General features: G+C 64.0%; 54 protein-coding genes and 2 tRNA genes (2 of these 56 running past the window's edge). 19 read left to right on the top strand and 37 right to left on the bottom strand.

Annotated features, from left to right (window positions below; all coding sequences use genetic code 11):
• The 17 genes from OKA05_RS09055 to OKA05_RS08975 form a co-directional block, all read right to left on the bottom strand.
• Positions 1-163 carry the beginning of a DNA cytosine methyltransferase gene (locus tag OKA05_RS09055; protein WP_264486809.1) on the bottom strand. The gene continues 1,775 nt to the left of window position 1, outside the view, so the window shows 163 of its 1,938 coding nt (coding positions 1-163); its start codon is at positions 161-163; its stop codon lies off the left edge, out of view.
• On the bottom strand, positions 160-732 hold the full coding sequence (locus tag OKA05_RS09050) for a nucleotidyltransferase family protein (protein WP_264486808.1): 573 nt from the start codon (positions 730-732) through the stop codon (positions 160-162). The genes OKA05_RS09055 and OKA05_RS09050 overlap by 4 nt, the downstream gene beginning before the upstream one ends.
• Positions 729-1,019, bottom strand: coding sequence for a hypothetical protein (locus OKA05_RS09045; protein ID WP_264486807.1), 291 nt, complete (start codon positions 1,017-1,019; stop codon positions 729-731). Before OKA05_RS09045 ends, OKA05_RS09050 begins: the two co-directional genes overlap by 4 nt.
• Positions 1,020-1,045: 26 nt before the next feature.
• Positions 1,046-1,408, bottom strand: coding sequence for a hypothetical protein (locus OKA05_RS09040; RefSeq protein WP_264486806.1), 363 nt, complete (start codon positions 1,406-1,408; stop codon positions 1,046-1,048).
• Complete coding sequence (locus OKA05_RS09035) at positions 1,405-1,995, bottom strand: ASCH domain-containing protein (protein WP_264486805.1); 591 nt, start codon at positions 1,993-1,995, stop codon at positions 1,405-1,407. Before OKA05_RS09035 ends, OKA05_RS09040 begins: the two co-directional genes overlap by 4 nt.
• Positions 1,992-4,715: a DNA methyltransferase gene (locus OKA05_RS09030; protein ID WP_264486804.1), complete on the bottom strand. Its 2,724-nt coding sequence runs from the start codon at positions 4,713-4,715 to the stop codon at positions 1,992-1,994. The genes OKA05_RS09035 and OKA05_RS09030 overlap by 4 nt, the downstream gene beginning before the upstream one ends.
• Positions 4,715-4,942, bottom strand: coding sequence for a hypothetical protein (locus OKA05_RS09025; RefSeq protein WP_264486803.1), 228 nt, complete (start codon positions 4,940-4,942; stop codon positions 4,715-4,717). The genes OKA05_RS09030 and OKA05_RS09025 overlap by 1 nt, the downstream gene beginning before the upstream one ends.
• Entirely contained in the window at positions 4,939-5,301 is a 363-nt protein-coding gene (locus OKA05_RS09020; RefSeq protein WP_264486802.1) for a hypothetical protein, read from the bottom strand. Before OKA05_RS09020 ends, OKA05_RS09025 begins: the two co-directional genes overlap by 4 nt.
• Positions 5,298-5,972, bottom strand: coding sequence for a 3'-5' exonuclease (locus tag OKA05_RS09015; protein WP_264486801.1), 675 nt, complete (start codon positions 5,970-5,972; stop codon positions 5,298-5,300). The genes OKA05_RS09020 and OKA05_RS09015 overlap by 4 nt, the downstream gene beginning before the upstream one ends.
• Before the next feature lie 82 nt (positions 5,973-6,054).
• Complete coding sequence (locus OKA05_RS09010; RefSeq protein WP_264486800.1) at positions 6,055-6,279, bottom strand: hypothetical protein; 225 nt, start codon at positions 6,277-6,279, stop codon at positions 6,055-6,057.
• Positions 6,280-6,383: 104 nt separating this feature from the next.
• Positions 6,384-6,782 carry a hypothetical protein gene (locus OKA05_RS09005; RefSeq protein WP_264486799.1) on the bottom strand — a complete coding sequence of 133 codons (399 nt, stop codon included), beginning with the start codon at positions 6,780-6,782 and terminating at the stop codon, positions 6,384-6,386.
• 3 nt (positions 6,783-6,785) lie between these two features.
• On the bottom strand, positions 6,786-7,016 hold the full coding sequence (locus tag OKA05_RS09000) for a hypothetical protein (protein ID WP_264486798.1): 231 nt from the start codon (positions 7,014-7,016) through the stop codon (positions 6,786-6,788).
• The gene (locus OKA05_RS08995; RefSeq protein WP_264486797.1) at positions 7,009-7,269 is read right to left on the bottom strand and encodes a hypothetical protein; all 261 of its coding nucleotides are present in this window, start codon (positions 7,267-7,269) and stop codon (positions 7,009-7,011) included. The genes OKA05_RS09000 and OKA05_RS08995 overlap by 8 nt, the downstream gene beginning before the upstream one ends.
• Positions 7,266-7,604 carry a hypothetical protein gene (locus OKA05_RS08990; RefSeq protein ID WP_264486796.1) on the bottom strand — a complete coding sequence of 113 codons (339 nt, stop codon included), beginning with the start codon at positions 7,602-7,604 and terminating at the stop codon, positions 7,266-7,268. The genes OKA05_RS08995 and OKA05_RS08990 overlap by 4 nt, the downstream gene beginning before the upstream one ends.
• A gap of 103 nt (positions 7,605-7,707) precedes the next feature.
• On the bottom strand, positions 7,708-8,019 hold the full coding sequence (locus OKA05_RS08985) for a hypothetical protein (RefSeq protein WP_264486795.1): 312 nt from the start codon (positions 8,017-8,019) through the stop codon (positions 7,708-7,710).
• 2 nt (positions 8,020-8,021) lie between these two features.
• Positions 8,022-8,363, bottom strand: coding sequence for a hypothetical protein (locus tag OKA05_RS08980; protein WP_264486794.1), 342 nt, complete (start codon positions 8,361-8,363; stop codon positions 8,022-8,024).
• A 109-nt stretch (positions 8,364-8,472) separates the two neighbouring features.
• The gene (locus OKA05_RS08975) at positions 8,473-8,676 is read right to left on the bottom strand and encodes a hypothetical protein (protein ID WP_264486793.1); all 204 of its coding nucleotides are present in this window, start codon (positions 8,674-8,676) and stop codon (positions 8,473-8,475) included.
• Between the two features lie 119 nt (positions 8,677-8,795).
• Between OKA05_RS08975 and OKA05_RS08970 the strand changes: the two genes are divergently transcribed.
• Positions 8,796-9,446, top strand: coding sequence for a S24 family peptidase (locus tag OKA05_RS08970; protein WP_264486792.1), 651 nt, complete (start codon positions 8,796-8,798; stop codon positions 9,444-9,446).
• Positions 9,447-9,450: 4 nt separating this feature from the next.
• Here OKA05_RS08970 and OKA05_RS08965 read toward each other — a convergent pair whose 3' ends face one another.
• From OKA05_RS08965 to OKA05_RS08955, 3 genes are all read right to left on the bottom strand, one after another.
• Complete coding sequence (locus OKA05_RS08965; protein WP_264486791.1) at positions 9,451-10,236, bottom strand: hypothetical protein; 786 nt, start codon at positions 10,234-10,236, stop codon at positions 9,451-9,453.
• 63 nt (positions 10,237-10,299) lie between these two features.
• Entirely contained in the window at positions 10,300-11,529 is a 1,230-nt protein-coding gene (locus OKA05_RS08960; protein ID WP_264486790.1) for a tyrosine-type recombinase/integrase, read from the bottom strand.
• A 125-nt stretch (positions 11,530-11,654) separates the two neighbouring features.
• Positions 11,655-11,729 (bottom strand) — tRNA-Gly (locus OKA05_RS08955).
• A gap of 159 nt (positions 11,730-11,888) precedes the next feature.
• Here OKA05_RS08955 and OKA05_RS08950 point away from each other — a divergent pair.
• Both OKA05_RS08950 and OKA05_RS08945 read left to right on the top strand, forming a co-directional pair.
• Positions 11,889-12,797, top strand: coding sequence for a class I SAM-dependent methyltransferase (locus tag OKA05_RS08950; protein ID WP_264486789.1), 909 nt, complete (start codon positions 11,889-11,891; stop codon positions 12,795-12,797).
• A complete protein-coding gene (locus tag OKA05_RS08945; RefSeq protein WP_264486788.1) occupies positions 12,794-14,212 on the top strand; it encodes an FAD-binding oxidoreductase in 1,419 nt (472 codons plus the stop codon). The genes OKA05_RS08950 and OKA05_RS08945 overlap by 4 nt, the downstream gene beginning before the upstream one ends.
• A 278-nt stretch (positions 14,213-14,490) precedes the next feature.
• Here OKA05_RS08945 and OKA05_RS08940 read toward each other — a convergent pair whose 3' ends face one another.
• The gene (locus tag OKA05_RS08940; protein WP_264486787.1) at positions 14,491-17,727 is read right to left on the bottom strand and encodes a S41 family peptidase; all 3,237 of its coding nucleotides are present in this window, start codon (positions 17,725-17,727) and stop codon (positions 14,491-14,493) included.
• A 122-nt stretch (positions 17,728-17,849) separates the two neighbouring features.
• Here OKA05_RS08940 and OKA05_RS08935 point away from each other — a divergent pair, with 122 nt between their 5' ends.
• On the top strand, positions 17,850-19,205 hold the full coding sequence (locus OKA05_RS08935) for a right-handed parallel beta-helix repeat-containing protein (protein WP_264486786.1): 1,356 nt from the start codon (positions 17,850-17,852) through the stop codon (positions 19,203-19,205).
• Between the two features lie 113 nt (positions 19,206-19,318).
• On the opposite strand, the gene OKA05_RS08930 is transcribed toward OKA05_RS08935, so the two are convergent.
• The gene (locus tag OKA05_RS08930) at positions 19,319-19,801 is read right to left on the bottom strand and encodes a DUF3592 domain-containing protein (protein ID WP_264486785.1); all 483 of its coding nucleotides are present in this window, start codon (positions 19,799-19,801) and stop codon (positions 19,319-19,321) included.
• Between the two features lie 167 nt (positions 19,802-19,968).
• Between OKA05_RS08930 and OKA05_RS08925 the strand changes: the two genes are divergently transcribed.
• From OKA05_RS08925 to OKA05_RS08880, 10 genes are all read left to right on the top strand, one after another.
• A tRNA-Met gene (locus OKA05_RS08925) sits at positions 19,969-20,045 on the top strand.
• A gap of 147 nt (positions 20,046-20,192) precedes the next feature.
• A complete protein-coding gene (locus tag OKA05_RS08920) occupies positions 20,193-20,354 on the top strand; it encodes a hypothetical protein (RefSeq protein WP_264486784.1) in 162 nt (53 codons plus the stop codon).
• Positions 20,308-21,102, top strand: coding sequence for a hypothetical protein (locus OKA05_RS08915; protein WP_264486783.1), 795 nt, complete (start codon positions 20,308-20,310; stop codon positions 21,100-21,102). Before OKA05_RS08920 ends, OKA05_RS08915 begins: the two co-directional genes overlap by 47 nt.
• A gap of 408 nt (positions 21,103-21,510) precedes the next feature.
• Complete coding sequence (locus OKA05_RS08910) at positions 21,511-21,756, top strand: hypothetical protein (protein WP_264486782.1); 246 nt, start codon at positions 21,511-21,513, stop codon at positions 21,754-21,756.
• Between the two features lie 143 nt (positions 21,757-21,899).
• Positions 21,900-22,280: a hypothetical protein gene (locus OKA05_RS08905; protein WP_264486781.1), complete on the top strand. Its 381-nt coding sequence runs from the start codon at positions 21,900-21,902 to the stop codon at positions 22,278-22,280.
• 4 nt (positions 22,281-22,284) lie between these two features.
• Positions 22,285-23,640, top strand: coding sequence for a type II toxin-antitoxin system MqsA family antitoxin (locus OKA05_RS08900; RefSeq protein ID WP_264486780.1), 1,356 nt, complete (start codon positions 22,285-22,287; stop codon positions 23,638-23,640).
• 50 nt (positions 23,641-23,690) lie between these two features.
• Positions 23,691-23,966, top strand: a complete 276-nt coding sequence (locus tag OKA05_RS08895) for a hypothetical protein (protein ID WP_264486779.1) — start codon at positions 23,691-23,693, stop codon at positions 23,964-23,966.
• 57 nt (positions 23,967-24,023) lie between these two features.
• Positions 24,024-24,806 (top strand): TraB/GumN family protein, encoded by a 783-nt coding sequence (locus OKA05_RS08890; RefSeq protein WP_264486778.1) that lies wholly within the window; start codon positions 24,024-24,026, stop codon positions 24,804-24,806.
• Positions 24,807-24,858: 52 nt separating this feature from the next.
• Positions 24,859-28,026, top strand: a complete 3,168-nt coding sequence (locus OKA05_RS08885) for a type I restriction endonuclease subunit R (RefSeq protein ID WP_264486777.1) — start codon at positions 24,859-24,861, stop codon at positions 28,024-28,026.
• Positions 28,016-28,744 (top strand): M48 family metallopeptidase, encoded by a 729-nt coding sequence (locus OKA05_RS08880; RefSeq protein WP_264486776.1) that lies wholly within the window; start codon positions 28,016-28,018, stop codon positions 28,742-28,744. The genes OKA05_RS08885 and OKA05_RS08880 overlap by 11 nt, the downstream gene beginning before the upstream one ends.
• A 603-nt stretch (positions 28,745-29,347) precedes the next feature.
• Here the strand turns inward: OKA05_RS08880 and OKA05_RS08875 are convergent.
• Complete coding sequence (locus OKA05_RS08875) at positions 29,348-29,602, bottom strand: helix-turn-helix transcriptional regulator (RefSeq protein ID WP_264486775.1); 255 nt, start codon at positions 29,600-29,602, stop codon at positions 29,348-29,350.
• 268 nt (positions 29,603-29,870) lie between these two features.
• Between OKA05_RS08875 and OKA05_RS08870 the strand changes: the two genes are divergently transcribed.
• Positions 29,871-30,551 (top strand): GYF domain-containing protein, encoded by a 681-nt coding sequence (locus OKA05_RS08870; protein ID WP_264486774.1) that lies wholly within the window; start codon positions 29,871-29,873, stop codon positions 30,549-30,551.
• A gap of 76 nt (positions 30,552-30,627) precedes the next feature.
• Here OKA05_RS08870 and OKA05_RS08865 read toward each other — a convergent pair whose 3' ends face one another.
• The 6 genes from OKA05_RS08865 to OKA05_RS08840 all read right to left on the bottom strand — a co-directional run bounded on the left by OKA05_RS08865 (position 30,628) and on the right by OKA05_RS08840 (position 36,255).
• Complete coding sequence (locus OKA05_RS08865; protein ID WP_264486773.1) at positions 30,628-31,308, bottom strand: ATP-binding protein; 681 nt, start codon at positions 31,306-31,308, stop codon at positions 30,628-30,630.
• The gene (locus OKA05_RS08860) at positions 31,305-31,655 is read right to left on the bottom strand and encodes a hypothetical protein (protein WP_264486772.1); all 351 of its coding nucleotides are present in this window, start codon (positions 31,653-31,655) and stop codon (positions 31,305-31,307) included. Before OKA05_RS08860 ends, OKA05_RS08865 begins: the two co-directional genes overlap by 4 nt.
• A gap of 184 nt (positions 31,656-31,839) precedes the next feature.
• Positions 31,840-32,067, bottom strand: coding sequence for a hypothetical protein (locus OKA05_RS08855; RefSeq protein WP_264486771.1), 228 nt, complete (start codon positions 32,065-32,067; stop codon positions 31,840-31,842).
• A 110-nt stretch (positions 32,068-32,177) separates the two neighbouring features.
• Positions 32,178-33,302 (bottom strand): WGR domain-containing protein, encoded by a 1,125-nt coding sequence (locus tag OKA05_RS08850; RefSeq protein WP_264486770.1) that lies wholly within the window; start codon positions 33,300-33,302, stop codon positions 32,178-32,180.
• 92 nt (positions 33,303-33,394) lie between these two features.
• Entirely contained in the window at positions 33,395-34,789 is a 1,395-nt protein-coding gene (gene tnpB / locus OKA05_RS08845) for an IS66 family insertion sequence element accessory protein TnpB (RefSeq protein WP_264486769.1), read from the bottom strand.
• 281 nt (positions 34,790-35,070) lie between these two features.
• The gene (locus OKA05_RS08840; protein WP_264486768.1) at positions 35,071-36,255 is read right to left on the bottom strand and encodes a XylR family transcriptional regulator; all 1,185 of its coding nucleotides are present in this window, start codon (positions 36,253-36,255) and stop codon (positions 35,071-35,073) included.
• 116 nt (positions 36,256-36,371) lie between these two features.
• Here OKA05_RS08840 and OKA05_RS08835 point away from each other — a divergent pair, with 116 nt between their 5' ends.
• From OKA05_RS08835 to OKA05_RS08820, 4 genes are all read left to right on the top strand, one after another.
• Positions 36,372-37,178 carry a LamG-like jellyroll fold domain-containing protein gene (locus OKA05_RS08835; protein ID WP_264486767.1) on the top strand — a complete coding sequence of 269 codons (807 nt, stop codon included), beginning with the start codon at positions 36,372-36,374 and terminating at the stop codon, positions 37,176-37,178.
• Between the two features lie 64 nt (positions 37,179-37,242).
• Entirely contained in the window at positions 37,243-37,998 is a 756-nt protein-coding gene (locus OKA05_RS08830) for a hypothetical protein (protein ID WP_264486766.1), read from the top strand.
• A 406-nt stretch (positions 37,999-38,404) separates the two neighbouring features.
• Positions 38,405-42,745, top strand: a complete 4,341-nt coding sequence (locus OKA05_RS08825; protein WP_264486765.1) for a LamG-like jellyroll fold domain-containing protein — start codon at positions 38,405-38,407, stop codon at positions 42,743-42,745.
• An 11-nt stretch (positions 42,746-42,756) separates the two neighbouring features.
• Entirely contained in the window at positions 42,757-44,007 is a 1,251-nt protein-coding gene (locus OKA05_RS08820; RefSeq protein ID WP_264486764.1) for an outer membrane protein assembly factor BamB, read from the top strand.
• Positions 44,008-44,013: 6 nt separating this feature from the next.
• Here the strand turns inward: OKA05_RS08820 and OKA05_RS08815 are convergent, their stop codons facing one another.
• The 8 genes from OKA05_RS08815 to OKA05_RS08780 all read right to left on the bottom strand — a co-directional run.
• Positions 44,014-45,084 carry a hypothetical protein gene (locus tag OKA05_RS08815; RefSeq protein WP_264486763.1) on the bottom strand — a complete coding sequence of 357 codons (1,071 nt, stop codon included), beginning with the start codon at positions 45,082-45,084 and terminating at the stop codon, positions 44,014-44,016.
• On the bottom strand, positions 45,026-45,814 hold the full coding sequence (locus OKA05_RS08810; RefSeq protein WP_264486762.1) for a HesA/MoeB/ThiF family protein: 789 nt from the start codon (positions 45,812-45,814) through the stop codon (positions 45,026-45,028). Before OKA05_RS08810 ends, OKA05_RS08815 begins: the two co-directional genes overlap by 59 nt.
• On the bottom strand, positions 45,811-46,446 hold the full coding sequence (locus OKA05_RS08805; RefSeq protein ID WP_264486761.1) for an ABC transporter ATP-binding protein: 636 nt from the start codon (positions 46,444-46,446) through the stop codon (positions 45,811-45,813). Before OKA05_RS08805 ends, OKA05_RS08810 begins: the two co-directional genes overlap by 4 nt.
• A 5-nt stretch (positions 46,447-46,451) precedes the next feature.
• Positions 46,452-47,294, bottom strand: coding sequence for an ABC transporter permease (locus tag OKA05_RS08800; RefSeq protein ID WP_264486760.1), 843 nt, complete (start codon positions 47,292-47,294; stop codon positions 46,452-46,454).
• A 4-nt stretch (positions 47,295-47,298) separates the two neighbouring features.
• Positions 47,299-48,867 carry a substrate-binding domain-containing protein gene (locus tag OKA05_RS08795; RefSeq protein WP_264486759.1) on the bottom strand — a complete coding sequence of 523 codons (1,569 nt, stop codon included), beginning with the start codon at positions 48,865-48,867 and terminating at the stop codon, positions 47,299-47,301.
• Positions 48,868-48,957: 90 nt separating this feature from the next.
• The gene (locus tag OKA05_RS08790) at positions 48,958-52,959 is read right to left on the bottom strand and encodes an outer membrane protein assembly factor BamB family protein (RefSeq protein ID WP_264486758.1); all 4,002 of its coding nucleotides are present in this window, start codon (positions 52,957-52,959) and stop codon (positions 48,958-48,960) included.
• Positions 52,960-53,229: 270 nt separating this feature from the next.
• Positions 53,230-54,750 (bottom strand): DUF1501 domain-containing protein, encoded by a 1,521-nt coding sequence (locus OKA05_RS08785; RefSeq protein WP_264486757.1) that lies wholly within the window; start codon positions 54,748-54,750, stop codon positions 53,230-53,232.
• 4 nt (positions 54,751-54,754) lie between these two features.
• Positions 54,755-56,495 carry the 3' portion of a DUF1553 domain-containing protein gene (locus OKA05_RS08780; protein ID WP_264486756.1) on the bottom strand. The gene runs 1,637 nt beyond the window's last position, so the window shows 1,741 of its 3,378 coding nt (coding positions 1,638-3,378); its start codon lies beyond the right edge, outside the window — the gene reads right to left on this strand; its stop codon occupies positions 54,755-54,757.

Here is a 56,495-nt window from a genome sequence, read left to right as displayed (position 1 = left end):
GGTGCCGCGCGGTCGGATGATTCGCGGTGTGCGTGTCGATAGCCACTTGCCAGTGGTTCACTGCGGTCACCTCAGGATGACGGCCCAGCGCCGCGGCAGCTTCGACGGCTCCGGAACTGGTACCACCAGCGCCACAAAACAGGTCTGCGATTCGATACTTCATTGGCGTTTTTCAGGAGGGAGATACGGGAGACCGACGAACGCGAAGACGGCTTCTTCGCTGTGGCAGGCGTGCGTTTCGCCGGTGGCGATGCGGGTGAAGCCGGAGCCATAGGGGTTCCACTTCCAGCCGCGGGCCTGCGCGGCGGTGGCGATGCGGGTGTTGCTGTCGGCTGGGCCGGTGCGGCAGACGAGGTAGTTCCACCAGTTGGCATCGGTGGCGGAGAAGAGGTCGATGGGGACGCCGGAGCTATGAAGGGCGAGCTTGTTCTTGTCGCCCCATGCGGTGTTGCCGTTCTTGTCCGGGCGCTTGGTCAGGATGCCGCTGGCGAGCATGCCGGCGATGGCTTCGTCGGCGAGATTGACGAGGCCCATATCTAGCAGGTCGACCGGGCGCTCTTCGAAGCGGGGGATGTAGAGAATCTCGACATCGCCCACAAGCAGCTTGCCGCGGCGGATGGAACCGGCGATGGCCATGCGGGAGCACAGCGGCTCAAGGACCGCGGCCAGTTCGCCGGCGGCGACGAGGGCGAAGTCGCGATCGAAGCGGGGTTTGGTGGCAGGGTCTTTCATGGGAAGGTGAGGGTTACGCGGACGGGCTTGCCGTTGAGGGTCTGGGCGACTTGGACGTAACCGTTGCGGATCAGGCTTAAGATGGTGCGGTCGGTCTGGCGGATGTTGCTTCGGACCAGGGATCCGAGCGTGTCGCCATTGGCGGGCAACCAATGGCCGTTTGCGAAGCGGCTGTAGCTGCCCTTGCCCCATTCCTTGATGTCCATCACGGCGACGGCCTGATTCACCGAGAGTCGCGGAAGGTCCAACTCCGACTTGAATGGCGAGCCGGACTTATCTTGTTCCACGGGAAACGTAGTAGGTAGCGGCATGGTCAGTAGGTCCCTTTGATGCCGAGCCATTCGGCAAAAGTGAGTGAGGAATCCGCGCGGAGGTAATCGCGGTAGCGTTGCTTCGAGCGGGTGAGCTTCGGAGGGGCCGGGCTTTGGAGCGCCACGGCATCAATGCCGGCAGGAGTGACGCGGAAGTAGTGCATCCCGCCGGCGATAGGCTGCGGGCCGCTGTCGATCATGAGGCTCGCATCGCACAGCGCCCGGCACTTCTCGAAGTCCTTTGACCCGGGGCCCGTGCAAAAGCTGTTGCGATACTGCTCGCCTTGCCCATAGCGGTCGACACCCAGCGAGTGCTGGAGGATGTGGAGAAGATCGGACGTGAGTGGTTCCGATGCGATGATCATGCCACGGCGAGCTTGGGGGTGAACCATCCCAGTGCCCCGTCGCAGGGCTGGAAGGGGAGCGGCTTGGCATCTTTGACGACGTAGCCGTAGGGACCGAAAAACCATGGCGACGGATGCTCTGTGACGCGGTCGATGACCGTGAACTCGCCGATGATGCCGCCGAATTGGAGGTCCGGCTTTTTCGGGATGGTGATGCCAAGGCCTTCGGCGAAGCGCTGCACCTGGAAGTATTCGCGGAGGGTCATGCCCTTCGATGCGTGGACCAGGCAGCGGCCGCGGAAGTGCCAGCGCTTCTTGCGGTTCTCGATATCCTTGATGAGGCCGGCGGCGAGGGCGGCCGCGCGCTCTGCCGGGTCAGTTATGTCCGGACGGATCATGAGCCAGGCCCATGGCTGGCGAAGCGAGAGGGCGACAGCGGGAAGGGCATCGGGATGGACGCAGTAGCGGTGCTGGTGGGAGAATGCGTTGCAGGCCCGGGCAAAGGCCTTCATCTCGCAGGGCATGTCCGGCGGCTTGACGGTGACTCCGCAGCCTTGGCATTGAAAGAGGCCGGTCTTCGCGTTGTAGATGGCGAGGGAAAACTTCACGCTGCCACCCCCTCTCCATCATCTTCCGCCTCTTCCCCGCCCATCAGGTCAAAGAGGCTCGGGGTGTTCAGCTCGGCCGCGGCGGCGGCGCAGTAGCTGGCACCGTCGAGGAAGTAGGGCGCGGAAAGTTCGATGCCCACCCCCTTGCGCCCCTTCTTGATCGCGCGGAAAGGCACCGTCATCAGCCCGCCGAACCAATCGAGCACCGTGTCCCCCGGATTGCTCCATCGCTCGATCGCCCGATCGGCGATGTCGAACTGCATCGGGCAGAGGTGATTCTCGCGGCCGGCGGCGGACTGGGCATTGTTCAGCGTCAGCATCCGCGTGATGTCGGTCCAGACCTCGTCGCTCTGGCTCTGCGGTTGCAGCAGCATGAAATCGGTGGGCAGCTTGCCCGCGAGTTCGAGCGCCTCGCCCACCTTCACGTGGTGTTCCAACTCGTAGATGCTGGAGAGGTCGTGACCGCGGAAGAGGCGGAAGATTTCCTTGTGGGTCAGGCCCTTCAATTCCTCCGGGGTCAGGTGGCGATCGCCATTCGACCGGTGGAAGGCGTGGGCGTCGATCTGCCAGCGGGTGCGGGTGTAGCACTTCGGGCCGTGCTCGTTGTCGTGCTTGGTGCGGGTCATTTCCCCATTGCACTCCGGGCACCGCTCGTGCGGCTTCTGTTTCCGCTTCGGCGCCGGGAAGATCTTCCGGCAGCCTTTGCAAAGCTGCTCGCGGCCGGACAGGTGCCGGACGGGCAGGTCGGCGTAGCTCTTCTCCGTGCTGCTCGGCGGCTTGCGGAACAGCAGCAGGTATTCCGGCATGCCCACCCCCATCTTGGTCGAGTCCTTGCACACCTCCGTGTGGCCGAGCCGGTAGGTCTGGGCATTCTCCCGGACCACATCGGTCACGATGGTGATCATGCCCATATAGGCGAAGCCGTGCTTCACGAAGTGATGGATGGTCTCGACGTGGAAGGGATAGACCGTCTGGAAGCCGAGGCCGGTCATCCCGCCGGGCACGATCCGGTCCTTCACGTGCACCGCGGCGATGCGCCCTGGCATCAGCACGCGGAGCACCTCCGGCGTGGAGAAGTCCATTTGCCGGAAGAACTCCTCGTTGCCCTCGCTGTGCCCGTAGTCGGCGTAGTTGGGGGAATACTCGTATTGGGTCGAGAAGGGGATGCTGGTCAGCCCGAAGCCGATGCTGTTCGACCTCATCCCGCGTAGCTCGAGGACGTTGTCGTTGTTGTAGAGATCGTAGCCCGGCCCGGAGACCACGACCCGTTCCACGCCCATCTTCCGCGAAAGCGTCTGGGCCATGCTGGCGAGCGAAAGGCCGTGCTCTTTGATGATGTCAGCCATTTGTTGAACCATGGTGTTGTGTTGCTTCCACTTCCGTTCCGTCTCCTTGCGAATGCCGCGCTCGGCCTCGGTGTAGATCAGGTCGATGCGGACCCTGCGCGTCTGCAGGAACCGCCGCAGCCGGTGGATGGACTGGATGAGATCGTTGAACTTGAATCCGATCCCGAGGTAGATGGCCCATGCGCAGTGGCGCTGGAAATTGCAGCCGCTGCCGAGCATGCACGGCTTGCCGGCCAGTTCGGGGACCAAGCCATCGGAGAAGCCGATGATGGCACCCTCCTGGTCTGCCTCGGCCTGCGAGCCGTAAACGGACACGAGGCCCGGGATCGATCGCTCCAGCGCTTCCCGCTCGCGCTCCAGGTCGTGCCACAGGATCCGGTGCGCGGCGGGATCTTCCGCGCGGATTTCTAACAGCTTGGCCAAGCGCGCCGGCAGTGAATCGCGCTTCTCGGCCGCAGCCTCCTGCACACCAAGATTGGAATCCCGGAAGAGCCGGCCTTGGCCACTCATCTCCGGCGCGGCCGTGCTGTGATCGGTCGGCACCTCGTGCCAGCGGATGTCCAGCTCCGGCAGGTCGTAGCCCTCATCCGAGAAGCCGAGGTCGGAGGGCTTCTGGATGAACAGCGCCCACGAGGCGACCCACAGCCAGAACTCCTTTTCCTTGTGCTTGTGGAGGGTGAGCTTGTCCGCCTTGGTCGAGTCCCGCTTGAAGAACCGCGTCTTCGCCTGGCTCACGTCCATGATACCGAGGAAGGCCGCGTAGGCGAGCAGCTCGATGTAGTCGTTCGGCGAGGGTGTGGCAGTGGCAACGAACCGATACGGGACGCGGCTGGTACCATTCCTCTCCCTGCCCGGGCCGGCATCGCCGGTGAAGAGCGCCATGAACTCGCGGAAGGTCTTGGTGCCACCGAAGCCGCGCAGACAGCTCGCCTCGTCGAGGCTCGCCACGGTGAATAGCGCGGGGTCGAGCTTCCCGTCGCGAATCGTCTGGTAGTTGGTGAGGTAGATCGTTTCATCATCCTCGATCTCATCGGCCCGCCGGATGAACTTCACCTTGATCCCGAGCTTCGCCGCGTCCCGGGCGAACTCGAGCCGCACGCCCAGCGGCAGCACGATCAGCGCGAGGCCTCCCGCCTTGCTCCGCACGATCCGCACCGTTTCGAGCTGCACGAAGGTCTTCCCCAGACCGAAGGCGAGGAAGTCGGCACGCCGGCCGCCCTCGACATTCCACCGCACGGCCGCGCGCTGGTGCGGCTTGAGCATCGGGTGGATCTCGCTGTCGTCGCAGTCAAAGCCCCACGACTCGGAGAGCTTCACCTTCGCGCGGAGGAAGTCCATGTAGGCCTCGTAGGCAGGATCGGCGACGGCGTTCATTAGTTGGCGGCAGCGATGTTGGAGGCGTGGCCCTGCGCATCGACCAGGTAAGGTCCCGCTGGGGTGAAGATGGTGATCCGCGGCGTGCAGACGCACGGGGCGGCGACATTGCCACCCGTGGGGCAGTGGTCATCGTGGGCGCAAGTGGCGGCCATCTGTGAGGACATCCGGACTCCGTCCTTGAGCAACTGCGCGATGGCGGCTTTGCATCGTTCGGTGTAGTTCAAGCGCCCTCCTTTCCCGCCCGGCGTTGCAGGCGATCGATCTCGGCCGCGAGCAGGGCACCGGCCTTCACCAAGCAGCGGATGGGATCCGGGGAGATCTTGAATGATGCCCATACCCATGGCCACGACACCCCGACGCCGAATTGATACTCCTGAAAATTCGGGAGCAGGTTCTCCGGGGTGCAGTCGTAGTCGGTGCCCATCATCACCGGGCCATTCACAAGGCAGGTGCCCGCGGTGGCGTAGCAAATGGAGGCATCGACAAGCTGGCCGATGTCGTAGCGATCATCGCTCTCCGGGGTGTATCCTTCCTCCGCCACTTGCCGGGCACGCTCGGCCGCGATCAGTTCGACGCCGGTCACGGTGCCACCTCCTCGCCAGCCGGTGAGAACGCGATGTCCTTGGCCCGGGCGATGATCGGCCAGAGCTTGCGGCCGTTTTCGGGGGGGACGATATCGGTGGATTCGCCGCACTCGTGTTCCCAGCGCTCCAAGTCGCGGGCAAGGTCACGGCCGGCGGTCAGTTCGCGAAGGGCGCTGACGAGGTCCTTGATCCCATCGCGGCAGTCCTCGAGCGCGTGGTGGGGCCGGTCCTTGTGCTTGATGCCGGGAAAGGCGCGCTTCCAGAATGAGCGGGCGTCGGTGACCTGCCGATATCGCCACGGCGCGCCGCCGGTGTAGTGCTCGAAGTAGGGGGCAAGGAGGCCGAAGTCGTAGGTGATGCCCCAACTCCATGCGTCTTCGATGACGTGGCCGGCGTGGGCGAGGGTGCCGAACCATTCGACAAACTCGCAGAAGGCGGCGGCTTCATCGGTGATCTCGAGGCCGGGAGGATGCGGCCACGTGCCTTGCTCGGCATGCCAAGCGAGGGTGCCGAGGTCGGAGGTGAACAGGTCGGGATTCGGATTGATGTAGCGGTGGAATTCCTCCGCCGTGGCGCCGGTGTCGGGGTCGAAGACGATGGCACCGAGTTGGATGATGGCGGAGCCGGGCTTCCGGCCGAGGGCTTCGATGTCGAGGAAGAGGTCTTTCATAGGTGCTTGGAAATTTCAGCCGGCCCCAACCGGAATTGGTCTGCCGCACGCGTGTGCCGGGGCCGGCGTCCGTGGAGAGGTGTTAGAAACCGAGGAAGGGTTTGGCGCTGGATCGATCCCCTGCCTCGAAGTTCTCGCGCTGCTGGCGGTAGATGGGATCGCGCTTCATGAGCCAGCGGTGGCAGGCACGGTGGACGTCCTCGAAAGTGCAGAACTGGCCGCGCTCTTTGGCGAGGCGGGTGGCGGCCTGGGTGGTGAGGCCGGCAGCGCGTTGGGAGACGCGAGGTTTGAGAAGGGTCCGGGGCATGGCGGGATCGGGTTCTGTTAGATGGAAGCGACCCGGAGCGCGTGCGGTGATGTCCTGCAAAGGTGTGCCCGCGCTCCGGGCCGGTGTTTCCGGGGGTGAATCGTTCAGGGTGCAAGGTGAAGGGTGATCTCGACGCGCGGGTTGGCGGCGTCCTTGGCGAAGGTGGAGAGGGCGAGCTTGGGGAAGTGCAGGTCATCAATGCCGAGGGCGTCGGCGATGCCGTCGCGGTAGGCCTTGCAGGCGCCGTCCGCGTTGTCGTCGTCACGGAAGGCGGCGGTCTTGAAGTAGTGGGCGAGGGAGTAGCCGGCGAAGGCAGGGACGGAGACGCCGGGCTTGTGATACTGCTCGCCTAGTAGTTCGAGGGTGCGCAGCCGGGCGTTGGTCTTGTGCCGGCGGGTGATGCGGGACTTTCTCATGATGGCCCCCCTGCCGCGGCCCGTGGAGGCATTCGGCGAGATGCGGCGATCCGGGATGGGCAGGGTGATGACGAGAGGGTCGGGCATGGATCAGAACGGAATCTCATTCTCCAACTCGTAGATGCGGCACCCCTTGAGGGAGCGGAGTTCGGAAGGGATGTAGTTGAGGGGAGCGCCGGTCATGGGGCAGGTGCCACGGATGCTTTCGGCGGAAGGATGGGCGAGCAGCGCGGTGCCGCAGAGCGGGCCGGCGTAGAGCTCGACGGGAACCTGGCCGGAGGCGGTGGACTCGGGCGCGGTGCGAGGAAGCGGGTCACTCATGGCCGTGATTTTCGAAGTAAAGGGGCAGTCTCTGGCGGGCGATGCGATCGAGCCGCCGGGCTTGGCCGGTCTCGTGGAAGAATCCCACGACGCTCACCACGGCTACGGTTACGCAGGCGAGCAGTCCGAGGCCGGGGCCGAGCGAATACCACACGCACCCGCCGGCGATGAGGGAGACGATGGCGATGGCGAAGAGCAGGCCGGCCATCATGCGGCATTCCTCGGCATCGTTGCGGGCTTGGTTGGGTTTCACGGTGTGGGGGCTGACTTGGGTTTCGTCTTTAGCTTGCTGCGCTTGCGCGTGGCGGGACGGGTGGCGGTGGTCTCGGCGGCCTCGAGGGCGAGGACGAGCGAGCGGCGGCGGATGAAGTAGAAGGCACCGAGGCAGTAGGGCTGGCCGCCGAGGTCGCGGAGCCGCTTGACCATGAAGGCCTCGGTGGTGCGGTGACGTTGGGCGATTTCGGCAACGGCGATCTCCTCGGTCGGGTCGACTTCGGCGGCCTTGACGTGTGCGGCGATGATCTGGGGGAGCTCTTCATCGAGGACGCTCCAACGGTCCGGTGCTGGCAGTGATGAGAACTTTCGCATGCGTGGCGTTGCACAAGTGGGAGGCGTGGAGAATTACCCGGCCGGCCTAGGCGCTCCGCTCTCCCTCCCAAAAGGGCGGGCGCGGGCCGACCGGGTAGAGCTGTCAGGAAAGGACGAGTTCGAGGTTCGACTGGTCGTAGGATTCGCGGACGACGATGGCGGCGAGGTGCTCGCCGGTGTGATGGGTGAGGACGGCCGCGGCTGCGCGGTAGACCTGGGCCTTTTCCGGCGCGGAGGTGGTGAAGAAGCCGGCGTGCTGACGGAACTGCCGCAAGGCGCGGGCGGGATCCGAAAAGAGGCGGACGATCTGGGCGGCGTGACGCCAGCCGAGGGCGGCGGGGGTCATGCCGGCCGTGCTTTCTTCATCGGCCTTGGCTTCCATGTCGGCGATGGCAGCGGTGAGGTCCGGGCGCATGGTCATTGGCCGCGCCCTCCCGGTTCGTATTGGCAGAGGCCGGGCTCGATGTCCGGGAGATTGGCGATCAGCCAGAGGCGATCGCGGTCGCCCCAGTCGAGGACGTGGGCGATGGCGTGGTAAGCGAGCGGGAAGTGCTTTTCCTGCAAGGTGAGCACCACGTCGCCAAAGGCGCGGGTAAGGACCGGCTTCCGCGGGTATTCGTAGCCGGTGAGGGCGACGATGTGGATGGCAGCGCTGAGAGCGTCGAGCTCACCGGAGCAGATGCCGGCAAGGCAGCCCTTGCCGAGGTTGTCTTTCAACCACGGGATGAGGGTGACGGAAACGGGAGCGTTCTTGGCCATGGAAGGTTAGGCGTTGGGAGACTTGGAAAAAGAGGGGGAGGTGCCCGGCCGGTGTGTGTGAACCCGTGACCCTACCCCGCGGTAGATCACGGACCGGCCGGGCGTTTGGTCAGGCGGCGTGGGTCGCCTTGGGATCGCTGGTGAGCTGGGCGAGCAGGACGTCGAGGCCCCGCTCCACCGACATCCGGAGGACGTCGGATTTCTTGAGCCCGGTGGCCTCCACCGCCTCGGCGACCTTGGTCTCAAGGGCCGGCGTGAGCTTCAGCGGCACCGGGTTGGAGAGGTTCCTTGTGGCTGGTTTCGTGTCGGACATGGAGGAACGGTAGTAGAATCTACTACCCGCGCAACAAAAAAGGTAGCAAATCTTGCTACCGACTGTATTAGTTAAGCATGCCTAACGATAAATCCCCTCCACCGCCTACCCCTACGACGGTGAAATTCCCACAGTCGACCATGGACAAGCTGGATCTGGCGGCTGAGCTAACAGGTTTGCCAAAACAGGAGCTGATCCGCTTTTGCACGGCGATCGGTCTTGAGGATTTGAAGAAGGTGGGCTTCGACCTGGCGAAGCTGGTTTCCGATACGGCGCGGCCGGAACTGGTCAAGCCGGGGGCGGTGGTTCCTTTCGAATCCAAGGTGGCGGAAGAGCCCGCAAGACGGACTATCGATCTAACAGACGGCCCGCGGGCATGGGTGGATTTCAAGGGCGGTCTGGCCGCGGGTGCGCCGATCGACGGGGATCTGGTGGAAGAGCCGATCCCGTCTCTAAAGCAGTGGCCGGACGATCACTATGCGTTGCGGGTCTTCGGCCGCTCGATGGAGCCAAAAGTCCGGGATGGTGCGCTGATCATCGTGAAGGCGTGGCCAACGGACAAGGGGACACCCAGGAAGGGCACACTCGTGGTCTATCACGACGGGCACGGGGCCTCGCTCAAGGAATTCGGCTATCGCAAGGCGGAGGCCGGCGAGGAAGGAGACAGCTTCGGCAATGTGGCGGTGTTGCGGTCAATCAACAAGGCCTTCCCTGACGTGCAGATGCTGGAGGGCGGGAAGATCGAGGCAGTGCTGGTGGATGTGCTCTAACACCTCACCAAAGCTCCGACTTCTCCCATTTCTCGCGATAGGAGGGAAGGACCTTGGTGGTATCGAATGCCCGGTGAAAATCGATCTCGTCGTGATTCTTCCAGTTGATCCGAGCTGCTGCTTCCCGATTTACAGATACCACGACGAGGCTGCCCTCTGACTTGTTCCCAAGCCCGTCCGTTAGAGACGAGAAGACGCCGACGGTGAAGTCGGACACTTGCAGCCCTTCGGGGTGGCAATAGGCGGCGAGCTTCACGATGCCGCGCTGAATGCCCGCCGGCGAGCCGCTCTCGTCGGTGATATTGACTTGGATGGACCACGTCTTGGATTTCGGGTCCTGCCAGGCGGTGGATGACTTGAAGCGCTCGCCGTAGAGGGAGCGGGCGATTTCCTCGACCTGCGCTTCTACCGATTTTGGATGGTAGGGGACAGTGGCGGCTTTGGCATCGGCCTCGCGCTTCGCTTTGGCGGTGGACTCCTTCTCCCGCTGCTGAGTGGCAGCGGCAGCAATTCGGGCGTCACGATCTGGATCCGGCGCGGGCTTGCTCGCTTCCGCGGCCTGTCTGGCGGCCTCTGGATCGACGGGAGGGTCCGGCTGCTGTCCGGCCGCTTCTTCGACCTCACGGGCCTCCCTTTCGGCTCTGATGCGGGCCTTGTCCTCTGGAGAGGTGAGCATCCAGCCAATGACGGCCAAGCCGACAAAGCCCACGAACAGGCAGCCGACGATGATGAGGCCGATCTTGAGGCACCCGGATTTCTTCGGTGCGACCGGCAAGGGAGGCGTGGCCATGGTGCCCACGGTCTAACTCTTCGCCCTGCCGGTGCGAAGAAAAAATGAGGGGGGTGGGTATGCTCAAGCCATGGCGATGATGTTGCCGTCTGCCGTGGGCGGGCGGATGGCCCAGAACTCCGCGCCCTCGGAGCGCGGGCGGGAGTTGAGGTAGTAGCGGCGGAAGGTCTTGAAATCGACGTGGCCCATGTTCGCGACGAGCGTCTCGACGGAACCTTCCTCCCCGCGGTGGGCGGCTTCCCACATCGAGCCGTAGGTGTGGCGCGAGATGTCGTGTCCCCACGGCACGAGCTGCTTCCACTTCGCCTCGTCGCCGATCGTCGCGCCTGGTGTGGTGTGAAAGCCGTAGATGAGGCGGCGCCGGCGCTTGGCGAAGTTGTCGGGAATGATGCTGCCTTTCTTCCTCATCCATGCGCGCATCCATTGGCGGAGAGCGTCCTCGATGTGAACGTGGCGGGTGGGATTGTCGTCGGTCTTGGTGACACCGACCTTGAGGTGGCCTTCCTTCCAGTCGAAATGCTCAAAGCGGACGCGCTTGGCTTCGGAGTCGGGGCGCAGGCCGGCGAAGTAGCAGGTGGCGAAGTAGGGGACCATCTCGCGGTCGTGCTCCCACGCTGCTGCCAAGAGCCGGCGGACCTCGGCTGGCGACGACACGGGCACCGCCTTCTTCGCGTCCTTGGCGCCGGGGAGATCGGAGAATGGATTGATAGGATGGACCTTTCGCGCCGCAGTCAGCTCGAAGATCGAGCGGAGCATGCCCATCTGTTGGTTGTAGGTCGTGGGGCCGGGCTTGTCGGCCTTCTTCCACTCGGCGAGCCAGTCGCGCCAGAAGCTTTCGTCGAGAACGGAGATCTTCTTGGGCTCGACCTCGTGGAGGCGCTTGCGGAAAGGCTTCCAGCGCTTGCCCAGGTATTGGGGTGACCAGTTCTTCTGGTGGTCCTTTTCGAACGCATCCAGCAGGGAGGAAAGGGTGGGGGACTTGCTGGCGGCATCCAGCTCGGCCAGCTTCGTCGCGCAGAAGTGCTCGAGGCCGTGGAAGCCGTATTCCATCACGACGTCATTCCACTTCACGGCGGCACGCATGAGGTCGGGGCTGATGTCCTTCGCCCGGTCCTTGAAGTGGTCCAGGCCGGTCTTGAGCTTGTCGGCGTAGTCGATGGCCTCCTGTTCCTCTCCGCGTGCCCAGAAAAGGCGGCGTCTCGCGCCGGTCGGGGACAGCCTTGCGGGGATGGAAAGCACCCACTCCTGGCGGGACTTGTCGAAGCGTGGTTTAAGCGTGAGCTTGCGGCCCATGGGTGGAGAACAGGTTGAAAACGGGCGAATTGACGAGAAAAATAGTGGCACATAGTGGCACTATAAAGGCACTAGCCCGGGCACGAAAAAGGCCGCTTGATGCGGCCTAAGTCGTTGATTGAAAATGGAGCGGGCGATGAGATTCGAACTCACGACATCCACCTTGGCAAGGTGGCGCTCTACCACTGAGCTACGCCCGCGTCGCGAAACGCGTGCGCGCTTTCTACATGTGCTCCCCACGTGGGCAAGAGAAAATTTGCATCAAACTTTCGGCACGCCCGGGAGCATTGGTAAATGCGATGTTCTACGGCGGCCTTTCGATGCACACCCCGGCGGTTTCCCTGCGTTGAATCGGTCGCTTGAATCCGGATTCCCCCAGTGACACCGCCACCTTGATTGCCCGCTGCGTTCTGCTGTCGGCCAGCGTCGGCGGGCATGCTCCGCTGCTGGCCTCGGGCGAGGAGGAGGCGGTGGGCGGATTTCTAGGCTCGCGGGCGCGGCGGGGCTGGTTCGCCTTCATGGCCCGGTATCGCTGGACCCGCTGGTGCCTGATGGCGGCGGAGCGGGTGCTTTTAAACGGCATCTCCGCCCACTACCTGGTCCGGAAGCGCTGGATCGAGCGCGAGGCCCGGCAGGCGCTGGCGGGGCACGGCACCCGGCAGCTCGTGGTGCTCGGGGCCGGCTACGATTCGCTCGGCTGGCGCCTGTGCCAAGAGGACCGGGAACTGCGGTGCTTCGAGCTCGATCACCCGGCCACCCAGCGGTCGAAGCGAGGCGCGCCGGGAGCGGCGGTGGCCTTTCATCTGCTGCCGACGGACCTCGCCGCCGAGCTGCCGGAGGCGATGTTGGCGAAATGCCCGTCCTTTGATCCCGAGCGGCCCGCGGTGGTAATCGTCGAGGGGCTGACGATGTACCTGGAGCCCTCGCGGGTCGCCGAGTTGCTGGCCTCCTGCGGGCGGATCGCGGGACCGCGGGGCTGTGTGATCTTCACCTTCATGGAGCGGGCGGATGACGGCTCGCTCGGCTTCCGCGGTGAGAGTTCGTGGATCCGCCGCTGGCTGCGCTGGCGAAAGGAGCCCTTCCGCTGGGGCTGCACGCGGGCGGAGCTCGATGGCTTTCTGAAGCCCCTCGGACTCATCCCGCGTCTGCTCGCCGATCACGAAACGCTGCGCAGGGAGATCCTGAATCCGCGCGGTGCCGGTGAACTTTCGCTCGCCCGGGGCGAGTGCCTTTGCCTCTGCGAACCCATTCCCCTTCTGATACCATGACCGATGACCTCCTCTGCAACGACGTCCACTCGCGGCTCAATCCGGTGCGGGTCGCGCAAGTTCACCGCCCGCGATCCGGGGCCGAGGTCGCGGAGCTGATTCGCGATGCGGCGCTTCACGGTCGCGAGATTTCCATCTGCGGTGCCCGCCACGCGATGGGCGGCCAGCAATTCGGCGAGGGTACGCTGCTGTTAGATTGTAGCGGGCTGAAGGAGCTCGGGGAGGTGGATCGGGAGCGTGGCGTGGTCGAGGCAGGCGCGGGGCTGATGTGGCCGGAGTTGATCGCCAGGCTGCACGCCGCTCAAGAGGGCCACTCGCCGGTGTGGACGATCCGCCAGAAGCAGACCGGGGCCGATGATTTGACCCTCGGCGGTGCACTGTCGTCTAACATCCACGGCCGCGGGTTGCGGATGAAGCCGTTCATCGGGGATGTGGAAGCCTTCACGCTGGTGGATGCCGCGGGCGAGTTGCGGCGGTGCAGCCGGGAGGAGAACGGGGAACTCTTCCGGCTCGTGATCGGGGGATATGGGTGCTTCGGCGTGGTCACCTCCGTGGCGTTGCGCCTGACGCCGCGGATCAAGGTGGCGCGCCGGGTGGAGGTGACGACACTCGATCGCGCCCCCGCCGAGATGGCGGCGCGGATCGCGGCGGGCTCACTTTACGGCGACTTCCAATTCTCGATCGATGAATGCTCGCCGGACTTTCTTCATCGCGGGGTGCTCTCCACTTACCAACCGGTCGAGGAGGATCGGGAGATGGAGGAGGTCCGCACGCTCGGCGCGGATGAATGGAAGGAGCTGATCCGCCTCGCCCACACTGATCGCGCACGGGCCTTCCAGATCTACACGAAGCACTACCTCGGCACCGATGGCTCGCTGTATTGGTCGGACACGCATCAGCTCGCCGTCTATTTGTGCGACTACCATCAGGACCTCGATTGCTGCCTGGGCGCGGCCACGGGCACCGAGATGATCACCGAGCTGTATGTCCCGCCCCACGCTCTAACATCTTTCATGAAAGCCGCGGCGGCGGAGCTGAGGCCGCGCGGGGTGCCGGTGATCTACGGGACCATCCGCTGGATCCGGCGCGATGATGAATCCTTCCTCGCTTGGGCGCGCGAGGATTATGCGTGCGTGATCTTCAATCTCCACGTCGAGCACGACCGCCGGGAGCCGGCGGTGGCGGCATTCCGCGCCTTGATCGATTTGGCACTGTCGTTTGGCGGGACTTATTTCCTGACGTATCACCGCTGGGCGCGGCGGGATCAGGTGGAGCGGGCGTATCCGCAATTCCGGGAGTTCCTTGAAGCGAAGGAGCGGTGTGATCCGGAGGGAAGGTTTCAGAGCGAGTGGTGGAGGCACTACCGGGAGATGTTTGCGGGGGAGGTGGCAGGGAAGAAGCTGGCGATCTGTTAGGGAAAGAGATCGACAACGAAACGAGCGAAAATGACGAAAGGAAAGGCAGGGGGATCGAGAGCTACTGGGAGCGCGGAATTTATTCCGCCCGTAGGATAGGTTCGCCCGGATTGCCGGGCGGAATGAATTCCGCGCTCCCAGTAGCGGAACGACTTCGTCGTTCCGGCTGGGTGCGGTCCGCAGCGGCAACTCGCTGGCTTTCACCCCACGACACCCGCACCCCGCCGGAAGGACGAAGTCCTTCTGCTACAAGAAGCAACGCACCCGCTCGCGTCCCTTCACTCCTTTGTCTTGTCTGGCCGTGGTGGCGGCTGGGGAACGGGGCGGGGGTCCTTTTGGATGAGCTCCTGCAGGTGCTTTACCGCGGCTTCGAGCTGGGTGTCTGTTCCGCCGAAGGTGGCGTGGGGGAGGTTGTCCACGGTGACGTCGGGCTGGATGCCGGTGCCCTCGATGAGCCACTCGCCTTCCGGGCTATAGACCCCGATTTCCGCGGCGGTGCACATGCCATTGTCGATGAGCCAGCCTTGGGCATTCAGCCAAATCTGGCCGCCCCAGGTGCGGGTGCCGAAGACCTTGCCGAGGCCAAGGCGGCGGAAGCCCTCGGAGAACGCCTCGCCATCGCTGGAAGTCCACTCGTTGCACAGGACCGCCAGATGACCACGGAACGCGTACTGCATGTTAGAATACGGCATACCCGCCCGCGGCGACCAATGGAACCACGCCTTGCGCAAGAGGCGGCCGAGGATCCACGAGTCGGTATTGCCGCCGCGGTTGTGCCGCATGTCGATGATCAGGCCCTGCTTGTCGAAGACCGGATAGAAATCGCGTGCCCACTCCAGGATGCTCTCCGGCCCCATGTTGCGCAGGTGCACGTAGCCGATCTTCCCCTGTCCCAGCCGCTCGGTCTCGAGGCGGCGGGTGTATTCCCACTCCGCATAGCGCAGGTCGGCGGCGCTCTCGGGGGAAAGCGGTGTCACCAGCACATTGCGCCGCACGCCACCGACGGCGAGCACGTCTAACAGCACCTGCTGTCCTGCCTTCTGCGCGAGCCACTGCTGCGGATGCTCCACGCCTTTCAACTCATGGCCATTGATCGCCACGATCACATCGCCCTCCTTCACGCCCACGCCGGGCTTCGATAGCGGGCTGATCGCCCCCGGGTAATCGGGGTCGGTGGCATAGATGTGATCCACGCGCCAACCGCCGCTCGCGGCATCGCGGGAAAGCCGGCCACCCAGTGCCGACGGCTGGATCTTCTCCGGCCCCTCGCGCAGGTCGCCGAAACGCACGTAGATGTGCAGCGCGCTCAGCTCCCCTGACATCTCATGCAGGATCTCGCCGAGGTCGGAGCGATCCGCCACACGATTCACCAGCGGCGCATACTTGTCTCGCACCGCCACCCAATCGAGGCCGTGCATCTTCGGGTCGTAGAAGAAGTCCCTCAGCATGCGCCACGACTCCTGATAGATCTGCCGCCATTCTTCCTTCGGCTCGATCTCGAAGGTCCAGCGATCCAGTGGCACCGGCTTCTCCAGCTTCGCCGGGCAATCGCCGCCAGCGGGCACCACGTGGAAGGCATCGCCCTTGCGCAGCGCCAGCCACTTGCCATCGAAGGAAAGATCCCAGCCCTTGGTATCCTCGGCGAAGAGCTTCGGCTTCGCATCCTCATGGGAAATATCCAGCCGCATCAGCCGCGGCTTCGTGTCATTGCCCGGGGACTGCGTGTTGAAGAACAGATGCTTCGCGGTCGCGGCCAGGCCGGAGAGATTCCCGGAAACACCGGGCACTTCATAGAGGCGCGTGGAGAGGCCATCGGGATCGATCGCCACGACTGGCACCGGTGTGGGCTTGTCGCCATTCTTCTCGTCCTTCTTTTCCTCCTTCGGCTCCACCGCCACCAGCTCATCCGGCGGGGTGAAGGGGAATCGCCCGTTCTTTGTTAGAGCGAGCGCGTAGATGCGGGTGCTCTCGGTGAAGTAGGGTTCCGGCTGGCGCGGTCCCCACGGGCTTTTCACGAGAGACTTCAGCTCGCGATCGCTCAGAAAGTAGAGCCACTTGCCATCCAGCGACCATGCGGGCGAGAAGCTCATCACGCGGTCGCTGGTCGCCTCGATGATGCTGCCATCGGTGGCGCGATAGAGGCGGATGCGGCTGAAGGTATTCGCCGCCGGTTCCACGAAGGCAAGCCACTGGCCATCCGGCGACCAAGCCAGATCAGGGAAGCCACGCATCGGCGAGGTGCTGACCTTGACGGACTGCTTGGTTGTTAGATCGCGCACCCACAGCTCCAGGTTCTTGTCCTGCCACGCGAGCCGCTTGCCATCGGGGGAGGGGACCGGCGCGTAGCGGAAGATAGTGCCATCCTGCGTGAGTAATTCCGGCGCACCCACGCCATTGGCGGGCAGCTTCACCATCTCGATCTCGCCGGTCTCATCCGTCTGCGCGACCAGTGACTTGCCATCGGGCAGGAAGCTCGCTTCGCGGAAGCGAGTGCCGGGAGGGCGGGGGACTTCCACCAAGCGGCCGCCGGGCTTTACCGGAGCCACGAAGACACTGCCGCGCGCGGTCAGCACCAGCTTCTCGCCATCCGGCGAAACGCTGAAGCGCGTGAGGTAGTCGGACGGCTTCTTCACCCAGCGGTCGCGCGTCTGGTCGAAATCGGACGTCAGTGTCACCGGGATCTCCGCATCCTTCCCATCACCGGTCGTGAAGATCCGCAGCGTGCCCGCGTGCTGATAGACGATGCGCCCGTCGTGAAGGTCTGCGTGGCGGATGTCGAAGCCGGTGTGACTTGTCAGGGCCTTGGCATCCTTACCATCCGGCAGCATCGACCACAGGTTCATGGTGCCGCTGCGGTCGCTGAGGAAGTAGAGGCGGTCCTTCTCCCACATCGGACGCTTCGAGGTGCCCTTGAAGTCACCCGTTAGAGCGACGGCTTCGGCGGTGCCCTCGTCGTAGCGCCACAGGTTTTGCACGGTGCCGCCCTGGTAGCGCTTGGTGCTGCTGCCTTGGAAGGGGAGGCGGGTGAATATGAGGCGCTTGCCGGATTCATCGAAGTCCCCATCGCTCGCCTGCGCCAGTGGCAGCAGACTTTCCTCGCCGCTCACGGGATCGATCGCCACGAGCTGGTCATTCGGCAGCGTGGAGTGCGCACGGGTGGTCACGAGCACCTTCCCCGCGGGGGTCCAGCCGACCGGCCGGGCGGCCTCGCCGTGCCAGGTGAGGCGCTTTGGCAGGCCGCCCTCCAGTGGCATCACGTAGACTTCATTCGGCCCCTCATATTCGGCGGAGAAGGCCAGCCACTTGCCATCGGGCGAGATTGCCGCGAAGACCTCGAGGCCGGGATGGGTGGTCAGCCGCTGGGCCGCGCCGCCCTTCACCGGGACCTTCCACAGGTCGCCCTCGGCGGTGAAGACGACCGTCTCGCCGTGGATGGCCGGCAGGCGGAAAAAGCCCGTCGCCCCGTGGGCGGCGGCGATCAGGGTGGTAAGAACGAGTGCTCGGGGGATCAGCATGCCCGGGACATGCACGAAACCCGCCGCAGAGGCAATCCCGGCCGGTGCGCAACATCACCCGATCGGGAGAGTCGGAGAAAACAGGAAGATCGGGTATAAATCGTGCGCCCGTTCTGATTTACATGAGATTCCTGCTTCCACTGCTCCTCGCCACTGCGGCCCACGCGGCGACCTGGTATGTCGCGCCCGCGGGCGATGACCAGGCCCGCGGCGACCGGCCGCACCCCTTCGCCACCGTCCAGCGTGCCCAGACGGCGGCAGCTCCCGGCGACACGGTCATCCTGCGCGGCGGGACCTATGCGATGGAGGAGTCGATGATCGCCCGCCGCCAGCGGATCTGGGCCTACGTGACCCTGCTGAATAAAAGCGGCACGCCGGGCAAGCCGATCACCTACCGCGCCGAGAAAGGCGAAAAGCCCATCTTCGACTTCTCCGCGGTGAAGCCGGCCGGCCTGCGCGTCCATGCCTTCCAGGTGGATGGCTCGCACCTCGTGCTCGAGGGCTTCGCGGTCACCGGTGTGCAGGTCACCGCAACTCATCACACGCAATCGATCTGCTTCTCCAATACGGGCAGCCACAACCGCTACGAGCGCCTGCAGATGCACGATGGGATGGGCATCGGCTTCTACCTTTCCGGCGGTGCCAACAATCTCGTGGTGAATTGCGATGCCTGGAACAACTACGACTCCGTATCCGAAGGCGGGCGCGGCGGGAATGTCGATGGCTTCGGCTGCCATCCCGGCCGCCGCGACACCGGCAATGTCTTCCGCGGGTGCCGGGCGTGGCTGAATTCCGACGATGGCTTCGACTGCATCTCGGCGTGGGAAAGCATCCGCTTTGAGAACTGCTGGGCCTTCGACAATGGCAAGTCGCCCGAAGGCAAGAGCCTCGGTGATGGCAATGGCTTCAAGATCGGCGGCTTCGGGCTGGAGGCCGTGCGCGGGCTGCCACGGCAGATCCCACGGCACTCGGTGATCCGTTGCGTCGCCGCATCTAACAAATCGAGCGGCTTTTACGCGAACCACCATCCCGGCGGCGGCGACTGGATCCACAACAGCTCCTACAAGAACCGCGCGAACTTCAATTTCCTCGGGCGCGACTTCACCCAAGGTCGCGATGTTCCCGGCAGCGGCCACCACATTCGCAACAATCTCGGCTTCGGTAGTCGCAATGAGGTGCAGAACCTGAACCGCGAGGGCAGCCAGCTTGCGGGCAATCTCTTCGGCGAAGGCGAAGGAGTTACCGCGAAGGACTTCGTTTCGCTCGATGTGAAGCTTCTCATCACGCCGCGCCAAGGTGATGGATCACTGCCAGAGACCGCCTTCATGCGTCCCGTCGCGAAGGGCAAGATGGTGGATGCCGGCGAGAAAGGCAGCGAGCCCTTCACCGGCCGCGCCCCCGATGCCGGTGCGTTCGAATACAACGACGACCGCCGCGCCGCCGGGATCCTCCGGACAGAGAAGCGGGTGATCCGGTGAGGGATCCGCAGGGAGGAACCAGTCCTATAGGACCTATGAGTCCTATGAAGCAACGGTGAGGTCCGCTTCACCGGTGGCGCCCGCTGTCTCACCACCGCGCCTACAGAGATGCGTCACCTCCGCCACGCCCCGACAACGATCCCGATTCCCCCGACCACAAACAGCAAGGGGAACCACAGCGAATACCCCGGCGCCTTCGACTCCGGCTCCAGCACCGCGATTTCCGGCTTGGCGGGATTCACGCGGCATGGGTGCTGCGAACCCTCCGGATAGCGCTCGATGAAAATCTTCACCGCCTCCTCCTTCCCGACCCACGGGCTGCCACGCAGCTTCAGCAGATCGCTCTCCCGTGGGACGCCCTCCCAATGGTACCCATAGAGCAGCCCCAGGTGATACTCCAGCCGGCCATTCGGATCGATCTGCCGCTCCTCCACCTCCGAGCGCAGGATCACGCACGGCACCTGCGGCCAATGGTCCACCTCTCTCGCGCGCTGGAAGCTCCGCCACATCAGCCACGAAAAGATCCCGCCGATGACCGCGAGCATCAGCCCGATGATCGAGAGGTAAACGCGGGAACCCGTGGAGCGCTGCGGCATGCGTCCCCATACCCGCCGCCGCCCCGCACGCCAACGATTTCGAAAGGCCGGCTACCTCGCTTGTCCACCCCCGAGAAACAAAACCCGAAACCAACAAAAAATCCCTTGCACGGCCACGCGATCTGAATAGGGTGCCGCCCCGCACCGCAAGGTGCACCACACAAAATCGCGGGATGGAGCAGCCAGGTAGCTCGTCAGGCTCATAACCTGAAGGTCGTAGGTTCAAATCCTACTCCCGCCACCAATTTCAAAGCCCTGCAGGTCAATGACTTGCAGGGTTTTTTCTTGGGGTTTTCCGCGGATCTGAAAAGGACTGGAAATGCCAAAAAATGCCTCAAAACGCCTCGAATTGGGCATGCGGCTGGGCATGCACAGGAGGGCATCTAACATCGTGCTGCTAACGTTAGGCTATGAAGTGACAGGAGATGATCACGGCGGCCAAAACCGCAGCTTGGAACTGGCGGTTCGCTTCGGTATCGCCTTCTTTAGCACTACTACCTACCTCGATGAAACGACCAACCAAGAACGGCGGAATCTCAAGCCCGACAGCTAGGTCGTCAAAGGCGGCCGCCAAGAAAGGAGCACCTGATGAGGAGGGTGCCAAGACGAAGAAAGAGACAAAGACCGCTGCCAACAGGAAAGCAGCTGCTACCAAGGCGGCAGAGATGGCGGGCAAAAAGCGCGCGGGGAATAGTTTCGTCGCCAGCTACCCCGAAGTCTCGCCATTGGAGTTGGCGCAGCTCGTTGTTGCGATGGGGCTTAGTTCAGATCCCAAGGGAGGGCAGAAAGCGCTGACGCTCCTGGTGCGCTGCGATAACACCATCAAATACTTCCAAGGAGAGCGCGAACGCCTAGTGGACATTTACGCCAAATCCTATGCCGAAAGAATAGAGGGCATCCTGGCCATGGACTTGGATCTAGAAAGTCCTCAGCAGTTTTTTACGGTCAATCAGGTCTGGGCTCGATTGAAGCTCGACCCACTTGTAGTGGGAAAGGAGGAGATTCGTGGCGAGGCTCTTTGGACGGAGTTTTGTAGACAGGTGGGTCAGCGTCCTGGGTTTCAAATGGAGGCAATCGATGGCAGTGCGAGCGAGATTTATACCCTTGAGGAATTGCTCTCGATGCGTCGAAAATACTTAGAGTGGCGGGCCTCGACGGCGAAGGCTAATCAGAAACTGGGCAAGAATAACCTGCCGCGCCGCGGAAGGGGCCCGGAGGAAGAGATCGGCGGAGACGAGGATTACTCGGCTTCGGGCGACTCTCAATCGGGCAGCCCGTTTACGCGGCTACCAAAAGTCTAACTTCGGAGAGGTCACGGGGGCGACTCGGGGATCTCAGGCTCAGAAGGCGGAGTGCTGACCCAGTGTGGACCAGCTTCCGGAAATCTTTGCGAAGGACGGATCCACCGCTCGAGCCTGCAACAGCGGATGATGGCCCGCTTCTCGGAGTTCAGATCCTTCCGTTTTAGATCCAACGCACTGGGTCTATCGAAAGTGTCCAGGTGTCCGGCGAGGACCTATCACCAAAAAAAACTTACCATACGACCGAAAGTGCTTGGAGGTCGGTGGCGGCGGGAGATCAAAGAACTCGATCGTAATTGTTGGGTTGGTCGGTCCGGATGCGGGGGACCTAGAGGCTGGAAAAGGAGATCTCACGACGTCAGATCGGAGGACTGACGCCCAAGGGGCGGAGCACTGGCAGTCGGCATCGTGGAAGCCGATGGACGGGAACTGGTCAGTCCGCCGGGCTCCGTCGTGGACAAGGTCGTTCGCAAGCGCAAGAAGGGTGGCTCGGAGGTGACCTATGTTTACGTCGAGCTCCCCGACCGCCGCCGTCGGAGCCTGGAGACCATGGTGAGCAAGGTCGGCGTCGAAGCTGGTGCAAAGCTCGCGAGAAGCGGGCAGATTCGGAACGCCGAAGTCGCAAGAAAGCTCATGGGCGCATGGACAAGGTGAGGCCCAGCCGACGTCTTGCCTCGTCGACTGGACGTTCCGGCGGCCCACTTTCGCGAGGGTCAGGTTTTAGTGCTTTTTGACACCGAATTGAAAAAACCTGTTGCCCGAGGTGCTAAAAGGCACCAACTTCACCTCGCCGCCTGATGCCCAGCCTCCCCCCCCGGAAAGCGCCCGCCACCATCCGCAGGCAGATCGTCGATGCCCTGCGGGACCCCGGCAGGCGATTTCTGGACGCGAACTCCTCGTCGAGGAATCACCTGGATCGCTGGGGCCTCAAGGCAGACGGCTTCTTCGCCGACCTCGCGGACGGCCTGGCATCCGAGCTCCTCTTCCTGAAACCAAAGAACCAAGCCGCCCAGCCGCAACGCTACCAATGCGTTTTGGCTTACCCGCCCGGCAACTCCTACCCGGCGCTCGACGTCCACGTGACCCTGTCGCCAAGAGGGGAGCCGCCGCGGGTCATGGTTGCCGTCCATGAAAGCGATACGGTCCACACCTTGCCCCGAATCCCTGTCGATCCCTGATCCCATGAAAACGAAAAAGAAGCGCCCGCCGGTGCCCGAGGGCATCCCCTGCTTCGAGTGTGAAGGAGGAACGCTCCTGCCCGTGCTCCGCGACCACAGGACGGAGCACCCCAAGCTCGGCGTCGTCACGATCCCGGATGTGCCGATGCTGAGCTGCGAGTCCTGCGGCTCCACGGTGATCGGCGACGAAGGCAACCGCCGGATCGACGCCTTCCTCGACAAGGCGCTCAACGCCATTTCGCCCGAGGAGATCCAGGCCTTCCTCGAAAAGTACGGGCTCACCCAGAAGCGTGCGTCGGAGATCACCGGGCTGGGGGAGAAGAACATCTCGCGGTGGCTGGGCGGCCGGTCGCGGCCGTCGGAGTCGGTCAGCAATTTCCTGCGGATCCTGCTGGCGGAGGAGAGTGCTTTCGAGCGGCTCACCCGGATGAACTCTCCCGCGGTCACTCCACACACGCCGGCGGCCGTAGGAAAACAGGCTGCCGAGGAGGAGAAGACGATCCTGAAATGCGTCGATTACCCGGCGCTGGAGAGGATCGGTGTGGTGGCACCGACCCGGAGTCCGGCCGCGCGGCAGGCCGAAATGTGCCGGCTGCTGGGCGTCCCGAACCTGAGGAGCTTCCGGGACAAGGCTTCCGAAATGCAGTTGGCCATGGCCGCCTTCAAGGACACCAACCAGCACTCCAATCCGGTCAGTGGAGCGATTTGGATCGATCTCGGGTGCCAGGTGGCACGGACGATCGACGTGAAGCCCTACGACCGCGAGAAGCTCGTGGCGGCGGCCCGCCGCTTGCGCGGGCTGACGAACCGTCCCCTCGCCGGGGTGATCCCCGAGGTGCAGCAGATCCTTGCCGACGCCGGCGTCGCCCTCGTCTTCATGCCCTTGATGAAGCACTCAGCCTTCCGCGGATGCACGCGGCTGCTGGACCCGGGGAAAGCCGTCATAATCCACAGCCTCAAGTACCGGAACCTCTCGCAATTCTGGCTGATCCTGTTCCACGAGATCGCTCACCTGGTGCTACACATCCACGATGTCGGGGACGTTTTCGCGGAGTACGACGACCAGGCCGCCGATCCCCGGGAAACCGAAGCCGACGAGTGGGCCAGGGATACCCTCGTGCACCGGGACGTCCTGATGACCTTCCGCGCCCACCACGGGAAACCGGATGTGTCACAGCTCAAAAAGTTCGCGGATGAGCTGGGCGTGCATCCGGCAATCGCCGCCGAGGTTTTCAACCGGCGGGCGGAGAGTGAGGTCATCAACTACGCCCTTCTCCGGGCTAAAGGTCTGTTTCCAAATCTGTCGGAGAAGGACGCCGAGAAGCTCTGGCAGGAGTCCGGGAAGGCGATCACGGTCTGAGCGAAGGCGCTGGGAAGGACTTGAACCCCAGCATCTAGGAAGCATTTCAAATGAGAGATCCAGAGAAGCTTAAAATGATGATCGTGGATTACCTGAACGGTGTGATGAAGGGGTTCGAGATCGAGAATGCTTCCAACGAAGGTCGAAATGCGCTTCTCATGGAAGAGGTCCACGACGCACTGAGAAGCAACGACCACGAAAGGGTGACCGCTATCCTGCCTGAAATAGCACTCGTGTCTCAGGCCGGTGGCTACACGCGAGGCCGCTTCGAGTTGGTCGCCGGCTTGGTAAAAGTGATCCAGCGTTGGGATCACGACCCGACGTAGGGCACTGCCCTCGGTGTGAAAACGCCCCTAATTCACCGTTAGCCAAAGAAATAAACGATGCTCTGGACCATAGACGGCACACCTCACCGGATACTCGGCTCGATCCACGTCCTGCCTCGGGATGTGGAGATGCCGGAATGGGTTTCGCGGGCACACGATGGTGTCGGGAGGATTGTGTTGGAGGCCGACGCGACCGCGACCGACAAGTTTCTGGAGGTCGGGATTGATCGGTCCGGGGCGCACCTTAACTTTCCTGGTTCGCGGGCTCTTTATCAACAGGCGGCCGAGATCCTTGCTGCTGCGGGCACGGCCATTCCATTTGACGGAATGCGCCCGTGGCGAGCCGCGCTTTTTGTGGCCTTTCGGCTACAGTCGGCGGCGCTGGGGATTTCGCCAGAGAAGGGAGTGGAGCATGCTCTTCGGCAGATTGTGGCACAGCGCGAGTTGCGGATTGCATTTCTCGAGGAGCCGTCACGAGCGTTCGATATTTTTGACTCAACTGTAGAGGCGGACGGCGGCACAGCTTTGATGGAGCGCCTCGTCAGAGACCCGGGCCTGGCCGAAAGAGAGCTGGTTCGGACCATTACAGCGTGGCTCCGCTCCGACCTCACCGACCTTGCCGCCATCCAAGCCGAGCGGATCAGCCAATTCCCGAGGGTCTTTGAGCCCCTCTTCAATGGCCGGAATCTTGAGTGGCTGCCCAAGGTCATGGACATGGTCCGCGATGAGACCCCAACACTTTTCGCTGTCGGTGCGATCCACACCGTCGGCCCCGCAAGCTTGCTCGCTCACCTCCAACGGAACGGCATCCCATGCACCTTGCAAACTTCCAACGGCTAACAAGTCATGGAAAGGTAACCGCCGTTCGGCGGTTTCTTTCAATTCTAACGCTATGAGCGACATCGGCCAAAAGGAGATCGAGACCCAGAAGCGGGTGATCGCGAAGCTCAGCAAGCTGGGCTGGACCTACGCCGGGAACTGGCGGCAGCGGCCAGGCAACCGGAACATTGAGGCCGGGATGCTGCGGGAGTTCTTGGAAGGTAGAGGAGTGCCGGAGAAGCTCATCATCGGTGCCGGTCACCAACTCGACCAGGCGGCGTACCACACGGGGCGCAGCCTCTACGACCGCAACCGCGCCGTCTACGACCTGCTCCGCTACGGGGTGAAAGTGAAGCCGGACGCCGGCGAGGCGAACCAGACGGTATGGTTGATCGACTGGGTCAACCCGCGGAACAACCACTTCGCCATCTTCGAGGAGGTGACGGTGGCCGCACCGAATCCGAAGGCCTTCGACAAGCGGCCGGACGTGGTGATGTACGTCAACGGTATCGCCCTCGGCGTGCTGGAGCTGAAGCGTTCGTCCGTCTCGGTCAGCAACGGCATTCGCCAGAGCAGGGACAGCCAGAAGAAGGAGTTCATTGAGCCCTTTTTCTCCACGGTGCAACTCGTGATGGCCGGCAATGACAGCGAGGGGCTGCGCTACGGTACCATCCAGACCACGGAGAAGTATTTCCTGACCTGGAAGGAGGACGGTGAGGAGGACAACCCGCTCGACCGGGCTCTCGGCCAACTCTGCACGCCGGAGCGCTTCCTGGAGCTGATCCACAACTTCGTGGTCTTCGACGCGGGGATCAAAAAGCTCTGCCGTCACAACCAGTATTTCGGCGTGCGCGCCGCACAGGCCCGGATCGCCCTGCGCACGGGAGGGATCATCTGGCACACCCAGGGCTCCGGCAAAAGTCTGACCATGGTCTGGCTGGCCAAGTGGATCCTGGAGAACCGGACGGACTCCCGGGTGCTCATCGTCACCGATCGGACCGAACTGGACGATCAGATCGAGAAGGTCTTCAAGGGGGTCAACGAGAAGATCCGCCGCACCCGCAGCGGCACGGACCTGATCGCCGTGCTGAACGACACCGGCCCGTCGCTGATTTGTTCCCTCATCCACAAGTTCGGAGGAAAGAGCAGCGACGATGAGGCGGAGGGGGACATCCAGGGCTACATCGAGGAACTCAAGAAGTCGCTGCCGCCGGGCTTCCATGCAAAAGGGGACCTCCACGTGTTCGTGGACGAGTGCCACCGCACCCAGTCCGGCAAGCTGCACGAGGCGATGAAGATTCTCCTGCCCGGTGCGATCTTCATCGGCTTCACCGGCACGCCACTGCTGAAGGCGGACAAGGGGACGAGCGTTGAGACTTTCGGCTCCTACATCCACACGTACAAGTACGACGAGGCGGTGGCGGACGGGGTGGTGCTGGACTTGCGCTACGAGGCCCGGGACATCGACCAGCGGCTGGGCTCCCAGGAGAAAATCGACCAGTGGTTCGAGGCCAAGACCAGCGGCCTTACCGACTTGGCCAAGGCGCAGCTCAAGCAGCGCTGGGGAACCCTGCGCGAGGTGCTCAGCTGCAAGGACCGGCTGGAGAAGATCGTGGCCGACATCGTCATGGACATGGCGGAACGGCCGCGCCTGATGGACGGTCACGGCAACGCCATGCTGGTGTCGGACAGCATCCGCAGTGCCTGCGGCTTCTACGAGCTGCTGGAGAAGACCGAGCTGAAGGGCAAGTGCGCGATTGTCACCTCCTACAAACCCTCGCCGAACGACATCAAGGGCGAGGACAGCGGCGAAGGCCTGACCGAGAAGCTGCGGCAGTATGAGATCTACCGCCGGATGCTGGCGGAGTGGTTCGACGAGCCGGAGGAGCGCGCGATGTACCGCGTCGAGGAATTCGAGAAGGAGGTGAAGGAGAAGTTCATCGAGGAGCCCGGGCAGCTGAAGCTGCTGATCGTCGTGGACAAGCTGCTGACCGGCTTCGACGCGCCGTCGGCCACCTACCTCTACATCGACAAAAAGATGCAGGACCATGGCCTGTTCCAGGCGATCTGCCGGGTGAACCGGCTGGACGGCGAGGACAAGGAATACGGCTACATCATCGACTACCGCGACCTTTTCAACAGCATCAAGGATGCGGTGAAGGACTACACGTCCGGCGCATTGGAGGGCTACGACAAGGAGGACGTCAGCGGCCTCCTCAAGGACCGTCTGGGTAAGGCCAAAGAACGTATGGAGGAGTCCCGGGAGGTCGTGAAGGCCCTCTGCGAGCCGGTGCCGCCGCCCTGCGACGAGGAAGCACATCTCCGCTACTTCTGTGGCGACGGTTCGGGCCCGGTGGCGCTCAAGAACACGGAGCCCGCCCGCCTGGCACTCTACAAGTCGGTGGCTGCCCTGCTCCGCGCCTACGCCAACATCGCCAACGAGCTGGCCGAGGCCGGGTACCCGGCTTCCGAAATTGCCGTGATCCGGGCGGAGGTGATCCGATTTGAAGGCCTGCGGGACGCGGTCAAGATCAAGAGCGGCGACTACATCGACCTGAAGCGCTTCGAGCCGGCGATGCGGCACCTTATCGACACGTACGTCCGCGCGGAGGACAGCTCCAAGATCTCAGCGCTCGACGAGTTTTCGCTGGTCGACCTGATCCTCAAGCGCGGGATCGACGAGGCTGTGGAGGAGCTGCCGGCGGGACTTCGCAAGAAGCAGGGGGCGGTCGCGGAAACCATCGAGAACAACGTGCGCAAGCTGATCATCGACGAGACTCCGGTGAACCCGAAGTACTACGAGCGGATGTCGGAGTTGCTCGACGCCCTTATCGTCCTGCGCAAGCAGCAGGCGATCGAGTACCGGGAATACCTGCGCCAGATCGAGAAGCTGGTGACAGACGCCAGCAATCCATCCGGGGCGGGTGGCTATCCCAAGGCCGTGGCGACCTCTGCCCAGCGCGCGCTCTTCGACAATCTCGGCCGCGACGAGGACCTCGCGCTGGCGGTCGATGCCGCGGTGCGGGTCAACCGTCAGGACGGCTTCCGCGAGAACCCGGTCAAACGCCGCAAGGTCCGGCTGGCGATCGAGGGGGTGTTGAAGGACTTCGGGCGGCTGGCTGATCCCGCCGCGAAGCCGGTCGTGGGCGGCATCCACGAGGATGGGGCCGAAGCGAGCCCTGCCGGCCGGGCGGAGATCGAGCAACTGGTCGAACTGGTCTGCCGTCAGCATGAGTATTGAGCCCCACCAGATCGTCGTCAGCGGCATCCCGGTGAAGATCGAGCGCAAGCGGATCAAGAACCTGCATCTGGGGGTCTATCCACCGGACGGCCGGGTCCGTGTGGCCGCGCCGCTGGCCGTGGGCGACGAGGCGGTCCGTCTGGCGATCATCGGCCGCCTGGGGTGGATCAAGCGGCAGCGCGCGGCCTTCGGAGGGCAGGAACGGCAATCGCCGCGCCAGATGGTCGGCGGGGAGTCGCATTATTTCCTCGGTCGCCGGCTGCGGCTGCGGGTCATCCCCGAGGACGCCTCACCCCGGATTGCCCTCAAGGGGCGGACGATCCTGGAACTCCGGATCCGCCCCGACGCAGGGCAGGAAGAGCGACAGAAGGTGCTCAACGCGTGGTATCGTGCCCGGCTCCGGGAGCGACTGCCGGCGATCCTCGCTCAATGGCAGTCGGTGCTTGGCGTCCAGGCGAGTGACTGGGGCATCAAGCGGATGAAGACCAAGTGGGGTTCCTGCAACCCGGTCGCCCGCCGCATCTGGCTCAATCTTGAGCTGGCGAAGAAGCCGGAGATTTGCCTGCACTACCTCGTCTGCCACGAGCTGGCCCACCTGATCGAGCCGAGCCACAACGACCGCTTCGTCGCCGTGATGGACCGGGCCATGCCGCAGTGGCGGACCCACCGGAAGACGCTCAACACGTCGCCCCTGGCGCACGAGACGTGGGAGTATTGAGGTGGAAGTTTCAGCAGGCGCAGATGAGCAACCAACCGGAAGGGGAAGACCGGCGCACTCCATTTGAGAAAATGGACGACCTAACGTTTTTCCTTCAATTCTTCGAGGGTAATTCGGAGGAAATCGGGCTCTCCGGTTCCTCGAGACATCCGATGCACTTTTGCCTTAAACGGCAGAGCGAAACGCCCTTCTTCGCTTTCGATGACCGTGCCGATTTCAAGTTCCTGACCCTCGTGGTATCTAATGGAAGTACCAGTGATAACGAAGTCCTGTCGTCTGGGTTGGTCGCTGCTGTCCACGCTCTAAACTATCGGGGACCACTCGCGCCGTCGATCTCGAATCGTCGCCCCCGCAAGGTGGACGAGTGAAAACTCGAATCCTATCCGCCCTGGCGGCCTCGGCCGCTTTCCTCATCTGCTCGGGGGGCTCGACCTCTCGGGAATCATTGACCTGCTGCCGGCCCGGGTCGCCACCGGCTTTGCAACGGCGCTGCCGCTGCTGGGCGGCGTGGTTCATCTGATCAAGGCGTTCGGCGACTTCCTCGAGACGGGAAGATCTACGACTCGTTCAAGTCGTTCCTCGTCGTGCTGCTGCTTGTGGCCCTCAGCCGGCTTCCCGGTCGCTATCCAACTTCGGTGACCGCTGGTCCTTCCTCCAGCGGGGCAGCTTCGCTGGAACCAACGCGTCGAGGTCGCAGCGCAGTGCTTTAGACAGGATCACCATTTCCAAATCCGAGACCCCACGTACGCCGGTCTCGATGTGCGAGATGGTCGAGCGGCTGACGTCGAAGCCGAGTCGGGCGCAACGTCCCGCCAGGTCATCCTGGCCGATCCCTGCCTGTTTGCGGAGCTTCCGCACCTGGGGGCCGATGATGTTGCGTGTCCTTCCTTCCTGCATTGAGCAGCAAGGACGAAAGCAGCTGATAGGCGGGTTTGTGGTATGCTAGCATACGATTTCACTTGTGCCTCCCCAACCTGCTCTTGGATCTTCTCCGTACTCGACACACCAGCATCAAACCCATCGCCAACAACAAGCGCGCCTCGCGGGACTACGCCGAGCACGAGGGCCATTAAGGAGGTTGGCTGGAGGTCGGCGAACTACTCCAACGCCAAACTTTCCCCTCTCAATGAACTGGTACTACTGCAACGACGGATCAAACGTGGTCGGTCCGCTCCCCGGAGAGGCGATTGATGCCCTGCGCCGCTGCGGCACGATCAACGACGATACCCCCTTGGTGGCCGAGGGCTCGACGGACTGGAAGACCTTCGGGGAAACTTTCAAAAGGGAGTCATCCAGCGTTAGGAAGGACGTTCCGGATCTCAGCCGGGCGCGCCCGGACCGAGGGATGGAAACCATCCCGGCTACCTTGGCGAGGGTGGCGGGCAACATTGATCTCGGTGCTTTTCTGAATTGGGCCGGTTCACGCAAGAAGGCATTGGGCATCGCGCTCGTGGGCCTCCTCCTCGCGTCCGCACTCGGGAGCAAGATCCACTCGAAGATCGAGCGGGAGCGCGCCGGGCGAGAGTTCCGCGAGCGGGCAGCCGAGCGCCGCAATGACTCCAACTCGCTCACGTTTACCGCGGACACGTGCAGCCGTTGTTCCGGCACCGGTGTCGTGAAGAATACCTTCGTTCCACCTCGCTCATCCGAGTGGGTGGATCCGGATAGCTGCCGAGGCTGCAACGGCGAAGGCACATTCGTCACGCGGTCTGGTCATTCCGCGGTGTGTCAGGACTGTGGCGGCCGTGGCGTAAACCCAACCAGGAAATGCCACGACTGCGGGGGCACAGGACGGATCGCCCGTTGAGAGTTCATCGAGGTAAAAAAAGCTATTGAGCGACCGCGTCCCGGAGGATCCCTGTTGAAGGGGATCCTCCGGATTTTCACGCGCCCCGCGCCGGGGTGGCGCAGCGTCGCGTCCAGTAGGTCAGCCGGAGCAGGTCCTCCTTGCGGGCGGCGATCAGGGGTTGAAGCCCGACCATGGCTTCAAACAGGTGGCGCTCCGTCGGTGCCTGGGGTCGGCTTCTGGCGGCGCGTGCATAAGCCGCATGGATCTCGGCAGGCGTTAGCTCGTGCGAGGCGCGGGCGAGGATCACGTTGTCGAACCCCGGGTTCCTATGGCCGAGTCGTTTCGCGGCGATGTCCCAAATCTCGGCACGCTCCTTCACGTCGGGAAGGTCGAGGTGCCAGACCGTTTCGATCGCGTCTGCCCGGAGCAGGCCTGCCGGGAGTTCCCACGGTCGTTCGGTCTGGGCGATCACGAAGGGCGGGGTCTCCTCCGGGGTGGCGAGCCGCCGGATCAATGGCAGGTGCTCCCGGCCCAGATCCTCGACGAGGACAATGCTCGTGGGGTCGATGGCTGCAACTGAGGTGAAGGTCGTCAGCGGTCGGCCGATGGCAGAGGCGATGCCCCTGGAAACGCTGTGCTTCCCGGTGCCAGGGAGCCCGGCGAGGACAATGGCGCGCGGTGTGAGGGTGCCGCCTTCCCGAAGAAGAGGTAGGTGTGCCGCGAGCCAGGTCTTGAGCGCGCCGAGACCGGCGAGGTGTTCCAAGGCGTCGTTCATGTTCGTGAAGGGAACGGGGTTGGGGTTTCGGCCATGATCTTCACCGTGGCGTGGCCTCGTGGATCGAGGACGAGGGCACGGTCGGGGTCTTGGCGGATGTCGATGGTCAGGTGGCCGTCGGCGCCTTCGTTCTCGGGCCACTGGGGGAGGTGGACGTCGAGGTAGGCTTCGGCAGCTTTTTCGAGGAGTTCGCCGAGGCGGTGTTCGCCGGCGGGCTTCCACTTTTGGAGCAGGTCGAGGGCGAGGATGAACTCCTCCTTGGAGTCGGTGACGGCGACTAAGGTGACGACGGCGTGCGTGCGATAACCCTCGAACTCGAAGGTGATGCGAGTACATCCGCGGGACACGACCAGGCCATTGGTGGCGAGGTGGAGGAAGTGGCAGGCGATGGGGAGCAGGTCGCCGGGTGTCGGCTGGATTTGCGTTCGGCCTTCTTGAAGAGCCGGAGCAGGCGGGCCGGGTCTTCGGTGGCAAGTTGGACGGGGTTCATGGGGTGGTGGTTTTGGTGGATGATTCGGGGAGCGGGCTGCTTCATGACCGGAGGTAGGCCTTGTCCTTTCGTTGGTGGAGGTCGTGGGCTTCCTCTTCGCTGAGCCCGGTGAACTCGGACGCCTGGAACGAGACCTCGTCGGGGTAGAACGAGAACAGCGTCCGGGTGGAGCCGTTGTCGAAGGTGGCGACGACCTCGGGCATGGGGTCGAACATGCCCACCGGCATGGGCCGGGGCATCGGGGTGATGGTGGCGCTGAGGATTTTCATGGTGGGATGGAGGATGGTAACGGGTGGATGCGGAAAGGCCCCGCCGCAGGGTGAGTGCGGGCGGGGCCTGTTCCGGCTTTGGCGCTATGGCTGTGCGTTGTGGCTGGAGATCAGGAGGCGGGCTCGGGTTTGTATTTGAGCTGCTCCACACCGCACTCGGTGGCAGGGATGTCGTCGCGCTTGCCAAGGTTGACGGGTTGGTAGACCGCGCCGCTTTCCCGGAAGGCGTAGAGGTATTTCGCGTCGATCACGTCGCCCGGTGCCGGGACCTCGTGGTTTGGAGGGATGGTGACGTTGCCGGCGGGAACCGGGGTGTCGCCGCCGGCCGGGTAGAGGCCGAGGGTGACGCTGCGCTGCGGGTTGTGGGCCAGCACGACGAACGAAGCGCTCTCGACGAATTTGAACTTGAGCTGGGGTCCACCGGAGTTCGGGCGGCCCGGGGTGAAGGGCGCGTCGACGTCCTTGAAGACGACGCCTTCGACTCCTTCCAGCTTGAGTTCCCCGTAGGTGCCGACCTTGTCGTCGGGGCTGATCGCAGTGCTGACCCAGCGGAGGGCGGGCTGCCCGGGCGGGATGAGGGAGATCAGGCCGGCGAAGCGGTCGATGTAGCGGTGGGCGCGCAGGTCGTTGCCCTTCACTTCGAGCAGGTCGAAGGCGTGGAGGATGTCGCCCACGGCCTCGCCGTCGATAAGGACGTCGTAGGGCAGTTCGGCTACGGCGTGATGGATCGGGTCGGGCAAGGCGACGAGAAGGCCGCGGCGGTTGATGCCGGTGATGTCGTCGCCCTGCTTGCGGACCAGCATCCGGCGGCCGTCGTGCTTCTGCTGGAGGCAGTGGCGGGTGTCGGTCAGCAGGCGAGCCAGCTCGCTTTCCTCGACCGGGTTGAGGAGCTGGCAACGGATGCCGCTGTCGCGTCCCTCGTCGCCGGTCTGCCGGTAGGGCGTGCCGTCCTCCGCCGGTGTGTAGCCCTTGGCGAGCTTGCCGGTGATCAGCTTGTTGAAGATTCCCGTGGCGGTGGCGAGCGGCACCGGAGCTTCGGTCTTGGCGCCGGTAGTCAGGGTGGTGCCGCGTCGACCGTAGGCGTAGGTGACGATGAAGCCGTCGTCCTTCGGTTCGATGGCGGCTTGGTAGACTTTATCGGAGTTGCCTTCGCGGTAATGGAGCGAGGCGGTGGTGGTGGCCGGCGTGGCGTTGTCCATGCGAGTGCTGGATTGGTTGTTTGTGGTTTGTGGCATTGTCGCCGGAACGGCGAGAAAAAGGGAAAGTATCGGGAACCGCCCCGCCGGTGTGCGGGACGGCCCTTGTTCGATTCGCGGCGTGCCCTGTTTCAGTTGCACGCCTGGACGCGGCGCGAATCGCGTGGTGTGGCGGGAGACGACTTCACCGGGGCTCCGGCTTCACGGGCACGGCCCTTTGACCACTTCCGCAACGCCTCGATTCGCTCCTCCATCAGCTTTGATATCGGAGTGGTGGTAGCGATGGCGGACTGGAGGTCGGCGAAGTCGGGCTCTCGGCTGTCGGCGAAGGCCTCGTGCAGCGCCTCCCGATAAGCTCCTTCGATCTCCGCGCCGGTGAACCCGTCCGTCGCCGCGGCTAGTGCTCCGAGGTCGCACGACTTTGGGTCGCGACGGTGCCGGGCGATGACGATTTCCCAAATGGCGGCGCGCTCTTTATCGTCGGGCAGATCAACGAAGAACATCTCGTCGAATCTTCCTTTCCGCAGGAACTCCGGCGGTAACTGGCTCACGTCGTTGGCCGTAGCGACAACGAACACCGGCTTCTCCTTCTCCTGCATCCAGGACAGGAAGCTGCCGAAGACGCGCGATGAAGTTCCGGCGTCGGAACTTCCACTGCCGGTGCTGCCGCCGAAGCCCTTCTCGACCTCATCGATCCAAAGGACGCATGGGGCGATGGCCTCGGCGGTGCGGATCACCGAGCGGAGGTTAGCCTCACTTTGGCCGACGATGCCGCCGAACACCCGGCCCATGTCGAGGCGCAGCAGCGGAAGCTGCAAGACGCCGGCGGTGGCCTTGGCAGTGAGGCTCTTGCCGGTGCCGGGGATGCCGACGATGAGCAGGCCCTTGGGCACCGGCAGCCCATAGTCGCGGGCGGCAGCACCGAAGGCGGGACGACGCTGGGATAGCCAACGCTTGAGCGCATCGAGTTCGCCGATGTCGTCGAGGTTCGGCTTGGCCTCGATCACCTCCAGGAGCCCGCCTCGCTTCAAGGTGCGGGCCTTCTCCCGGGCTACAAGGATCGGATCGACGCGGCCCCACTCGACCATGGACAGGGCGAACGCATTCTCCGCCTCCACCGTGGTGAGACCGAGGGCGGAGTGGAGGATACTTTCGCGAATGCCGTCGTGGAGAGTCGGCTGGTCGGCGGAGCGGAGGATGCCGTCGAGCACCTCGCCGAGTTTCCCAAGGTCGGGCAGGTCGAGATCGATGATAGCGACTTCGTGTTCGAGTTCTGGCGGCAGCTTCAGGCGACAGCCGGTGGGTACCAGCGCGTGCCCGGCGCCCTTGGCGAGACGAAGGATACCATCAAAATAGAGGATCTTGAGCAGGGTGGGGCGTTTGTTGGTGAAGACGAAGATCGCGCCGCTCTTGGGATCTTCCTTGAGCTTGGTGCCGACGGCATCGTGCAGGCCGGAGAAGCTGCGGCGCATGTCGCAGGGCTCCACCGCTACGAACACCTTGAGGCTGCCGGAAAAGCTCAGCATGGCCGGGACAGTTCGCGGATCGGGGCGGCGGCGAGCGGCACTGCCGCATGGCTGGCGATGTGGAGTTCGGTTCCACCGGCCAAGAGCACCGTCAGGCCGCTGGCGTCTTCGCGCGGGGCCCGTGCATCCACTTCCACCTGCGCCCAGTCCGGCGGTGCGGGCAGGCCCTGCTGAAATGGTTTTCGGCTGAGATGAAAGTCTCGGCGACGCTTGGTTCGGCGGTGCCCTACAACCGGCAGAGCCCCGCCCAAACGAAGCGGTTGTCCTGCTTCGAAGCTCCTTCATCCACTCCGCCACGAACCCGCAGTGCAGCCTTTCACGCGCTTGAAAAAGCGGCACAGCTCGTCGCTGCCGGTGAATCCGCAGTGCTGGGCGATCCGCTCCAAGGTCCAGTTCTGGCGTCGCAGGATCTCCCCGACGAGGTCCGCGCGCTGCCGGTCGACTTCCTGCTTCGGCGAGCGGCCGAGCGTTTCATGAAAGCGCAGACGCAGCGATTCCCGCGACACGCCGACGCGACGGCACAACTCCTGGGCGGTGATCGCCTGTCGGCCGGCCTCCTCGCGGATCACCGCCAGCGCGCGGGTCACGATCGGGTCGAGCAGTTCGACATGGCCGGTGGATTCTCGAACCACCACGCCGCGCGGCGGGATTCTCAGGTGCTCGCGAGGGTCGATCTTCTCACCGCTCATCTGGCGGTAGAGCAACTGCGCGGCGGCGAAGCCGATGGCCTTGCCCGGGAATCGCAGACTGGAGATCGGTGGCGTCGTGGCCAGGCAATGGACGATGTCGTCCGCCACGCCCAGCACCGGAACGTCCTGCGGCACACGCAAACCGATTTCCCTCAAAGCCCGGATCGCCATCACCGCGGCGATGTCGTCCTTGGCAAACAATCCGCAAGGTTGCGGCAACCGCGCGAGCTGGCGCCAGGCCATTTCGAGGTTTTGCTTAGCGCGGATTTTCGGTGGGAAAGTACTGGATGGGATGTCTATGACGTGGAGGGGAAAGCCCGCCTCATCGAGCCGACGGCGGAACCCTTCCATCCGCTCTCGCGAATAGAGCCGGTTGGAATCATGCAGGAACGCGAACTGTCGCAGGCCGAGGTTGAGGAGATGCTCCGCCGCCATCTCGCCGGCGCGGGCGTTGTCGAGGGTCACCCGGGGAAAGCCTGCGAGCCGTGGCGGTTGCTCGGTACTGAGGTTCACCACGGGGATCTTGTGGCGCCGCCATTCCTTCGCCTCTTCGGCCGTATATCGGAAGACCAGCAGGCCGTCGCCCTTCCAGTTCTTGTCGATCTTCACTGGCTTGATGTCGCTACCGCTCGGTTGCTCGAATTCGAGCTCAAGTGGATGTCCGGCCCGCATAAAATCGAGGATGCCGCCGTAAAGCCGGTAGCCGAAGCCCTGCGCCCAGTCGATGAGCCGGATGCCAACGCGTTGAGGAACGGGAAGTATGAATCCTTTCTCCATGGTGGTGAGGCTGGGGCACGACCCGCCCCGGGGTCGAGCCGTGATTGCGAATTTGTCAGGAGAAATTGCCTTCATGCCATGGAGCGCTGGAGTCCGAACTGACAACCTCCCCATAAATGAAACGTGGTTTCTTTCTTCTTCCCCTCGTGGTCGCCCATTCACATGCGGCGACCCTCTCAATCTATCTCCCGCTCGACGGTGACACGGCCGCCGGGGGCGCAACCTTGGTCAGTGGCACAGTGGTGGGCACGAATGCGACGCCCGGCGATAATTTCACGACCGGCAAGTTCGGACAGGCGGCGGACTTCAACAATAACGGGAATTCAGGGGCGACGCCGAGCGACTGGGCGGTTCAGGTGGGGAATCAAGACTCGATTTATACAGGCGATTTCTCGGTTTCGCTGTGGGTGCGCACCATCGCGACCAATGACGCGGCCATCGTGGGCAATAGCAATTGGTCCAGCGGAAACAACACCGGTTGGGTGATCACCACCCTCACCGGGGGCCGCGAGGGCAAGGTCAAGACTTCCACCGGTACGCGCCAGAATGAGGCCCTGAATTTCCACGACGGCGGCTGGCACCTCGTCACGCTGGTCCTCGACAACACCACGGACCTTGCACAGTGGTATCTTGATGGCACCCTGCTGAACGGCACAGGAGATGCGATTGGCAGCGGCACGCTCAGTGCCAGCTTGAACACGATGATCGGCGGCAGTGGCACGGGCAACTACTCGGGCACCGCGGACATTGATGATTTTGCGATCTGGAGCGGAAAGCTGACCGGAGATGAAGTTTCGAAATTGTGGAATGGCAGTGCCGGGAATCTCGCGACGGCGGTGCCCGAAACTTCGTCCGCACTTTTTGGATGCCTTGGTGCGATGTTTCTCTTCCGCCGGTCGCGCCGTAGCACGATCCGCCCATGAAGATTTCACGTAGTTTAACGCCCTGCTCGACGTGCGTGCGGACGGGGATCCATGATTTCGCAAAGTGAAGCCTCGCCCCGCCGCTCTCTCTGTCCTCCTGCTCGGGCTGCTGCTTTTGCCGTCTGGCTCGTCTTCGCAAGAACCTGCCGCGGAGGAGGTCGCCGAGGCCGATACGGTTCGCTTTCTTCCGGTGGGGGAGCAGCCGCCTTTCCGCCAGGAAGTCCGCGACGGGGTGCGGCACGAACTGGAAGCCCCGGTTGGCAGCATCCCCCCACGCGAAATAACGGTGGCGTCCGGGACCATGAAACCCAATCCGCTCCGGCTCTCGCTCGGCCGTCCCAGCGCGGCGGCCAGCGTGCCGCGAGGCGAGGGTGCGATCCGGTTGCTAGATGAGTCAGGCGCTCCGTGGACCACGGTGAAGCGAACTGGCGAGGGGGACCTGTTCGTGCTGCTGTCCCGTGCCCCGGGGGCACCGACCTGGAAGGAACCGCGTGCGCTCCTCATCCCGTCGGACACGGTGCACTTTCCCACGGGAAAACTCTGTCTGGTGAATTTTTCCATGGTCACCGTGGCGGTGATTTTTGGCACTGAAAAGATTGCATTGCCCGCGGGCAAGACGGTCCTCCGCGACCTGCCTGCCGGGAGCGAAACCGTGTTCCAGCTCGCTAACGGAAACGGCAAGGAAGGTCTGAAGCGCTTCCACGCCGGCACGCTTCAGCAGGCGGCCGGCGAGCGCACGCTGGCCGTCATTCACGCCGCGGACGGGAAGGCGCCGCGACAAGCGCTGCGGGTGCTGGTACATCGCGAACCGGCACTCTGAATCCCGCGATCATTCGAGGCTTTCGGCGGCGCGGTGGGCCATGGCTAGGATGGTGACATCTTCAAGGCTGCGCATCAGACCCGGGCCAGCACCTTCGTCGGGATCGACGGCATCGCCGCGCGATTGGTGAAGGTGTCCCCTCGGGGGGGGGGAAAGGAGTCAATCCACTTGTCCATCGCCAGGGAGAAAAAAGTTTCGTGCCCGGTTTCGGCCAGATCGTTGAAGGAACCCTTGCCACTGAGCGTGCCTCCATCAAAGAGATCCCGATTCCCGCGTTGGGGAAGCAGCGGCTGGCACGCTGGGTGGGGTGGGTTTTCGTTGGTGGGGGCTTAAGCCAAGCAATAATGCCAACGACTTTAACAGTTTTGCAAGGGACTTTGACATTGTCGTCAAGTAGACTTGGTGAATGTCACATGGTCGCCTCCTCTCTTTCTCGGTCATTCCGAAGGCAATCCTAGCATTGGGGGTGGTCGGCGGTGCGGAGGCACAAACCTTCATTAACCGCCCGACGGCGACGACCAGCGAGTGGCGTTTCGACAGCCGGAATGCTTCGGGCGTCATTTCCAAGGTGTTCGGTCCGGGGACGATGACAGAGATAGGGCTGACCGGACACAAAGGGGTCTTCTCAGTCGCCAACGGCACGGGCACCCCCGAGCTGCCGGGCGCGATTGACGGCAGGCCGGTGCCGGTGATGTACTTCGACGGAGCCACGAAAAGCGGCGAGGGCTGGCGCATGAATGCCGGTACGGGCGTCACCGACCATTACGAATACACGCTGGTCTACGACCTGTTCGTGCCGGCCTCGAACACAGCGGGCAAGCTGGCGCTTTACCAGGGGAATCCCGGCAACAGCAACGACGCGGATTATTTCCTGATGCCCTCGTCCACCGGCATCTTCCGCTCGCCGAACACGCCGAACTCCGGGCAATGGACGAAGGGCCAGTGGCAGCGCGTGGTTGTCGCCGCAGACTACACGCGGAACAGCGACAAGGTTTTCATCAATGGCGATCTCAAGTCGACCCAGCCGCGCGGCGACTGGGCGTATGGAACGCAGGACAACTGGATCCTCTCCGACAATGGCAGCGCAAGCTACGTGGGGGATCATAGCAAGGGCTACGTCGCGGCCTTCGCCTTCGTGCCGCGATTGCTGACGGATACAGAAATCGCCATTCTCGGTGACGTCACGCCGGGCGGGATCTTCGAAGTGAGCGACGGCTTTCCCGCAGGTCTCGCTTCTGCACCGGATACCGGTGCGGGCACCATCACCCTCAACTGGCGGGCCGCGGACAACCGCAGCAATGCCGCGGGCGTGGAGTTGCTTCGGAACGCCACGGTGATCGCGCAACTGCCGCTCGATGCAGCCACCTTCACCGATACGCCTCCCGTGCCGACCACCTCGCCGGTGACCTACTCGTATCGCGTGCGGGCTTACGGCGGCAGCTATACTGGCGGCCACGCGGATACGGAGACGACGGTGAACTGGGCGCTGCCCTCGCTGACGACCGGACTCACGGCCTACTATCCCTTCGAGAACGATTTCAAGAACCTCTCCGGCAATCCCCAAGTGGTGGATGCGGTGCCCTATGGTCCTCCGACCTTCATCGCTGACGGCCGGCGCGGGCGGGCGCTGCGTTTCCACGATACCGCCTCGCCCATCCAAAAACTCACGTCCGATCTCGGAGCGACTGAGCCCTTTGCCGCCAACGCCGACTTCACCGTATCGATCTGGTACCGCCACATGGGCGCCTTCACCAACCGCAGTGCCTACGGCGGCAGCACCGCCGATCCGATGTTAATCGGCAACAAGAACTGGGCCTCCGGGGCCAACCTGGGCTGGGGGCTGGTGTGTGGTTCCGACGGGTCCGTGAAATGGAACTATAAAGGTAGTAGTGGCTCGCGGCTCGACGCCGCCCTCTCCTCGAAGGAGAACGCCGACGGCACCTGGCACCATGTGCTGGTGGTGCATGACCGCGATGGTCGGGCATCGTTCTATGTCGATGGCGCGAAGCTCGCCAGCGAACCGGTGATGGCTGGACAGGGTTCCGTGGAAACTGGTTCCCCCGTCGTGATCGGCGCGGACAGCCAGGGAGCCTACCGTTACAGCGGGGATCTCGACGAGGTCGCGCTGTGGACCCGCTCGCTGACCGCTGAGGAAGCGGCGATGGTGTATCAACGCGGCCGGGAGAACATCAGCGTCACCGGCTCGAACTTCGCCGACGCGGATCTCGACGGACTTCCGGACGGTTGGGAGATTTCGTATTTCGGCAATCTTGACCAGACCGCCGAGAGTGATTTCGACAAGGATGGGATCGCGCACCTGCTGGAGTTCGCGCAAGGGATGAATCCGACGGTGGCGGCCCAGCCGCAGGACTCGCGGGTGGAGATCATACCCGATCCCGTTCACCCCGGCCAGAAGGTGGCGGCATTCCGCTTCAAGCGTCCGCGCGGCACCACCGACCTGCAGTATCTCCCGGAATGCAGCCCGACGCTGAAAGGCGACACCTGGCGAAGCGGCGATGCCGTTCTGCCGCGCGCCGGAATGGCGGTCGCGCTGCCGGATGGCCGCGACGAGCTGACGGTCTATTCGCCGCAGAATGTGGCAACCGCTCCCACCACCTTCTTCCGCCTCCGCGTGAACCGCGTTTATCAGGGCGCGTGGACGCCCACTAGTCTCCCGCAGCTCGACTATACTGCGAACGGACCGGTGATCCGCTGGGTGACCGACACGCCCACCGCCACCATCGTCGATTACGGCACGGGCACCAACATCACCAGGCGCTACGAGGACTTCACACTCACCACCCAGCACGAGGTTGTGCTTTCCGACATCCCCGCAGGCACGGATCTTTCATTCAGCGTGGTGCACCTGCAGAATGGCCTGGAGTCAAGCAGCGAGACCTATACGGGTTCCGGCAAATACGATCTGCGTCCGCCACGGGTACCGGATCAGGGCGGCTTCGCCACGGGTGGCAGTCATGCAGCGGATGCCCAGGCGCTGCTTGCATCCTTCGGCGCATCGGGAAAGGGTTGGTGCCTAGACATCGGCAGCGGGGACGGGAAGTTCGCCTATGAGATCGTTCGTCAATCGGAGCTGATGGTCGTCGGCGTGGAGAGCGATCCGGCGAAGGTCGCCGCGGCGGAACAATTCCTCAGCGAGCGCGGCGTGCTCGGCAGCCGCGTGACGATTGTGCAGGTGCCGGACTACACGCTGGGCTCGATCCCTTTCCGCCCGAATACCTTCAATCTGATCACGGATAGCGGTAGCTTTTCCGGTGGGGGTGTTTCCGATCTCGCGCCGTATTCGGCGCTGATGAAACCCGGCCGCGGCAAGTCCATCGCGGGCCCCGCGGCCGCCCTCGCGGTCACGAGCAAACCGCGCCCCGCCAGCTACGGAAGCTGGACGCACCTCTACGGAAATTCCTCCAACACAACCTACTCGGGCGAGGAACTGGCAAATGTGACCAACCCCGGCGGTGCCTCCTCCACAGGACAAACGGAGGTGCAGTGGATCGGCCGGCCCGGAGGAGAATTCACGATCGACCGTCAACTCCGGCAGTCTAGTCCCTTGGCTGCCAATGGCCGGTTCTACACGCTCGGTGACCAGCGGGTGATCGCCCTCGATTCGCAAAATGGCGCGGTGCTGTGGTCGAAACTGATTCCGAATCTAGCGCGCTTCAATGTCATCCGCGATTGTAGCAATCTGGTGGCCGATGACGAAGGGCTTTTCGCCGCGACCGGCGGGGAATGCTGGCGGATCGATGGGGACAGTGGCACGCACAGCGTGTTGAAAGTCTCGCCAGGTGCGCGCAGCGATCTGACATGGCACTGGGGCCTGCTGTACCGCGAAGGAAGCCACCTCATCGGTTCCGCCGTGAGCAGTACCGCCACCTATAGAAAGTGGTGGGGCCCGCAGTATTGGTATGACAGCCGGTCCGGCAGCGACACTCGCATTGTCTGCGCGGACAATCTTTTCTCTCGCGATCCCGTCACTGGTTCGGAAAACTGGGTTTATGAAGGAGGACTGATTCTCCACCCGACCGTTACGATGGGCAATGGCCGCATCTACTTTCTCGAATCCCGGAATCCCACGGTGCTCGACGGCGCGGATCGAAATCTTCCTATGGCCTCGCTCGCCGCTTCGAATGATCTGTGGATGGTCGCTCTCGATCTTACAACCGGGCAGAAGGTGTGGGAGAAGCAGCCGGTAATCACCGGTGGCACGCCCTGTATCTACGGTTCCTATAGTAGCGGCGTATATCTCGTGACCGCCGCGAACGCCGCCAACAGCCGTTACTACCTCCACGCCTTCGACTCCTCCGACGGCACCGTTAAGTGGGCGGCGAACCACGCCTGGCTGCGCGGCGACCACGCCGGCCACCAGCAGCACCCGGTGGTGCTCGGCGGATCGGTCTACCTGGAGCCGAAGATCTACAATCTCCAGAGTGGGGTGGCCTCCGCGGTGACGATGCCCAGCCGCAACGCCTGCTCCACCTTCATCGCCGTGAAGAACGCGCTGATCTTCCGTGGCGACCAGACGCAGCACTACGGCCTGAGCGGCACCTTCTACGGCGGAAACATTTCCATGTGGAACATCTCGTCGAACACCAAGTCGCTGTGGAACCGCATGCGACCAAGCTGCTGGATCAGCACCATCGCCGCCGATGGCTGCGTGCTGGTGCAGGACGGAGCCGCGGGCTGCAGTTGCGGTCCTTGGCTAGAAGTCACCTGCGCGCTGTCGCCACTCTAATGTTACGAGTCATGAAACTCTCCATCACCCTGCTCCTTAGTTTCTCTACCCTCGCCACCGCGGCCGACTGGCCGTGCCACATGGGCAACAACCAGCGCAACGGCATCACCACCGAGCAGCTCAACGCCGTCGCTTTGACCGAAGCGTGGGTGTGGACTTCGCCCACCCCTCCGCAACCGGCGTGGGCGGGCGAGGCGCGCTATGACGCTTATCAGATGGTGCACAGCAACAAGTCGATGCGCTCGTACGATCTGGCGTTCAACCTTTCCACCGCTGGCGACAAGGTGTTCATCGCCTCGACCGCGGAGAACTGCGCGATCGCGCTGAACATGAACAACGGCTCGATCGCCTGGAAGATCCCGACCCGTTCCGCCGTGCGCATCGCGCCCGCCTTCGATGGCGGCCGCGTGTATTTCGGCTCCGACGACGGCTGGGCCTACTGCGTGAATGCGGCCGATGGCACGCAGGTGTGGAGGGTCAATCCTTCCGGCTCGAACACGCTGGTTCCTTCCGCGTGGAAGATGGTGAACCTGTTCCCGCTGCGCACCGGCGTGCTGGTGGAGAATGGCACCGCCTACTTCGGCGCGGGGCTGGTGCCCTGGAAGGCGCATTATCTGATGGCGGTGAACGCCATCACCGGCGCACATGCCTGGAAGCAGACATTCAACACGGGCGCGGGCGCTAATGACGGCCACACCTTCGAGGGGCCGATGCTCAGCGATGGCTCGACCTTCCTTTATCAGCCGCAAGGACGCCTTTCGCCGGTCCAGTTCAACATCGCCACCGGCACCCGCGCCGGGCGACTCCCCGGCGGCGGCGGCTCGTGGGCCTTGGTGACGCCGGACGGCTCGACGATCCACGGCCCGGGCTTCGGTAGCCAGAGCGGCATCACTAGCAACCGTTTGACGCACTTCAAGGAGAACAACGCTACCAACCGCGCGGCGATCCGCGAGTTCCCCGCCGCCACCGCGGTGATCGCGACCGCGACGAACACCTATCTGATCCTCGACCGGAAGATCCAGATGCTGCCGCGGGCCGGCGGCACGGCGCTGTGGACGGCGGACCTTCCCGGTGCCTCATGCTTGATTTTCGGCGGCACCACGCTCTACGCGGGTGGCGAGGGCTTCGTCCGCGCCTTTGACGCGGTGAACGGCAACCTGCTCTGGTCGGCCGAGGTCAACGGCACGGTGCACAACCTCGCCCTCGCCAACGGCTCGCTCTACGCGAGCACGTCGAGCGGCAAGGTGTATGCGTATCGTTGATGTTGGTCAGGACCGCAGACGCTTTCCAAGCCATAGGCCAAGCGGCAGGAACAGCGCGAGTCCCAGGGCGACCCACAGCAGGATCTTCGGTGCGGGCTTGGTCGGGACGACGACCGCCTGGGGAGCGCCGTATTGCACGGTCTCCGGGCCGGGAATGCCGAGCGGCCGGTCGATCGAGGCGAGGTGCGGCTCGATGTGGGCATCCCAGTTGATGCGGAAAGGGAGGTCGATGCCCGGGTTCTGCTGCTTCACCATGCAGGCGCATGCGCCGCAGAGATAGGCGCACGCTTCATAGACGCGGTCCTCGTCGATCATGGAAGCCGGTGCGGGCGAAAGGATGCGACCGCGGCCGAAGATCGGTGCAATCAACGGCTCTCCCGGCCCGCCCTCCGGGGGCGAGAGATTCGCCACCATTTCTCGGAACAGGTCCTCCTCCGCATCATCGGCGCGCACGAGCACGATGGAGAAAGCGATCCGCAGCGGCAGCTTGGTGCGCAGGACGTCATCCATCGTCGCCTGTGGATTCTCGGCGAGACGTTGCGCGGCCTCTTCCGGACGAATCACGCCAGACGGCAGGTTGAGTTGCTGCATCGCCCGGTTCATGCCGCGGCTCACCGTTTGCACCGCCTTGTCGTCGGCGTCCTTGTCGCCTCGCGAAACGACGACCCACACCGCGGAGGTTCCTTCCAGAAGCTGTTTCCCGATGGCGGCGCGCGCGGGCGATCCGCTCAGGCGGCGTGCATTCGCCTCGTTGAGACTCCCCTCCCAAAGCGGCCTCACATTGGGAGCGCCTGGAGGAGCACCGGCCGGCAAAAGGCGGATCGAGCCGCGGCTGTCGATCGGGCCATCCGGATCGAGGAACTTCACCATCAGGTTCGATGGTTCTTCGCCCTCGACCTTGTTCTGCAGCCATTTCAAGGCGGCCTCGCCCTCCGGCCCGACCGAGCTGTCCGCGGTGACTTCCACCTGTAGCGGATCGGACGGCCAGCGCTCCAGCGCGAAACGGAACACAGGCACCTCACAGGCGGCGGCAAGGCCGAGCGAGGCTAACAACGTGAGGAGTAGTGGCTTTTTCATCTTGAGGGTTAGGCAGGCGGACTTCACGCACGCGGCCCTGTCGGAAATCGAAGGAAAGCATTCGGCCGTAGAGTGGATCGCCGATGCCGGTGAGGAGTTTGATGGTTTCCACCGCGGCGAGCGCCCCGATGGTGCCGGAGACCGCACCGAAGACCGGGAAGCGACGAGTCCACCATTCCGGCTTCTCCGGGCACCAGTCGCGGTAGCGCGGGCTGTGCGGCGGATGGCAGACGGTGACGTAGCCTTCCATGTCATACATCGCGGCTTCCACACACGGGATGGCGCGTTGCTCCGCGGCGTCGTGGAGCGCATGCCGTTCCTGGAACAAGGGTGCGGCACTGACCACCACATCCGCCTGAGCCGCCCATTCCTGCGCGAGCTCCGCAGTGGGATGATGCGGCACGGCGATCACCTCGATGCCGGGATTGATCGCCCGCAAGCGTTCCGCCGCACACTCGGCGCGTGAGGTGCCGATCGCGTCGGTCTGCATGAGCACCTGGCGGTTGAGATCATCCACGCGCAGCATGCCTCCATGCACCAGCACCAGCCTGCCGACTCCCGCGGCGGCGAGCTGCTGCGCGACACAGCCGCCGACTCCACCGGTGCGCGAGATCAGCACGGTCGCTGCTTTCAGCTTCCGCTGGCCCTGTTCCTGGACGCCGGGCACGATCATCTGCCAGGCGTAGCGTTCGCGCTCTTGTTCGGTAAGATCGGGCGAAGGCGGGTTCATCGGCGTTGGAACAATTTGACGGCATCGAGACGCACGGTTGCCAGGCGGGTGGCTTCCGCAGCGGAGTGGGTGACATGCAGGAAAGTGGTGCCGGTCCCGCGGTGGAGCGTTTCCAGCAGCGAGCACATCGCATCGCGCGACGTTTCATCGAGGGCGGCGAGCGGTTCATCCAGCAGCATGACGCGCGGGCGGAAGGCGAGCGCCCGGCCAAGGGCGACCCGCTGGCGTTCCCCGCCGCTGAGCCCGCGGATGCCGCGCTCCAGCAGGTGGGCTATGCCCAGCGCATGCGCCAGCTCGGTGATGCGGGCTTTCACATTCGCTTCCTTCTCGCCGCGAATGCGGAGGGCGAAGGCGAGATTCTCCCACACCCCGAGCCCGGCGAACAACGCGCCATCCTGCGGCACGTAGCCGAGCTGGCGCTCCGCAGCGGGCAGGCGCGTGACGTCGCGCCCGCCGATCAGGATGCTGCCCGCACGCGCGGCCACCAGTCCGGCGACGCATTCCAGCACGGAGGTTTTTCCACAACCGGTCGGCCCCATCAGCACGGCATAGGCGCCATCGGGAATCTCGAGGTCCACGCCTTCCAGCCGGAAGCTGCCGCGATCGAGGGTGAGTTGTCGGATGGAGATCATCGGCTTCAGTGAAGGTGGCCATCCCGGGCGTCCAGCCAGCGCAACAGCACCAGCACGGCGGCGGCGGCGAGCAACAACAGCATCGAGACGGCGGCGGCGGTCTCCAGATTTCCAATGCTCAGTTCGAGGAAAACGGTGGTCGGCAGCACTTCGGTTTTCATGCGGGTGGCACCGGCGAATACGAGGATCGGACCGAACTCGCCGAGCCCACGCGCCCACGCGACGGCCGCGGCATGCAGCAGCCCGCGACGGGCAGCCGGGATCACCACGCGGCAGAAGACCTGGCTGTCCGAAGCCCCCAGCGTGCGGGCGACCTGCTCAGGCCGGCGGGGCATTTCATCGAACGTGGCGCGCAGCGAACGGATCGCGAAGGCACAGGCGACGGTGAACTGCGCCAGCACGACGCCCGCGGTGGTGTAGGTGAAGCGCCAGCCGAGCGTGCCCTCGATCCACCGCCCCGGCACGGTCTGGAACAACAGCAGCAGCCCGAGACCCAGCACCAGCGGCGGCATGACGATTGGCAGGTCCAACAGGATCTCGAGCACCGTCTTTCCGCGGAAACGGCAACGCGAAAGCACGTAGGCGGCCGGAACGGCGACCCACAGCGAAAGCAGCGTCGCCAACCCGCAGCTCACCACGCTCATCATGATCGAGTGCCGGATCTCCCGCGAGGCGAGCGCACGCGAGAAGGTTTCCGGCGAAGCCCATGCGCCGGTGGCCAGCAGGATGCCTCCTAACAGAATCGCATAGAACGCCAGCATGCCCGCCGAGGCCGACCAGAAGGTGATCGAAGCGGAGCGAACGCGACGTGGCTCCGTGAAGTCACTCGCTGGGACGGGGTCGGTCATGTTGCTAGTTCTTCTCGAAACCGGGCGCGGTGAAGGATTTCGAGGCGACTGGTTCTTCCAGCTCCAGCGGGCGGAAGCCGGCGGCGATGAAGTCCTCCTTGCCCGCACGCAGGGTTTCCAAGAGACGGTTGGCGAGCTGCTTGTTCTTCGACTTGTCCCCCACCGCGAACGGCTGAACGGCTTTCGCTGCCGGATGGTCGATCGCAATGGCATCGATCGCATGGCCGAGCGTGGCCACATTCGCCCGATAGACCACGGCGGCATCGAGCGACCCGGCGCGGAGCTGGTTGACCAGCAGATCGCCGGTCGGGGCGCGTGCGACCACCCGTCCGGCGACGGCCTTCTTCAACGCCGAGCGATCGAGCAGACGATCGGTGAGGAAACCGAGGGCGGATTGTTCGACATCGCAGACGCCGAGTCGCAGGCCTGGCTTGGAGAGATCGGCCAGCGAGCGGATGCCCGCCGGATTGCCATTCGGCACGGCGATCACCAGATCGGTTTCCGTCAGGCGGACGGCTTCCGGGAAGAGGTCGGCCACCGGCGGGACGAAGCAGACATCGCATGCGTAGTAGGCATCGGGGGCAGTGCCGCCCGGTTGGTTGGCGAGCGCCTGCATCGAGGCACACAGCACGCCGCAGCCATTGAAAACGGTGCGGACTTGTGCGCCCTCTCGGTCACAAAACGAGTTCAGAATCCGCTCGACCGCCGGGCGGTTCACCGAGCCCGCGTAGATCGTCATTTCCGGGGACTCCTGCCAGGCATCGCCCCCGGTCGCCGCGAAATGATGCCGGCGGAAAACCGGCGCGCCGTGTTCGGGCGAGGCGATCCAGCGGGCGAAGTGAAGGGTGCTTTTCGGCGAAGAGGATGACGCAAGCACCACGGCCGGGACGCTCACCGGACGGGTCCCGAGTTCCGGGCAGGGCAGGACTTCGAGGCCCTCCATGCTCGCCACGGTCTGATCCCAGAGGAAGGTCGCGTCCAGCGCACCGGCCTTCAGGTCGATGGCGAGTTCGGAGACGGTGTTCTTGGTGACGTCGGATGCTTTTAGAAGGCCTTCCCATTCGTTGCGCTGCTTCGCCACGAATTGGACGAGGCTGCCGATCGCGGCGGTTTCCCGGTGGCACAGGCCGAGGTTGAGTTCGCTGCGCTGGAGCAGATCCTGCCAACCGCGGATGTGCTTGGGATTCCCTTTCGCCACGGCCAGCACCGGCTTCATGGACGCCAGCTCGATCACTTCCATGCCGAGTTTCTTGTCGCGGGCCTTCGTCGCATACGCGAGTTCCGCGGGGATGTAGAGATCGCCCTGGTTCGTGCTCTCGATGGTTGCCAGCAGTGAGCCGCTGCCGCCGTATTGGAGATTCACTTTCGTGCCATAGGCGCGCTCGTATTGCAGCGCCAGTTCCTCCAGCGGAGCCTTCATGCCTGCCGCGCAGAAGACTTGCAGCTCCTTGCCCGCAGACGTGCCCGTGCCGTTGGAGTGACCGCCGCGGCTGAGCCAGACGAGCCCGCTGGCCAGCACTCCGGCGATCAGCACGGAGCTGACGATCCATTTCACCATCGGGTTCTTCGACATAGGGATAAGAGAATGATGGCAGGTGAGCGGAAGCGGCGAAATTGGTTTATTGCAAAAACTATTGGTGGAACACCCAGCCTCGGGACACGATCAGGGAAAGTCCGCCGCGGTGATCTTCGGAATCAGGCCGAGGCTGGTTTCCATCCATCCACCGCAGGAACAGCCGCCGCCGGTCTCGGGCACCAGCAACATCCCGCATGCGGGGATGGCGCCGATCCAGCAGTCCTGGCGGAATCGTGAGAGCCGCGTTTCAGTCGCCTGCTTCGCGTTCCACAGGATCAGCTCTCCCATGCGGCCGACCATGAAATTGGACGCGAGCGAATAGGATCCGCAGGTGTGGCCCGCAGGGAAACCGGTCTTTACCACCTCGCCGCTTTCCAGATTGAAGATGCGCGGGCGCAGGTAGAGCAGCTCGCCCTGGGTGCCGATCCGCGAGATGTGCTTGCCATGATGGTCGGCCTCCCACTTCACCGGCGGGGCCGCCCACAGCGGCTTGCCATTGGCGGCATCGAAGGTGCTGACTTCGAAGGTGCCGTTCCTCAATGCGAGTTCGAGGACCACCTTGCCTCGCGAGGAAATCACGTAGGCGGCAGTGGCCGGGCCTTTCACCTCCACCGGATTCCGCCACACCTCGCGGCCGCTCTCCAGATCCAGCGCCACCAACGAGGTCTGGCCGGTCTCATCGAGGGTCAGCTTCCGATCAGCGGGATCCTTGGAGAACTTCCGCTCCAGGAAGAAGACCTTGCCCTCCGCGCTGCAGACGCTCGGCTGGACGACCAGTCCGCGGTAGAGCCATCGCGGCGCGGCATTCCGCTTCAGCGGTACGTCATGGGCGAAGAGCGCGTCCGCCATCACGAGCTTCACCGAATCGCCCTGCGTGCCATCATACCAATTCCCTCTGCCCCACCAAGTGGTGAATTCCGCCCCGGCGCGCACCGAGCTGCCGAGCAGGATTTCCCGGCCCTGCGGGGTGGGATTTGTGCGGGTCCGCATTACTTGGCCCCACTCCAGCTCCGGCACTGGATTGGAGAGGAAGTTCGACAGCACACCGGTGCCACCATCAAAGACATCGAGCACGGGGCCATGGGCGAGATACACCGCCTCGCCATCGCAGCACCAGTTCGACCCGCCATGCGGAACATTGAATCTTGCTACGCCCGGGGTCTCCACGCCCCACAGTACCGCGCCGGAATAAGCATCGAGCGCGAGGAGCCGCTGGAAGCCCTGGAGGAAAAGCCGCCCGTTCGCCGCCAGCGGCGAGGACTTCCGGTTCTGCCGGTCCGTCTGGAACCGCGGGCCGGGTTCGCCGAGCCACTGCGGCGTGAGATCATCGCCCCCCGCGGCATTCCGCAGGGTTTCACCGGCGTAATGCGCTGAGGCGGCATCTCCATACTGGCTGGTCCAGCTCGCGGAACCCTCCGGTGCGGTGCGGACAAAAACGGGCTTGTCCTCGACGCCGGGCGTCCACACCGCGCCGCCGTAGGGTCGTGCGAATCGACGTGCGAGCGTGGCGTCCATCGCAGGAGAAATCACAATCGCCGCGAAGGCCGTGGGCAGCGTCGCATCCTTCAGATCCGCCGCCGCGATGACCGCGACGTGATCTCCTAACAGCATGCTGGAGCCGAGGGTGGCGCGCGCGAGCGAGGCCTTCGTCGCGTCCGGCTCGATCATCACCGTCCGATAGCCGGCCGCCGCGAGGGCGACCGCCGCCTCCATCTGTTCCGCCCCGATCACCGCCGCCATGCCGCGGCCATTCGGGCTGCCCTTCACTGCGGCGGCAACGAGGGTGTTCGTCGTGGTGGCAACCGGCGGGACATACGCGCGGTCCTGGGCGGTATCCAATTCAAAGGGACGGTCCTTCAGACCACCGAGCTCGATGCCATATACCCGACCCCATTCCAGCCCCTCGATGACAACGCGGTGACCGGTACCGCTGCCCTCCCCCCACACCCGGCTGCCGGACGAGCCGTTGACCCGCACTTCATTCGGCATCGCGCTCGCCGTCGCCCAGGTGACCTCGGCCTTGCCGGCGCCCAGGAAACGCGTGAACGGACCGACGGTGATCTCATCGTAACGCGGCACCGGCGGCAGAGCGTTCGCCGCCTTTCCATTCAGGAACAACTCGGCCTTGCTGGAGTAGGATTTGGAAATCTCACCAGGTGACAGGCACCGCCGCCAGACGCGGGCCTCGTGCAGCGATCCCTGCACCGGGAAGCATTCGTCCTTGTCCTTGTAGGCGCCTAGGATTACCGGCGTTTCATCGGGATAGGTGATCGGTCCGGTCTTCGCCATCGCGGCCACCTCACGGCCATCGAGGTAAAGGCGCATCATCTTCCCATCGTAGGTGCCGACGAGGTGGTGCCAGCCGTCGTTGAATAACTCGGCAGGTGCCGTGGCGTAGTCGATCTTGCTGCCCGCGGTGCCAAGGCCAAAGGCGAACGACGGCCCGCGCACGCCGAGAATCCAGCCGCGCTCGTCGCTGCCATCGTCGCAGAGGCAACCGATCACCGCACCCCAGCTCTGCGCGCGGTTGATGCGGGCGAAAGCCTCGACGCTGATCTCTTCGGACGGCATCTTCTTCACGCCGAGATCGGTGGCGGTGTAGTAGCTGCTGCCATCGAGCACGATCGCCTCGCCGCTGCCCCGCATGGCCACCATCGCCGCGGAGCTGGTGAGCACGGCGGGCGTCCTCTGGCAGGTGTCGATGATCTTCACTCCGGCCTTCGTCCCGCCGGTGAGGGGCTTGCCATCGCTCCCCGCCATCGCAGTACGATGGAAGACGTAGCGGAGCATCAGGCTGTTGGAGGAGAACACCGGCACCTTCGGCATCGGCGGAGGTGTCTGCTCATGCGCCGCGTCATTGGCTCCGGCGATCGGGGCCGCTACGGGAGCGGTGGGAGCGAAGGCATGCAGGTGTCCGAGGTCGGTGGATGCGATGAGGTGCCCGCCCGCCGCTACCAGCCCGAGGGCCCGGCCTGCGACCTTGCCTTTCCAAAGCTCTTTCCCCTCGTCACAGGAGAAGGCCATGACGACGCCCTCGCCTCCGACGAGGACAGTGTCCGCCGCAACGATCACCTCGCCCGCGCCGGGGACCTCACGGCTCCACGCCATCGCGCCGGTCTTCCGGTCGATCGACTGTACCGAGTGGCCATCCACCACGATGTAAGCGCGCTCGCCGCGCACAGCGATGGCCGAGCCCTTGCCCACCGACGTCATCTTCTCGCCGGTGGATTTATAAAGCGCCGCCTCGCCCTCCCGCGCATCATTCGAGCGCAATTGCTGGCCGTCCTCTATCACCACGCAAAAGGGTCCGCCGCTGCCTGCCATCTGCGAATGCGTCGATCCCGTTTCACGATCGAGCGAAAGTGGAGCGAGGCGTCCACGCGGCACGATCAGCAGGCTCTGCGTGAGCGTCAGCGGACCTTCGATGGTCTGTCCTGGCATCTCCCGGACGTAGCGGCCCCGACCGTCCGCCTTGCCGGTGGCGGCATCCACGGCGCAGATCCAACCCTTGTCCAAAGTGGTCAGACCGCAGCCGAAATAGGCGGTTCCCTCGCGCACGACGATCCCGGTGCGAACGGGCGCGGGCGAGATCACCCTTTCATTGTGAATCACCCGCCGCGATCCGGGTGAGGGATTCATCGACCAAACTAACTTGCCCTCCGCGGCGGAGAGGCAGTAGGCGAAGCCATCGTCGGAGCCGAAAAGCAAGCGGTCGCCCACTAACGAAGGCGCGATCCGCACCGGCCCGCCGCAGGTGAACCGCCACAGCTCCTTGCCGGTGGTGAGATCCACGGCGATCACCGCGTCCTCGGTAGAGGAGGCGATGTAAAGCCGTTGCCCATCCGAGCACGCTTGGTAACACGCGTCCCAGATGCGCGCCGAGAGCATGTTCGAGATCAGATTGAAGGCATCCCACCGCGCAGATTTCGGCCAGGCGGTTCGCGGCACGGCCATCGTGAGCGTCCATGACTCGGCCAGGCGCGCCGCCTCGACGGGTTCATCCGTCGCGCCCGAACGGCCTGCATCATGCCGCTGCATCGGCCACCCCGCGGCATGAGCCGTTGCCAATCCTCCGAGAGTCAGAATCACCGGCAACAACGCCCGCCGGGCACGCTCTGAAAACGCATGAATGTTTTGCAATGCAAGCACGTCTCCTTATACGCGAAATATACGCGAGACTTGGTCTGCGTTTTTACAATACTTACTGGCAAAAAGGCAGGCGGCGAGCGCACGCTCGCCATTATTTACTTCCGGACGGCTATCCAGTCCGCTTCAATCCTCGGATCGGCTCACGCTGGCTCGGTGCCGGGAACGATGCGTGATAGTGCGGAGGTTCAGTGAGGATGCCGAAAGCCAGCATTACGCCATGATGCTCTCGATCCGTTTACCGTGTTCGACCCCGGTGGGCTTCAGGTCCACGCCAAGGACTCGCTTGGTGAGGCGGTCTGACTCGATGCCCAAGGCGTGGCAGGCGGTGGCGATGAAGTCGCGCGGATGCACCTTGTCCCCGGGATTCAGGACATTGAAGGCGAAGTCGTCGGTCTGGCCATGCGAAACGCCGCCTTTGACGCCGCCGCCGGCCATCCAGTTGGTGAAGCACTTGGCGTGGTGGTCGCGGCCATCTCCCTGCGAGTAGGTGGTGCGGCCGAACTCGCCGCCCCAAATGACAAGGGTGTCGTCGAGCAAGCCGCGGCGCTTCAGGTCGGTGATCAGGGCGTAGCAGGCTCGGTCGGTAGCGCCGCACAGCGCGTTCATGCCGCCGTGCAGTCCGCCGTGGAAATCCCAGCCGCGCTGGTAGAGCTGGGTGAAGCGCACGCCGCGCTCGGCCATGCGGCGGGCCATCAGGCAGTTGTAGGTGAAGGTGCCGGGCTTCTTGGCGTCCGGGCCGTAGAGTTCCCAAGTGCTTTCCGGCTCGTCGGAAAAATCCGTGAGTTCCGGTACGCTCATTTGCATGTTGAAGGCCATCTCGTACTGGGCGATCCGAGCGTGAGTCTCGGAATCGCCAAGAGCCTTGAAGGTGCGCTCGTTGTGCTCGGCCACGCCGTCGAGCAGGTTACGCCGCAAGGCACGGTCCATGCCTTCTGGGTCGCGCAGGTAGAGTACCGGGTCGGCACCGGCGCGCAGTGCGACGCCCGCGTGTTCGGTAGGCAAGAAGGAACTCGACCATAGGCGCGGGGTCACCGGCTGGCCCGAGAGCCCGGGAAGCTGGGTGGAGTTGAGCACGACGAATGAGGGGAGGTTGGCGTTCAAGCTGCCAAGGCCGTAAGAAATCCATGCGCCAAGCGCCGGGCGGCCGGGAAACATGGCGGCCGTGTTCATCAGCATGATGGCCGGCTCGTGGTTGATCGCGTCCGAGTACATCGAATGGATCAGGGCGATGTCGTCCACGCACTTGGCGGTCCAAGGCAGGGCCTCGCTGACGAAGCGACCGCTCTGGCCGTGCTGCTGGAATTTGAAGGGGCTGGTCTTGACGGTGAAGCGAGAATTGCCGGCTGTCATGCCGCTGGGCTTGAAGTCAGCGCCTAGTACTTCCTTCGGGATGTCCTGGCCGTCGAACTCTGCCAAGCGCGGCTTGTAATCCCACATGTCCTGGTGCGGCGGACCGCCGGCCATGAACAGCCAGATTACGCGCTTGGCGCTGCCCTTGGTGTGAGGGGCGCCGAGCGAGCCCAGGGCAGCGCTGACCGAGGAGGCCGACGCGCTGTCCTTGGCCAGCAAGTGGGCTAAACCCAAGCCCCCCAAGGTCGAGCCGGCAAGGTGCAGGAAGTGGCGGCGGGTGACCGCCGCTTTCCACTCTTCCTTGAGGTCGCGCGGGATGGGCAAGTTCCAAACGGTGGGAGCTTCGCCGTGGTGGTCGGAGCAAGGGTGGGGCTTAGACATCGGACTACTTGTTCAGGAATTCGTCGGTGTTGAGCAGGATGCTGGCGATGCTCATCCAGGAAGCCACTTCGACCGGAGGCAGTTCCGCTGGAGTTGGAGCGTCGCCCTGGGCCAGTAGCTTCTTCGCATTCTCTTCGGTCAGGTGCGCCTTCACTTTGTTGAAGCGGGCGAGATATGCGGCTACTTCTTCTGCCGCAAGCGGACGCGACAGGACGCGCTGGGCCATGAAGTCGAGACGAGCCTTGGGCTCGGGCGATGACTGCATGGCGTGGATGCCGAGCACGCGGGCTGCTTCGAGAAAGGTGACGTCGTTCATCAGCGCCAGCGCGGCCAAAGGCGTGTTGGTTCGGTTGCGACGCGCGCACGAAGTCAAACGGTCAGTGGCGTCGAAGATGTCGAGCTCGGGGTGGACCGCCGTGCGCTTTACGAACTGATACAAGCTGCGGCGATAGAGCATCGGCCCCTTGTGGCGGTAATACACGTGAGTGTCCGAGGGGTAGGAATTGGTCCACACGCCGTCGGGCTGGTAGCCGAGGAACGAGGGCCCGCCGCGCTTCTCGGTGTTGAGCAGGCCGGCCGACTGCAGGGCGATGTCGCGCAGCACTTCGGAATCGACGCGGTGGCGCGGGCCGTGCGCCCACAGGCGGTTGCGCGGGTCCTTCTCTGCGGGCAGCGGCGTGACCACGGCGGATTGGCGGTAGGCCATCGACATCACCAACTGGCGGTAGAGACGCTTGAATTTCCACGCCGAATCCTTGCCCTCGCCTTCCTGGAAATCCACCGCCAGCCAGTCGAGCAATTCGGGGTGGCTGGGGCGTTCGCCGACGATGCCGAAGTCGTCGGTCGACTCGACCAGAGGCATGCCGAAAATTTCGTTCCAAGCGCGATTGACCGTCACGCGGGCGGTGAGCGGATTGTCCTTCATCGTCACCCATTGTGCCAGACCCAGGCGATTCGCCGGGGTGCCCTGCGGTGGCTGGGGCAGGAACGAGGGGGTCTGCGCATACACGCGCTCGCTGCGGGAACCGTAGTCGCCACGCGAGAGGGCGTGGGCGAACGCGGGGGTAGGCTTCTCGCGGCAGATCAGGGTGCCGGAGCCGAGCGTGCCTTCGTACATCTGTGTCAGGGAGTCGCTGACCTTCTTGCTCTCCTCGGGCTTGTTGGCCCCCTGATAGTGGACGACCTTGGTCTTGGCCGACAAGGCGTCCATCTCGGCCTGCGCCTTGGCCATCGCTTCCTTAAGCACCTTGACCTTGCCGCCGGCAGTGCCCTCCCTAGCGAAGTAGGCGTCGCGGGCGGCGTCCTTCTCGAAGGGGGTCCAACGTTGGTAGTCCGGCTTGGCGGCATGGACTTCGGCCAAGGGGGCAAGCCACGGCAGGCGGATCATCTCATCGTCGGCCAGCGCGCGACGGTAGATGCGCACATCCAGCAGTCCGAGCCCACGCAGCGGGTTGGCCGTGGCATCGGCACCGCCGCGGCGGCCCAAGTTCAATGGGGTCGCGGTCTTGAGTGAACCGGTCAAGCTGTCCTTGCCGACTTCCACCTCCACCGGCTTGCCGTCAAGGTAGATCTTGACCCCGGCGGCCTTGCCCGAGCCGTCGTACGTCGCCGCAACATGTGCCCACTCCGTGCGCGGGATGGCGGGCTTGGAGAGCACCGCAATGGCGTCGGCATTGTGCCAGTCGCCGAACAGGTAAAGGCGGATCCGCCCGCCGAACCCTTCGAGTTCCCAGCCGCCCTTGAGC

It is taken from the genome of Luteolibacter arcticus, from assembly GCF_025950235.1.
GTDB classification, from domain to species: domain Bacteria; phylum Verrucomicrobiota; class Verrucomicrobiia; order Verrucomicrobiales; family Akkermansiaceae; genus Haloferula; species Haloferula arctica.
This window is presented reverse-complemented; position numbering and strand designations above follow the sequence as displayed.

Excerpts from the sequence above, each read along its gene's own strand:
- OKA05_RS09050 (WP_264486808.1), bottom strand. The coding sequence starts at position 732 with ATGAAAGACCCTGCCACCAAACCCCGCTTCGATCGCGACTTCGCCCTC.
- OKA05_RS09040 (WP_264486806.1), bottom strand. The coding sequence starts at position 1,408 with ATGATCATCGCATCGGAACCACTCACGTCCGATCTTCTCCACATCCTC.
- OKA05_RS09030 (WP_264486804.1), bottom strand. The coding sequence starts at position 4,715 with ATGAACGCCGTCGCCGATCCTGCCTACGAGGCCTACATGGACTTCCTC.
- OKA05_RS09015 (WP_264486801.1), bottom strand. The coding sequence starts at position 5,972 with ATGAAAGACCTCTTCCTCGACATCGAAGCCCTCGGCCGGAAGCCCGGC.
- OKA05_RS09010 (WP_264486800.1), bottom strand. The coding sequence starts at position 6,279 with ATGCCCCGGACCCTTCTCAAACCTCGCGTCTCCCAACGCGCTGCCGGC.
- OKA05_RS09005 (WP_264486799.1), bottom strand. The coding sequence starts at position 6,782 with ATGCCCGACCCTCTCGTCATCACCCTGCCCATCCCGGATCGCCGCATC.
- OKA05_RS09000 (WP_264486798.1), bottom strand. The coding sequence starts at position 7,016 with ATGAGTGACCCGCTTCCTCGCACCGCGCCCGAGTCCACCGCCTCCGGC.
- OKA05_RS08990 (WP_264486796.1), bottom strand. The coding sequence starts at position 7,604 with ATGCGAAAGTTCTCATCACTGCCAGCACCGGACCGTTGGAGCGTCCTC.
- OKA05_RS08985 (WP_264486795.1), bottom strand. The coding sequence starts at position 8,019 with ATGCGCCCGGACCTCACCGCTGCCATCGCCGACATGGAAGCCAAGGCC.
- OKA05_RS08980 (WP_264486794.1), bottom strand. The coding sequence starts at position 8,363 with ATGGCCAAGAACGCTCCCGTTTCCGTCACCCTCATCCCGTGGTTGAAA.
- OKA05_RS08975 (WP_264486793.1), bottom strand. The coding sequence starts at position 8,676 with ATGTCCGACACGAAACCAGCCACAAGGAACCTCTCCAACCCGGTGCCG.
- OKA05_RS08965 (WP_264486791.1), bottom strand. The coding sequence starts at position 10,236 with ATGGCCACGCCTCCCTTGCCGGTCGCACCGAAGAAATCCGGGTGCCTC.
- OKA05_RS08960 (WP_264486790.1), bottom strand. The coding sequence starts at position 11,529 with ATGGGCCGCAAGCTCACGCTTAAACCACGCTTCGACAAGTCCCGCCAG.
- OKA05_RS08945 (WP_264486788.1), top strand. The coding sequence starts at position 12,794 with ATGACCGATGACCTCCTCTGCAACGACGTCCACTCGCGGCTCAATCCG.
- OKA05_RS08940 (WP_264486787.1), bottom strand. The coding sequence starts at position 17,727 with ATGCTGATCCCCCGAGCACTCGTTCTTACCACCCTGATCGCCGCCGCC.
- OKA05_RS08935 (WP_264486786.1), top strand. The coding sequence starts at position 17,850 with ATGAGATTCCTGCTTCCACTGCTCCTCGCCACTGCGGCCCACGCGGCG.
- OKA05_RS08930 (WP_264486785.1), bottom strand. The coding sequence starts at position 19,801 with ATGCCGCAGCGCTCCACGGGTTCCCGCGTTTACCTCTCGATCATCGGG.
- OKA05_RS08915 (WP_264486783.1), top strand. The coding sequence starts at position 20,308 with ATGAAACGACCAACCAAGAACGGCGGAATCTCAAGCCCGACAGCTAGG.
- OKA05_RS08905 (WP_264486781.1), top strand. The coding sequence starts at position 21,900 with ATGCCCAGCCTCCCCCCCCGGAAAGCGCCCGCCACCATCCGCAGGCAG.
- OKA05_RS08900 (WP_264486780.1), top strand. The coding sequence starts at position 22,285 with ATGAAAACGAAAAAGAAGCGCCCGCCGGTGCCCGAGGGCATCCCCTGC.
- OKA05_RS08895 (WP_264486779.1), top strand. The coding sequence starts at position 23,691 with ATGAGAGATCCAGAGAAGCTTAAAATGATGATCGTGGATTACCTGAAC.
- OKA05_RS08890 (WP_264486778.1), top strand. The coding sequence starts at position 24,024 with ATGCTCTGGACCATAGACGGCACACCTCACCGGATACTCGGCTCGATC.
- OKA05_RS08885 (WP_264486777.1), top strand. The coding sequence starts at position 24,859 with ATGAGCGACATCGGCCAAAAGGAGATCGAGACCCAGAAGCGGGTGATC.
- OKA05_RS08880 (WP_264486776.1), top strand. The coding sequence starts at position 28,016 with ATGAGTATTGAGCCCCACCAGATCGTCGTCAGCGGCATCCCGGTGAAG.
- OKA05_RS08870 (WP_264486774.1), top strand. The coding sequence starts at position 29,871 with ATGAACTGGTACTACTGCAACGACGGATCAAACGTGGTCGGTCCGCTC.
- OKA05_RS08865 (WP_264486773.1), bottom strand. The coding sequence starts at position 31,308 with ATGAACGACGCCTTGGAACACCTCGCCGGTCTCGGCGCGCTCAAGACC.
- OKA05_RS08855 (WP_264486771.1), bottom strand. The coding sequence starts at position 32,067 with ATGAAAATCCTCAGCGCCACCATCACCCCGATGCCCCGGCCCATGCCG.
- OKA05_RS08850 (WP_264486770.1), bottom strand. The coding sequence starts at position 33,302 with ATGCCACAAACCACAAACAACCAATCCAGCACTCGCATGGACAACGCC.
- tnpB (WP_264486769.1), bottom strand. The coding sequence starts at position 34,789 with ATGCTGAGCTTTTCCGGCAGCCTCAAGGTGTTCGTAGCGGTGGAGCCC.
- OKA05_RS08840 (WP_264486768.1), bottom strand. The coding sequence starts at position 36,255 with ATGGAGAAAGGATTCATACTTCCCGTTCCTCAACGCGTTGGCATCCGG.
- OKA05_RS08835 (WP_264486767.1), top strand. The coding sequence starts at position 36,372 with ATGAAACGTGGTTTCTTTCTTCTTCCCCTCGTGGTCGCCCATTCACAT.
- OKA05_RS08825 (WP_264486765.1), top strand. The coding sequence starts at position 38,405 with ATGTCACATGGTCGCCTCCTCTCTTTCTCGGTCATTCCGAAGGCAATC.
- OKA05_RS08820 (WP_264486764.1), top strand. The coding sequence starts at position 42,757 with ATGAAACTCTCCATCACCCTGCTCCTTAGTTTCTCTACCCTCGCCACC.
- OKA05_RS08815 (WP_264486763.1), bottom strand. The coding sequence starts at position 45,084 with ATGAAAAAGCCACTACTCCTCACGTTGTTAGCCTCGCTCGGCCTTGCC.
- OKA05_RS08810 (WP_264486762.1), bottom strand. The coding sequence starts at position 45,814 with ATGAACCCGCCTTCGCCCGATCTTACCGAACAAGAGCGCGAACGCTAC.
- OKA05_RS08805 (WP_264486761.1), bottom strand. The coding sequence starts at position 46,446 with ATGATCTCCATCCGACAACTCACCCTCGATCGCGGCAGCTTCCGGCTG.
- OKA05_RS08800 (WP_264486760.1), bottom strand. The coding sequence starts at position 47,294 with ATGACCGACCCCGTCCCAGCGAGTGACTTCACGGAGCCACGTCGCGTT.
- OKA05_RS08795 (WP_264486759.1), bottom strand. The coding sequence starts at position 48,867 with ATGTCGAAGAACCCGATGGTGAAATGGATCGTCAGCTCCGTGCTGATC.
- OKA05_RS08785 (WP_264486757.1), bottom strand. The coding sequence starts at position 54,750 with ATGTCTAAGCCCCACCCTTGCTCCGACCACCACGGCGAAGCTCCCACC.